Raw genomic sequence first — 56,030 nt, 5'->3', positions numbered from 1 at the left:
CTCCTTCGACGCGGACTACCGGAACGGGATGATCGCGTCGGGCGGCGAGCGCCTCGTCGTCGGCGGCGGGCGTCCGTCCGACCCCGAGGACGCCCCCTCCCGGACGTTCACCACGAGTGGCGCTCCCGGCCGCCCGGTCCCGCTGCCGCCCGAGGTGAGGGGCGTCCCCAACCCGGACCGGAGCGGCGAGTTCGCCGTCCTCGCGGAGAACCTGGAGAAGGCGCGACGGGCCGAGGTGACGCTGGTCGAGCTGCGTACCGGCGGCCTCTTCCGGACCAGGGTCCCCCTGCCGGGAGCGGCGAGTGCCACCGACCTGGAGCAGACTGTCGCCGTCGTCCCGGACGGGCGGGACGTCAGGGTGCTCCTCCCCGCCGGGGACACCCTGCTCACCGCCCGGGCCGCTCCGGTCGCGACGCTGCCGGGGCGCTCCGCGACGCCCGAACTCGTCAAGGGCGGCCCCTCTCCCGACGGCACCCTCCTGGCACGCTCGGGCGAAGGCTTCGTCGAGGTCGTCGACAGCGCGACGGGACGGGCGAGGCGGGCACCCGCGCAACCCGGCGTGGACGGCGTCCCGTTCTGGACGGCGGACTCCCGCTGGATCGTCCTGGGCTTCGCCGACGCCACGGTCTCGGCCTTCTCGGCCGCCGACCCCCGCAGAAGGGTCGCGTTCGACCTCGGCGCGTGGGGCACCCACGCGCGGGCCGTGGAGGCGATCGAGCCGATGGGCGGCAGCGAGGTCGCCGTCCTCACCGGCGACGGACGGCTGATGCTCTTCGACGCCGCCACGGGGCGCCGGATCGCCCCGGTCGTCAGGGCCGAGCAGAGGACGGAGGCCGATCAGTCCAACCGCCTCCTTCCGACCGGCCAGGTGCGTGCCCGCCCCGGCCGCCCCGACGAGGCCGCCGTCGTGGTGGGCACGGGTACGGAGGCCGGCCGGGTGGAGCTGTGGAACCTGCGCGGCGGTGACCGCCGGCGCACCCTCACCCTCGGGGCCCTCGGCTACGCGAGCGAGCTCGGCGGCCTGCCCCGCCTGCAGTTCAGTGCGGACGGCCGCACCCTCGCCGCCCTCCACGGCGACGGGTCCGTGCGCTTCTGGGACGTGGAGACCGGGCACCAGACCGGCCGTCCCCTCGCGACCGCCGACCGCTTCACCCGGCTCATCGGCTTCGGCCCCGACGGCATGTTCCTCACCACCGGCCCTGAGGGCGACCCCCGTCTCTGGGACCTGGGGACCGGCCTCCTCCTCACCGACCTCCCGCTGCCCGTGGGCCTCGGGATCTCCCTCCAGGGCACCCGTCTCCTCGCCGCCGGCGACGGCTGGTACCAGGCCGTCGACCTGCGCCCCGAGGAGATGGCGAAGGCCCTCTGCCGGAGCGGGCTCGACCGGGACTTCACCGAGGCCGAGCGTGCCCTGCTGCCCGAAGGTGCCACCCGCACGCCGCCCTGTCGTGCCGTGGGCGGGTGATCTCCGGTCGTCGCGGGCGGGGCCGGTTCAGGCGCCCGTGGTGTCCGGGGCGCGCTCCAGGCGGACCGCGCACACCTTGAACTCGGGCATCCGGGAGACCGGGTCGAGCGCCGGGTTGGTGAGGGTGTTGGCGCGGCCCTCGCCCGCCCAGTGGAAGGGCATGAAGACGGTGTCGGGGCGGATCGCGGTGGTGATCCGGGCGGGTGCCACGGCCTTCCCGCGCCGCGAGTGCACGGCGACCGGCTCGCCCTCGGCGACGCCGATCCGTTCGGCGAGCCGGGGGTGCAGCTCCACGAACGGCCCGGGCGCGGCGGCGTTCAGCTCGGGGACCCGCCGGGTCTGCGCGCCGGACTGGTAGTGGGAGACGACCCGGCCGGTGGTGAGGACCACGGGGTAGTCGGCGTCGGTCTCCTCGGCCGCCGGGCGGTGCACGACGGGGACGAAGCGGGCCCGCCCGTCGGCCGTCGCGAAGCGGTCGAGGAAGAGGCGGGGGGTGCCGGGGTGGGGCGGCTCCCCGGGGCCGCTCTCGGGGCAGGGCCAGAAGACGCCCCGCTCCTCCTCGATGCGGCGGTAGCCGATGCCCGCGTAGTCGGCGGGGCCGCCCGCCGAGGCGCGCCGCAGCTCGTCGAAGACCTCTTCCGGGTCGGTGGGGAAGCCCTTCTCCCAGCCGAGGAGCGCGGCGAGCCCGTGCAGCACCTCCAGGTCGCTGCGGACGCCGGGCGGCGGGGTGAGGGCCCGGCGGCGGAGCAGCACCCTGCCCTCCAGGCTGGTGGTGGTGCCGGTCTCCTCGGCCCACTGGGTCACCGGCAGGACGACGTCGGCGAGTGCGGCCGTCTCGGACAGGACGACGTCGGCGACGGCCAGGAAGTCGAGGGACCGTAGCCGTTCCTCGACGTGCGCGGCGCGGGGCGCGGAGACGACCGGGTTGGAGCCCATCAGGAGCAGCGCCTTCACGTCGCCGCCGAGGGCGTCGAGGAGTTCGTACGCGCTGCGCCCGGGCCCCGGCAGGGATTCGGGTGCGACGCCCCACACGCCGGCGACGTGCGCCCGCGCGGCCGGGTCGTCGAGTCTGCGGTAGCCGGGGAGCTGGTCGGCCTTCTGGCCGTGCTCGCGGCCGCCCTGCCCGTTGCCCTGGCCGGTGAGGCAGCCGTAGCCGCTGTGCGGCCGGCCGGCCTTGCCGGTGGCGAGGCACAGGTTGATCCAGGCGCCGACGGTGTCGGTGCCCTTGGACTGCTGCTCGGGGCCGCGGGCGGTGAGCACCATGCCGCTGTCGGCGTCGCAGAACATCCGTACCGCCTCGCGCAGCTGCGGTACGGGGATGCCGGTGAGGCGTTCCACGTGCTCGGGCCAGTGGGACATGGCCCCGGAGCGGGCGGCGGGCCAGCCGTCGGTGCGGGCGGCGACGAACTCCTCGTCGGTCCGGCCCTCGGCGACGACGAGGTGGAGCATGCCGAGGGCGAGCGCGAGGTCGGTGCCGGGTCGGGGCGCGAGGTGCAGGTCGGCCTGTTCGGCGGTGCGGGTGCGGCGCGGGTCGACGACGATCAGGGTGCCGCCGTTGGCCTTGAGTTCGGTGAGGTAGCGCAGCGCGGGCGGCATGGTCTCGGCGAGGTTGGAGCCGACGAGGATCACGCAGCCGGTCCTCGGGATGTCCTCCAGGGGGAAGGGCAGGCCCCGGTCGAGGCCGAAGGCCCGCTGGTGGGCGGCGGCTGCGGAGGACATGCAGAAGCGCCCGTTGTAGTCGATCTGGGAGGTGGCGAGGACGAGCCGGGCGAACTTCCCGAGCGCGTACGCCTTCTCGTTGGTGAGTCCGCCGCCGCCGAAGACGCCCACGGCGTCGGGGCCGTGCCCGGCGCGGGTGCGGCGCAGTCCGTCGGCGACGGCGGCGAGCGCCTGCTCCCAGGTGGCGGGCGCCAGCCGGCCCGTCCCGGGGTCGCGGACCAGCGGCTCGGTGAGCCGGACCCGGCTGGAGAGCACGGCGGGCGCGGTGCGGCCCTTGCCGCACAGGGCGCCCCGGTTGACGGGGAAGTCGGGGCGCTCGACCACTTCCACGGGGAGTTCCGCGCCGGGTGTGGGGCGCAGGTTCATGCCGCACTGGAGGGCGCAGTAGGGGCAGTGCGTGGGGACGGTGCTGACCTCGGACATGGTCCGAGGGTGCGGTCGCCGTGTTACGGAAGGCCGCCCGCCGTATTACGGGGAGGGTGCGGGTCCCTCAGGCCGGGGCGGGGTGCCGGGTGAGGCGGCCAGCGCCTTCGCGACGCCGTCCTCGCGGGAGCCGAGGAAGTGCGGGTCGGGGCGCAGGGCCGCGTCGAGGGCGGCCTTCCCGGCGGCGGCGAGCTCGCGGGTGGTGCCGTAGTACCAGGTGGCGTCGTGGGGTTCGGCGACGCCGACGCCGTACGAGGCGACGCCGGCCGCGTCGCAGAGGGCGACGGCCCGCTTGATGTGGAAGTCCTGGGTGACGAGGACGGCCCGGTCCACGCCGAAGATCTTCTTGGCGCGGACGCAGGAGTCCCAGGTGTCGAAGCCGGCGTAGTCGCTGACGACCTTGTCGTCGGGGACGCCACGGGCGGCCAGGTAGGTCCGCATGGCGCTCGGTTCGTCGTACTCGGTGCGGCTGTTGTCGCCGGTGACGAGCAGCACCCGGACCTTGCCGGTGCGGTAGAGCTCGGCGGCGGCGTCGAGGCGGTGCGCGAGATACGGGGTGGGGCGGCCTTTCCACAGTCCGGCGCCGAAGACGACGGCGACCTCCTGCGCGGGCACGTCGGCGGTGGTCCGCAGCCGGTCCCCGGCGGTGGTGTGCATCCAGGTGGCCGGGGCGAGGGCGAGGACGGCGCCGAGCACGACGGCCTGGACGGTGCGGCGGCGGGCCCAGGTGGTCCGGGGGAGCGGCAGGCGTACGCCGCGCATGGGGGTCCTCCGTGGGTGGTGCGGGGTCGGTCACCTGCTCCGACGCGTGGGAACGCCGTTCGGTTCACTCGTCGGGGCGGCGGGGTTGCCGTAGAGCGCGGCCGCGAGGCCCATGCCGAGCAGCATGCCGAGGAGCTGGGCGGCGGCGAAGGCGGGCACGGAGCCGGGGGCGATGCCGGTGAAGGAGTCGGAGAAGGCGCGGCCCACGGTGGCCGCCGGGTTGGCGAAGGAGCCGGAGGAGGTGAACCAGATCGCGGCCCCGATGTAGCCGGCGACGGCGACCGGGGCGAGGGAGGGGCGCCCGATGCGGCGCAGGCCCTGGACGACGAGGACGAGCCCGGCGGTGGCGACGGCCTCGCCGAGCAGGAGGTGGAGTTCGGCGCGCGGCTCGGTGGCGAGGGTGCCGGGGGACCGGCCGAACATGGCCTCGGCGAGGAGGGCGCCCGCGACGGCGCCGGTGAGCTGGGCGGCGATGTACCCGGCGGCCTCCGCGGCCCGGCTCTCGCGGCGGCGGGTCCACCACTCGGAGAGGGTGACGACGGGGTTGAAGTGGGCGCCGGAGAGCGGCCCGAGGAGGGCGATGAGCAGGCCGAGGCCGACGGCGGAGGCGAGGGCGTTGGCGAGCAGCCGGACGCCGACGTCCTGGCTGAGGGAGTCGGCGCGGATGCCGGAGCCGACGATGACGGCGACGAGGGCGGCGGTGCCGGTGAACTCGGCGGTGACGCGTCGGGGGAGGGACGCGGGGGACATTCTCATGGCGGAAAATATATTCCGCAGAGCGGAACTCGGAAAAGGGGTGGAAGGCGCCCCCTCCTCCCCCCTTACGATCCGCCCATGATCATCGATGCCGTGCTCGACGAAGCCGTCCGCAACAACGCGGCCTGGTGCGACACCATGTGCCGGGCCCACGGCCTCCCCGGCACCTTCGGCCCCCGCGCCTGGACCGCCCCGCGCCGCACCCCGCTCTACTACCCGGACGCCGTCACCCTGACCGAGGACGCCGACGCCTCCGACGTCCTCACCGGCATCGACCGGAGCGCCCCCGGCGCCTCCGTCAAGGACAGCCACGCCCGGCTCGACCTGGCCGCCGAAGGCTTCCGGCTGCTCTTCGAGGCCCAGTGGATCCACCGCCCCGCCGGCCTCCCGCGCCCCGCCGTCACCGCCGACTGGCGCCCCGTGGGCAGCCGCGCCGAACTCGCCGCCTGGGCCCTCGCCTGGAGCGACGGCGACGCGGACGAGGCGGCCCTCTTCCGCCCCGAACTCCTCGCCGACCCGGCCACCACGCTCATCGCGGGCCACGCGCCCGACGGGAGCGTCCTCGGCGGCGCCGTCCTCACCGACAGCGGCACCGTGACCGGCATCTCCAACCTCTTCACCACCCCCGGCACCGACCCCGCCGCCGCCTGGGCCGGCGCCCTGTCCCACCTCGCCCCCGACCGCGCCGCCGTCGGCTACGAATCCGGCGACGACCTGCCCCCGGCCCTGGCGGCGGGCTTCGCGACGATCGGACCGCTGAAGGTCTGGCTGGACGCGTAGGGCGCGGGGCGGCGGGATCTGGGCGGGCCCGGGGCGGCGGGGTCTGGGCGGGCCCGGGGCGGCGGGACTGGGCGGGCCCTGGGCGGCGTGGCCTGGGCGGCGGGGCCGGTCGGGCCGGGGTCGGGGGCCCCGGGCCTCCCGCCCCGCCGCGGGCACTCGTGACGTCCACGAAACGCCGGGGCAACCCGGCCCCGCCAGGATCGCCCCATGACGCCGCACGAGCCGCCCGGCCGCACCCCCACCCTGATCGCCGTGGGCCACGGCAGCCGTGACCCCCGCGCCGCCGCCACCCTCCGCCTCCTCGTCGACCGGGTCCGCGAACTGCGCCCGGGCCTCGACGTCCGCCTCGCCCACATCGAGCTGAACGCGCCCCCGCTCCCGGACGCGCTCGTGCCCGGCGCCGTGCTCGTGCCGCTGCTCCTCGCCCCCGGCCACCACGTCAAGCACGACCTGCCCGCCGCCGCCGCGCTCGCCCCCGGCGCCCGCGTCGCCGACCCGCTCGGCCCGCACCCGCTCCTCGTCGAGGCGCTCGCCGACCGGCTCGCCGAAGCCGGGTGGGCCGCCGCGGACGGGGCCTCCCGGGCCACCGGGGTGGTCCTGGCCGCCGCCGGCTCCCGCGACCCCGAGTCCGGCGCCACCGTCCGCACGATCGCCGGCCGGCTCTCCGAACGCCTCGGGGGAGTCCCCGTAATCCCCGCCTACGCCTCCGCCGCCGCCCCCACCGTCCCCGACGCGGTCCGCGCCCTCGCCGCCCGCGGCCGCCACCGCGTCGCCGTCGCCTCCTGCTTCACCGCCCCCGGCCTCTTCGCCGGCCGCGCCGCCGCCCACGCCCCCTGGATCGCCTCGGCCCCCCTGGGCGCCCACCCGGCGCTCGCCCGGCTGGTCCTGCACCGCTACGAGCGGGCCCTGTCCCGCACGCCCCGGCCGGAACTCGCCGCCGCCGCACGGTGATCCGGGCCACGCCCGGCCGAAACGCCACCCCGCCCGCGCGCCCCCTGGTTAGGGTCGGGGCAGTCGGGACAGGGGAGGTGGCCCGTGCGCGGTGCCGTCAAGGGCGCATCGCTCGCCGGGATCGCCGCGGCCGTCGCCGTACTGGCCTCGCTCGCGGCCAACGCGGCCACGTCGGAGGCCCGTTGGCCCGGCGCGCTCGACCGGATCCGGCAGCAGCCGTGGTGGTGGGTCGCCGGACTCGCGGCCGTCGGCGTGCTGACGGCCGTCGCCCTCGCCTGGCGTCAGGAACGAGGCCCCGGGGCGGCGGGCGACCCGCCCCCGCCGGCCGCGCCGAGCGTCCCGGACTGGGTCGTCGACCGCACCGAACGCGCCCGTACCGTCACCGCGGTCTGCCGCGGGCGCACGGTCGCCCTCACCACCTCGCTCGAAGGCGCCGGCGGCTTCGGAAAGACCGTCCTCGCCCGGGCGGTGGCCGCGAGCCCCCGCGTCCGGCGACGCTTCCGGGGCCGCGTCTACACCGTCACCATCGGCCGGGACGTCCGGGGCCGCGCCGCGATCGCCGCGAAGGTGGCCGAGGTGACGCGCTTCGTCACCGGCGACACCACCGCCTTCGACGACCCCGGCCTCGCCGGCGACCACCTCGGCCGGCTCCTCTCCCGACGGCCCCGCACCCTGCTCCTCATCGACGACGTCTGGGACGCCGAACAGCTCGACCCCTTCCTGCGCGGCGCCCCCCGCTGCGTCCGCCTCGTCACCACCCGCGTCCCCGGCGCCCTGCCGCGCGGCACGGAGCGGGTCCGGGTCGACCGGATGACGCCCGGCCAGGCCCGCGCCGTCCTCACCTGGGAACTGCCGCCGCTCCCCGAACCCCTCGTCCGCGACCTCCTGGAGGCCACCGGCCGCTGGGCCCTCCTGCTGCGCCTCACCAACCGCCTGATCGCCCGCCGGACGTCCACCGGCACCGATCCGGTCGCGGCGGCGACGGAAGCCCTCCACGACCTGGCCGCCCACGGCCCGGCCGCCGTGGACGGCGACACCGCCCCGCCCGACCTCGACGATCCGGCCCGCCGCGCCCACGCCGTACGGGCGACCGTCGAGGCCGCCAGGACCCTGCTGCCCCCGGGCGGCGCCCGACGCCTCGCGGAGCTCGCCGTCTTCGCGGAGGACGAGTCGATCCCCGTCCCGCTGGTCGCCCGCCTGTGGGCGGCCACCGGCGGCCTGACGGAGGCCGCGACCAGGTCGCTGTGCGCCGAGTTCGACCGCCTGTCCCTCGTCTCCCTCACCCCGGAGCACGGAGGCCGCCTCACCCTCCACGACGTGCTCCGCGACTATCTGCACCAGGAACTGGGCGAACCGGCGGCGACCGTCCTGCACGGCACCCTGGCCGACACCATGGGAAACACGCCCTGGAACCCCGGCGACGACGTCCGGGGCTACGTCCTCGACCACGCGATCGAGCACCTCCTCGCCGCCCGCCGGATCCAGGACGCGGAACGGCTCGCGAGCGACCTGCGCTGGATCGAGACCCGGCTCCACCAGCGCGGCCCCATGGCGGCCTGGGCCGACCTGTTCGACGTCCCCACCGACACGGCAGCGGCCATGGCGGACGACCTCACCCGCGCCGCCCACCTGCTGACCCCGACCGACCCGCCGGAGCTCCTGACCGACGTCCTGCACGCCCGCCTGGAGTGGCTGCCCCTCTGGAGCGGCCGGATCGCCACCCGCCGGCTCGACCCCGCGTTCGCGTCCCGACCCGTGCTCCTCCACCGCGGCACCCCACCGGACCTGCCCGAACCGGCCCTGCTCCGCACCTTCCTCGGCCACACCGGACCCGTGTGGTCCGTCGGGGTCACATCGGACGGCGCCTCCCTCGTCACCGTCGGATCCGACGGCATGGCCCGCGGACTCGACCCGGACAGCGGCGGCGAGTTCGCCCTCGACGTCCGGGGCAGCCGCTTCCGGGTCCTCGCGGTCGACCCGCACGACAACCGGCTCGTGACGGGCGGGCCCGGGCGTACCTTCCACGTCTGGAACCCGGACCGGGCCACCCCGCCGGTACGCGTCCTCGGGCCGGTCGGGGGCCGCGGGGCGTCCGTGCGCGCCCTGGCGATCTCCGGGGGCCGCGTCGCGAGCGTCGCCACCGACGGCACCCTGGAGATCTGGGACTCCTTTAGCGGGCGGCACCTCGGCCAGGTCGTCCCGGAGCGGGGCGACGCGTACACCTGCGTGGCCTTCGCCCCCGGCGGCGGATGGCTGGCCGTCGGTGGCCGCCGGCACGTCTGGCTGGTGTCCTCGGACCTCGCCCGCACGGAGCGCCGCGGCGCCACCGCCGGAGCGCCGGTCAATGCCATCGCCCTCGCTCCGGACGGCAGCTGGATGGTCACCGCCGAAGCGGACGGGGTGCTCGAGATCTGGAACGAGACGCCGCCCCGCAGCGCCCCCTCGCGGATCTCCGCGCACCAGGGCCCCGCCACCGCCGTGGCGGTCTCGCCCGACGGCACCTGGCTGGTCAGCGGTGGCGAGGACGGCTCCGTCGCGGTCTGGGACCGGTGGACGGGCGCCCGTCGCGCCCGCTACAGCGCCCACCGGGGCCCGGTCCACGCCGTCGCCGTCACCCCGTACGGCGGCCGGATCGTCAGCGCCGGGGAGGACGGCGCGGTACGGGTCTGGGACAGCCGGGAACTCGGACGGCCACGGTCCGGCGAGGCCGGCGGAATGCGGACGGTCACGGTCGCGGGCGACTCCGGACGGCTGGCCGTCGAGCACGCGGACGGCCGGACCCGGCTCCGCGACGCGGCGGGCGGAGGCTGGAGCGACCCCCTGTCCTCGCTCGACGGAGAAGCCGACGGGCCGGTCGCCTTCGCCCCCGACGGCAGCTGGTACGCGGCGATCGTCCGGGACGGGTACGGGGTCCGGTTCGGCCCCACCGTCAGGGAACCGGGGGCGCCGGTCACCGCTCTCGATCTCGGCGCCGGCACCTCGGCGCACGCCCTCGCCGTGGCACCCGACGGCACCTGGCTCGCGATCGCGGACTCCGAAGGCCGCCTCCAGCTGTGGGACCGCGCCCCGGAGCGCCGGACCGCCGCCCTTCCGGGCCCCGGGGCCGCCGCGGGGCGAGCGGAGGCGGTCGCCGTCGCACCCGACGGGTCCTGGGTCGCCGTGCTGCGCCACCGGCCGTCCCGCAGGGCGGCCGGTGGCGCCTCCCTGCTGCACGTCGTCCACCTCGCGGCGGACCGCACCGCCGCCACCCACCAGGTCGAGATCGGCCCCGGCGAGCGGTTCACCGCCCTCGCCCGCACCCCCGACGGCAGCCGCCTCCTCACCGCCTCCACCACCGGCACCGTCCGCCACTGGGACCCCCGCACCGGCGCCCTCCTCACCTCCTTCACCGACCCCGACGGCCCGGTCGACGGGCTCTCCGTCAGCCCCGACGGGAGGTGGACCGCCACCGCAGGCGCCCTGCTCCGGGTCCGGGACGCCACCTCCGGCCGCACCGTCGCAGGCGTCCGCGCCGAGACCCCGTTCACCTCCTGCGCCTGGCTCCCCGACGGCCGGGGACTCGTCGCCGTCGGCGAACGCGGCCTGTACGCCTACGAGTTCCGCGCCTGAGCGGCGCTCCGCGTCGCGCCATCGCCCCACTTGTCCGTCCCGCCCGTTACCGTCGACGCATGGAAGGCATCACGGAACCCACGGACCACGAGACCCTCGGCCACGACACTCCCGGCTACGACGACGCCGCCACCGAGCGCTGGGCCGCCGAGCCCGACAAACGCCCGGGGCGCACCGCCTTCCAGCGCGACCGGGCCCGGGTCCTGCACTCCGCCGCGCTGCGCAGGCTCGCCGGCAAGACCCAGGTCGTCACGCCCGGCACGCTCAGCCACGCCTGGGACGCCAGCCCCCGGACCCGGCTCACCCACTCCCTGGAGTGCGCCCAGGTGGGCCGCGAGCTCGGCGCCGCCCTCGGCTGCGACCCCGACCTCGTCGAGGCCGCCTGCCTCGCCCACGACATGGGCCACCCGCCGTTCGGGCACAACGGCGAGCAGGCCCTCAACGACGTCGCCAAGGACTGCGGTGGCTTCGAGGGCAACGCCCAGTCGCTGCGCCTGCTCACCCGGATCGAGCCGAAGCGGTTCATCGCCGACCCCGACACCGGCAAGCCCCTCAGCGTCGGCCTCAACCTCACCCGCGCCGCCCTCGACGCCGCCACCAAGTACCCCTGGGGGCGCGGCGGCCACCCCACCGACCCCGGCTCGCCGAAGTTCGGCGTGTACGAGGACGACCTGCCCGTCTTCGCGTGGATCCGGGCCGGCGCCCCCGCCCACCGCAAGTGCTTCGAGGCCCAGGTCATGGACTGGTCCGACGACGTGGCCTACTCGGTGCACGACATCGAGGACGGCCTGCACGCCGGGCACATCGACCCCAACATGCTCTTCGCCGAGCCCGAGCGCGCCGACATCTGGGCCGTCGCCCTCGGCCGGTACGTCCCGGAGGACACCGACCCGCAGGAGCTCGCCGACGCCCTCGACCGGCTCCTCGACCAGGAGTGGTGGCCGCACGGCTACGACGGCTCGGCCGTCGCCCAGGCCCGCCTCAAGGACGCCACCAGCCAGCTCATCGGACGCTTCTGCCTCGCGGCCGAAGGCGCCACCCGGCAGGCCTTCGGCTCCGGCCGCCTCACCCGCTACGACGCCGAACTCGTCGTCCCCCGCGAGACCCGCAACGAATGCGCCGTCCTCAAGGCCGTCGCCGACCGGTACGTGATGCAGCGCGCCGAACAGGAGGCGCTCCGCGCCGACCAAAGGATCGTCGTCGCCGAGCTCGCCGAGGCGCTCACCGCCCGCGCCCCCGAGGGGCTCGACCCCCAGTTCCGCGCCCTGTTCGCCGCCGCGCCCGACGACCGTTCCCGCAAGCGGGTGATCGTCGACCAGATCGCCTCCCTCACCGACGCCTCCGCCCGCAGCCTCCACGCCCGCTTCCGGACCCCCCGCGGCTGAGGGCCGTTCGCCCCCTTTCCCCCTCCCGCGCTCGTGCGGGACCCTCGCATCCACGCCCCGAGGCGGTACGGCCCGGGCCGGGCAGGGGGGCGTAGCGTAGTGAACCGGTCGCAACGAGGAGGAATGAACGTGGTCGACGCAGATCAGACCTTCGTCATCGTCGGCGGAGGACTCGCCGGAGCCAAGGCCGCGGAGACGCTCCGCGCCGAGGGGTTCACCGGCCGGGTGATCCTCATCGGCGACGAACGCGAGCACCCCTACGAGCGTCCACCACTCTCCAAGGGCTTCCTGCTCGGCAAGGAGGACCGCGACTCCGTCTTCGTCCACGAGCCCGCCTGGTACGCGCAGGCCGAGATCGAGCTCCACCTCGGCCAGACCGTCGTCGCCATCGACCGCGAGGCGCACACCGTCCGCCTCGGCGACGGCACCGTCATCCGCTACGACAAGCTGCTCCTCGCCACCGGCGCCGAGCCGCGCCGCCTCGACGTCCCCGGCACCGGGCTCGCCGGCGTCCACCACCTGCGCCGCCTCGCCCACGCCGACCGGCTGCGGAACGTCCTCGCCGCCCTCGGCCGCGACAACGGGCACCTGGTGATCGCCGGAGCCGGCTGGATCGGCCTGGAGGTCGCCGCCGCCGCCCGTACCTACGGCGCCGAGGTCACCGTCGTCGAGCCCGCGCCGACCCCGCTGCACCACGTCATCGGCCCCGAGCTCGGCCAGCTCTTCGCCGACCTGCACGCCGAGCACGGCGTCCGCTTCCACTTCGGCGCCAAGCTGACCGAGATCGTCGGCTCCGACGGCATGGTCCTCGCCGTCCGCACCGACGACGGCGAGGAGCACCCCGCCCACGACGTGCTCGCCGCCGTCGGCGCCGCCCCGCGGACCACCCTCGCCGAGAACGCCGGCCTCGCCCTCGTCGACCGCGCCGACGGCGGCGGCATCGCCGTCGACGAGTCGCTGCGCACCTCCGACCCCGACGTCTTCGCCGCCGGCGACGTCGCCGCCGCCCACCACCCCTCGCTGCACACCCGGCTGCGCGTCGAGCACTGGGCCAACGCCCTCAACGGCGGCCCGGCCGCCGCCCGCGCCATGCTCGGGCAGCACGTCTCGTACGACCGGGTCCCGTACTTCTTCTCCGACCAGTACGACCTCGGCCTGGAGTACTCGGGCTGGGCGCCGCCCGGCTCGTACGACCAGGTCGTGCTGCGCGGGGACGTCGGCAAGCGCGAGTTCATCGCCTTCTGGCTGAAGGACGGCAGGGTGCTCGCCGGCATGAACGTGAATGTGTGGGACGTCACAGATCAGATCCAGAGCCTCATCCGCTCCCGGGCCACCGTGGACACCGAGGCCCTCGCCGACCCCTCCGTCCCCCTGGAGCGTCTGAGTTCCTGACTCGTCCCCGTAGAATTCATGCGTGGCAGGCAGGATCAACGATGACGACGTGAAGGCGGTACGGGACGCGGTCCCGATCGACGCCGTCGTGTCCGAGTACCTCCAACTGCGCAACGCCGGCGGCGGGAACCTGAAGGGGCTCTGCCCCTTCCACGACGAGAAGTCGCCCTCCTTCCAGGTCAGCCCGAGCAAGGGACTCTTCCACTGCTTCGGCTGCCAGGAGGGCGGCGACACCATCGCCTTCGTGATGAAGATCGACCACCTCTCCTTCTCGGAGACGGTCGAGCGCCTCGCCGCGAAGGCGGGCATCACCCTGCGCTACGAAGAGGGCGGCTACAACCCCGGCCACCAGCGCGGCGAGCGCACCCGCCTGGTCGAGGCCCACCAGGCCGCCGCGCAGTACTACGCCGAACAACTCGGCTCCGCCGAGGCCGAGATCGGCCGCGCGTTCCTCGCCGAGCGCGGCTTCGACCAGGCCGCCGCCGCCCACTTCGGCGTCGGCTACTCCCCGGCCGGCTGGGACCACCTCACCCGCTTCCTGCGCGGCAAGGGCTTCTCCGACCGCGAGCTGATCCTCTCCGGCCTCTCCCAGGACGGCCGCCGCGGCCCCATCGACCGCTTCCGCGGCCGGCTCATGTGGCCGATCAAGGACGTCGGCGGCGACGTCGTCGGCTTCGGCGCCCGCAGGCTGCGCGAGGACGACAACGGGCCCAAGTACCTCAACACGCCCGAGACGCCGATCTACAAGAAGTCCCAGGTGCTCTACGGCATCGACCTCGCCAAGAAGGACATCGCCAAGGCCAGCCGCGCCGTCGTCGTCGAGGGCTACACCGACGTCATGGCCTGCCACCTGGCCGGCGTCACCACCGCCATCGCCACCTGCGGCACCGCCTTCGGCGGCGACCACATCAAGATCCTGCGCCGCCTCCTCATGGACAACGGCTCGGCCCGCGTCATCTTCACCTTCGACGGCGACGCCGCCGGCCAGAAGGCCGCCCTGCGCGCCTTCGAGGACGACCAGAAGTTCGCCGCCGAGACGTACATCGCCATCGCCCCCGACGGCATGGACCCCTGCGACCTGCGCCTCGCCAAGGGCGACGAGGCCGTCGTCGACCTGGCCGAGCCGCGCACCCCGCTCTTCGAGTTCGCGCTCCGCCAGATCGTGAACCGCTACGACCTGGAGAACCCGGCGGGCCAGGCCGCCGCCCTCGACGAGGCGGCCCCGATCGTCGCCAAGATCAAGAACATCGCGCTGCAGCACCGGGTCGCCGTCCAGCTCGCCGGCCTCGTCGGCATCCTCGACACCCAGTTCGTCGTCCACCGGATCGCCCAGGTCGCCCGCTGGCAGCGCGGCGGCGGCGGCAAGGGCCCCGCCCAGAGCTCCCGGCCCCAGCAGCGTTCGTACGGCGAGGTCCAGGCCCCCGTCGCCCCGGCCGGACCCGCGCTCAACCTGCGCAGCCCCGCCCACCGCACCGAGCGCGAGCTGCTCAAGCTGGCCCTCCAGCGCCCCGAGCTGGTCTCCCCGGCCTTCGACGCGTACGGCCTCGACGAGTTCACCGCCGCGCCCTACGCGGCCGTCCGCCAGTGCGTCCAGGACGCGGGCGGCGCCACCGACGCCCCCTCCGACTACCTCGACGCCGTCCGCGAGGCCGCGCCCGACGACACCGTCCGCGCCCTCGTCACCGAGCTCGCCGTCGAGACCATCTTCGCCAGGACCGTCGACGAGGCCTACGCCGGCGACCAGCTCGTCACCGTCCGGCTGCGCGCCGTCGACCGGCGCATCCGCGACGTGCAGGGCTCCCTGGCCCGCCTCGGCGCCCAGGGCGACCCCGGACAGCTGGCGGCCGTGCAGAACGAGCTGTGGGTGCTCACCCAGTACGGGCAGTCGCTCCGCAACAACGGCGCCACCGCCCTCTGACGGGCGCGGCCACACGTTCGGTCACGCACCGGACTCAAAAAGTCACCGCACGCCCCTCGTGGCGGCGATGTGTCGTACCCCACACTGGGTGACGGTGCAGTCCCGCTGCCGTCACTCCCCCGGACCGGCAGCGATCACCCACCCCGGAGGTCGCCCCCCGTGCAGACCCAGACCGTCACGTCCCAGGACCCCTCTCCGGCCGAACTCGGCGCCGCCGAACAGGAACCCGAGGTCCCGCCCCGCCGCCGCCGTGCCGACCCCGGCGGCAGCGGACCCTCCTCCGACCTCTTCCGGCAGTACCTGCGGGAGATAGGCCGCGTCCCGCTGCTCACCGCGGCCGAGGAGGTCGACCTCGCCCGCCGGGTCGAGGCCGGCCTGTTCGCCGAGGAGAAACTGGCCCGCACCCCCGCCCTGGACACCCGGCTGGCCCTGGACCTGGACCGGCTCGTGGTGCTCGGCCGGATCGCCAAGCGCCGGCTCATCGAAGCCAACCTGCGGCTCGTCGTCTCCGTCGCCAAGCGGTACGTGGGACGCGGCCTGACCATGCTCGACCTGGTCCAGGAGGGCAACCTCGGCCTGATCCGGGCCGTCGAGAAGTTCGACTACGCGCGCGGCTACAAGTTCTCCACGTACGCCACCTGGTGGATCCGCCAGGCGATGTCCCGGGCCCTCGCCGACCAGGCCCGGACCATCCGCGTCCCCGTGCACGTCGTCGAGCTCATCAACCGGGTCATCCGCGTCCAGCGCCGGATGCTCCAGGAACGCGGCTACGAGCCCACCGCCGAGGAGGTCGCCGCCCAGCTCGACCTCGCCCCCGAGCGGGTTGGCGAGGTGCTGCGGCTCGCCCAGGAGCCGGTCTCGCTGCACGCCCCCGTCGGCGAGGAGGACGACGTCGCCCTCGGCGACCTCATCGAGGACGGCGACGCCACGTCCCCCGTCGAGTCCGCCGCCTTCCTGCTGCTGCGCGAACACCTGGAGGCCGTCCTCTCCACCCTCGGCGAGCGCGAACGCAAGGTCGTCCAGCTCCGCTACGGCCTCGACGACGGCAGGCCCCGCACCCTGGAGGAGATCGGGCAGCTCTTCGGCGTGACCCGCGAACGCATCCGCCAGATCGAGTCCAAGACCCTCGGCAAACTCCGCGACCACGCCTACGCGGACCAGCTGCGCGGCTACCTCGACTAGCCGGCCCCCGGCCCGGGACGCACACGGCCCATGCCGCGCGTCACGCGGCATGGGCCATGGGGTGTGCTCGGCGAACGGGGCCGCCGGTCAGTCCACTTCGGCGACCGCCTGCGCGAACTGGGCCGCGTACAGCCGGGCGTAGGCACCGCCCGAGGACAACAGCTCCTCGTGCGTGCCCTGTTCCACGATCGAACCGTTCTCCATCACCAGGATCACGTCCGCGTCCCGGATGGTGGAGAGCCGGTGCGCGATCACGAACGAGGTCCGCCCGTGGGCGAGCCGGGCCATCGCCTTCTGGATCAGCACCTCGGTACGGGTGTCGACCGAGCTCGTCGCCTCGTCGAGGACCAGGATCACCGGGTCGGACAGGAACGCCCGCGCGATGGTGATCAGCTGCTTCTCGCCGGCGCTGACGCCCGCGCCGTCGTCGTCGATGACGGTGTCGTAGCCCTCGGGCAGGGTGCGGACGAAACGGTCGGCGTGCGCGGCCCGCGCCGCCTCCTCGATCTCCGCCCGGCTCACCTCGCGCGTCGTGCCGTACGCGATGTTCTCGGCGATGGTGCCGCCGAAGAGCCAGGTGTCCTGGAGGACCATGCCGATCCCGGCCCGCAGGTCCTCGCGGGCCATCTTCGCGATGTCGACGCCGTCGAGGGTGATCCGGCCGCCGGTCACCTCGTAGAACCGCATCAGCAGGTTCACCAGCGTCGTCTTGCCCGCACCGGTCGGACCGACGATCGCGACCGTCTGACCCGGCTCCACCACCAGCGACAGATCCTCGATGAGCGGCTTGTCCGCCTCGTACCGGAAGGACACGCCCTCCAGGGCGACCTTGCCCTTGAGGTCGGCCGGGTGCTCGCTGACCGGGCCGTCCGGCGCCTGCTCCTCCGCGTCGAGCAGCTCGAAGATCCGCTCGGCCGAGGCGACGCCCGACTGCACCAGGTTCGCCATCGAGGCGACCTGGGTCAGCGGCATCGAGAACTGCCGGGAGTACTGGATGAAGGCCTGCACGTCACCGATGGACAGGCTGCCGCTCGCCACCCGCAGACCGCCGACCACGGCCACCAGGACGTAGTTCAGGTTCGACACGAACATCATCACCGGCTGCATCACGCCGCTGTTGAACTGGGCCTTGAACCCGGCCTCGTACAGCGCCTCGTTCTGCTCGTGGAAGTCCTTCCCGGACTCCTCCTGCCGGCCGAAGACCTTCACCAGCGTGTGGCCGGAGTACATCTCCTCCACATGGGCGTTCAGCTTGCCCGTGGACTTCCACTGCTGCACGAAGTGCGGCTGCGAGCGCTTGCCGATCTTCGTGGCCACCACCACCGACAGCGGCACCGTCACCAGCGCCACCAGCGCCAGCAGCGGCGAGATCCAGAACATCATCACCAGCACGCCGACGATCGTGAGCAGCGAGTTGATCAGCTGGCCCATCGACTGCTGGAGGGTCTGCGAGATGTTGTCGATGTCGTTGGTCGCCCGGGACAGCACCTCGCCGCGCTTCGCCTTGTCGAAGTACGACAGCGGCAGCCGCGCCAGCTTCGTCTGGACGTCCTCGCGCATCCGGTACACGGTCCGGTTGATCACCTTGATCGACATACGGGTGGAGACCAGCATCAGCAGGCCCGCCAGCACGTACACGACGAGGACCAGGCCGAGGACCTCGCCGACCGCCGTGAAGTCGATGCCCTTGCCCGGGGTGAAGTCCACCCCGGACAGCATGTCCGCCATCCCGGAGTCGCCCTTGGCGCGCAGCCCCGCCAGCGCCTGCTCCTTCGTGGTGCCCTCGGGCATCTGCCGCCCGACCACGCCCGCGAAGATCAGGTCGGTCGCCCGGCCGAGGATCTTCGGCCCGACCACCGAGGCCGCCACCGACAGCACGCCGGCGAGGAGCATCACCCACAGCGAGCTCCGCTCCGGCGCCAGCTGCTTGAGCAGCCGCTTCCCGGAGCCCTTGAAGTCCATGGAGCGCTGGTCGGGGCCACCGCCGGCCATGGGCATACGTGGACCCGCCATCAGGCCGCCTCCGCCTCGGTCAGCTGGGAGAGCACGATCTCCCGGTACGTCTCGTTCTCCGCCATCAGCTCGTGGTGCCGTCCGGTGCCCACGACCCGGCCCTCGTCGAGGACCACGATCCGGTCGGCCTCCCGGATGGTCGACACGCGCTGCGCGACGATGACCACCGTCGCGTCGGAGGTCTCCGCCGAGAGCGCCGCCCGCAGCAGGGCGTCCGTCTCGTAGTCGAGCGCCGAGAACGAGTCGTCGAACAGGTAGATCTCGGGCCGCTGCACCAGCGTGCGCGCGATGGCGAGCCGCTGCCGCTGCCCGCCCGACACGTTCGTGCCGCCCTGCGCGATCGGCGCGTCGAGCCCGGCTTCCAGCTTCTTCACGAAGTCGGCGGCCTGGGCGACCTCCAGGGCGTGCCACAGCTCCTCGTCGGTGGCGTCCGGCTTCCCGTACCGCAGGTTGCTCGCGACCGTCCCGGAGAACAGGTACGGCTTCTGCGGGACCAGGCCCACCGTCCTCGCCATCAGCGTCGGGTCGAGCTCCCGCACGTCGACGCCGTCGACCAGGACCTCGCCGCCCGTCACGTCGAACAGCCGCGGCACCAGCCCCAGCAGGGTCGACTTGCCGCTGCCGGTCGAGCCGATGATCGCGGTCGTCTCGCCCGGCCGGGCGACCAGGCCGACGTCCTTGAGCACCGACTCCTCGGCGCCCGGGTACCGGAAGTCCGCGCCCTTGACCTCCAGGTGCCCGCGCTGCCCCAGCGTCGTCACCGGCGCGGCCGGCGGGACCACGCTGGACTCGGTCGCCAGGACCTCCTCGATGCGCTCGGCGCACACCTCGGCCCGCGGCACCATCATGAACATGAAGGTGGCCATCATGACGGCCATCACGATCTGCATCAGATAGGCGAGGAAGGCGGTCAGCGCGCCGATCTCCATCCCGCCGCTGTCGATGCGGTGCGCGCCGAACCAGACGACGGCGATCGACGACACGTTCACGACCGTCATCACGGTCGGGAACATGAGCGCCATGAGCCGCCCGGTGGACATCGACACCTCGGTCAGCTCGGCGTTCGAGCCCTTGAACCGCTCGCGCTCGTAGTCGTCCTTCACGAAGGCGCGGATGACCCGGTTGCCGGTGATCTGCTCGCGCAGCACCCGGTTCACCGTGTCGAGGCGGGTCTGCATGGTGCGGAACAGCGGGCGCATCTTCCGCACGATCAGCGAGACGGCGATGCCGAGCACCGGCACCACCGCGAGCAGCACCGCCGACAGCGGCACGTCCTGACCGAGCGCCATGACGATGCCGCCGACGCACATGATCGGCGCGGACACCATCAGGGTGAACGCCATCAGGACCAGCATCTGGACCTGCTGCACGTCGTTGGTGGTCCGGGTGATCAGCGACGGCGCGCCGAAGTGCCCGACCTCGCGGGACGAGAACGACTGCACCCGGTCGAAGACCGCGGCCCGCACGTCCCTGCCGACCGCGGAAGCGGTGCGCGCCCCGTAGTAGACGGCCCCGATGTTGCAGAAGACCTGGACCACGGACACGCCGATCATCAGCGCGCCGAACCGCAGGATGTAGCCGGTGTCCCCGTTGACGACACCGTTGTCGATGATGTCGGCGTTCAGGGTCGGCAGGTAGAGCGTGGCGCTGGTCTGGAGCAGCTGGAGCACCACGAGCAGGGCGATGGGTTTTCTGTACGGCTGTAGGTGGGTTCGGAGAAGTCTTATGAGCACGGGTTCTACTATCGCCCGCGCCCCCGCGGCGTTACGACTCGGTTTCGGGGCCGGAGAGCAGCCCTGGGAAAGTCTTTACGAAGCGAGGGCCCGAGGTCCCGGCACAGCGGGGGCCGGAGGTCCTGGCGGGCGGACCACGAAGGTCCGGGGGCGGCTTACGGGGCGGGCGCGCGGTGGGGGCGGCGGGGCGGACTTACTCGGTCGCCGGGTCCCGGTCACGGGATCCCCGTCACCCAGCCCCCCCCGTCACCCAGCCCCCCGTCACCCGGTCACCCGGCGAAGGCCCCCGGATGGATCTGCTCGCGGGTCGCCGCGTACTGCTGTCGCACGGCCTGGCCGACGGCCAGCTCCTCGCCGGGCTCGAAGACCTGGGCGGCGGCGCCCTGCCAGGCCGGGGGAGCGGAGGGGGTGAGGGTGCCCCGGGACACGCCGAGGGCCCAGGCGGCCTGCCGGGCCGCGCCGAGCGCCGCGTAGTCGGCCGGCTGGGGGACGACGACCTGCGCGCCGAACACCGCGGGCGCGATGGCCTGGACGGCGGGCAGCCCCGCGGCGGCGCCGAGCAGGAACACGCGGCGCACCTCGACGCCCCGGCCGCGGAGCACGTCCATGGCGTCGGCGAGGGAGCAGAGCATGCCCTCGAAGGAGGCGCGGGCCAGGTGCTCGGGCTTCATCGACTCGCGGCGCAGCCCGGAGAGGGTGCCGGCGGTGTGCGGCAGGCTCGGGGTGCGCTCGCCCTCCAGGTAGGGCAGCAGGACGAGGCCGGAGGACCCCGGGGTCGAGGTGAGCGCGAGCGCGGACAGCTCGTCCAGGGACTCGACGCCGAGCATCTCGGCGGTGCCGCGCAGCGCCCGTACCGCGTTCGAGGTGTGCACGACGGGCAGGTGCATGCCGGTGGCGTCGGCGTACGAGGTGATCGCGCCGGCCGGGTCGGTGAGGGCCTCGTGATGGACGGCCATGACGGAACCGGAGGCGCCGAGGGAGACGACGGCGTCGCCGGTGCCGAGGCCGAGGCCGAGGGCGGCGGCCATGGTCTCCCCGGTACCGGCGGAGATGAGCAGCCCCTCGGGCGTCGTGCCGGCGGCCTCGGCCGGGCCGAGCACCTCCGGGAGCACGGCCTGGTGCCCGAGCGCGAGGTCGACCAGGTCGGGGCGGTAGCTGTTGCCGCGGGCGGACCAGTAGCCGGTGGTGGAGGCGGCGCCGCGGTCGGTGGTGCGGCGGGCGGGGCGGCCCAGCAGCTGCCAGACCAGCCAGTCGTGCGGCTGGAGGAGCATGGCGACCCGCTGGGCGTGCTCGGGCTCGTTGCGGGCGAGCCAGCGCAGCTTGGCGAGCGGCAGCCCCGAGTGCGGGACGACCCCGACGGCCTCGGCCCAGGCGGACCGGCCGCCCAGCCCCTCCACGAGGTCGGCGGCGGCGACCTGGGCCCGCTTGTCGTTGCCGACCAGCGCGGGCCGCACGAGGGCGCCCTGCGGGTCGAGCGGGACGAGGCCGTGCTGCTGCGCGGCGACCCCGATGGCCTCGACGCCTTCGAGCAGGCCGCCGGTCGCGGCCTCACCGAGGGAGAGCAGCCAGGCCTGCGGATCGACGTCGGCGGCCTTGGGTTCGAGAGGGTGCGCGGCATGGCCCTGCCGCAGCACGGCGCCCGTGTCCGCGTCGCACACGACGATGCGCGTGGAGTCCGAAGAGCTGTCGAGTCCCGCGACTATCCCCATGGCACATGATTCTGCCGTACGCGGGGCCGTGCCGGGTTCAGGTGTTGCTCGTCCCCCAGTCGTCCTCCTCGTACACGGAGAACTGACCGTCGTGGTCGCGCCGCGACCGGATCTTCTGCGCCTGGTCGCCGACGGCGTGCAGCGCCTTCCCGGCCACCTGGCGCCCGGTCTGGGCGGCGGACTCGGCGGCGTTGCGCACGGCCGGGTTCTGCGCGACGGCCTGCGCGGACTTCTTCATCCGCTCGTACTGCTCGCGCCCGGCGCGGGTCCCGATCACGAACCCGACGGCCAGTCCCACGACGAAGATCAGCTTGTACCGCACGGCTGTGACCCTTCCCTGGAGCGCCCTGGGGATACCGATTGGCGGAGCACCCCCCTGCTTGCGCTAATCTATGTCTCGCAGCGAGCGACCGCCCCCCGGCTAGGCCGGAGGTGGGTCTGTTCGTCGCAACGCAGCAATCCCCTGTAGCTCAATTGGCAGAGCAGCCGGCTGTTAACCGGCAGGTTACTGGTTCGAGTCCAGTCGGGGGAGCGCAGTCCCCTGTAGCTCAATTGGCAGAGCATTCGGCTGTTAACCGGAGGGTTACTGGTTCGAGTCCAGTCGGGGGAGCAGAGCGGAAGAGGACCCTTCGGGGTCCTTTTTCGTTTCCCCGGGAACCGCCGAACCGCCCCCGGAGTCCTCTAGATCGAGCATGGCCGATCATCCGGAGCAGGAGATCGTATGAGCGGCTATGCTGCGGCAGACGGCGCGCACACTTGTACGCGCCGTGGTGTTCGGGGCGGTAGCTCAGCCGGTTAGAGCAGCGGACTCATAATCCGTCGGCCGTGGGTTCGAGTCCCACCCGCCCCACAAGGAAAAATCGTTCTGACCAGGCACTTCACCGGTCAGACGTGAGCACGAAGGGTCTTGGCGGCCCGTCCTAGGCAGGAAATCACACCTGACTGGACAGAGATTGGACGCGGGTCACGCGACGCGCTCGAATCCCTCGTTCGGCGCATCGGTGACCCCGTCCAGCGTCACCTGCGGCCCCTTGGCAGGGTCCAGAGGCGCGTGATCGGCGGCACACTTCCCCGGATCGCGTGAGCTGCCGTTCGCGGAGGCCGGCGGCGAGCCGGGCTGCGGCCGGGGGACGACTGAGCTGGTGGTCTCGGCCTCGTTGTCCAGGAGCTGCGGCAGGACCGCTGTGTAGGTGTCGGACGTGATCTGGAACGACTTGTGGCCCAGTCGTGCCTGGACGACCTTCATCTTTGCCCCGCCGAGCAGGGCCAGTGCCGCCGACAGGTGCCGGGTGTCGTGCAGTCTGATCGGGGGCAGCCCGGACAGCTCGACGAGTCGGTTGAACCTCCTGCTCATCCAGTCCGGGTGGAGGGGCTTGCCGTCCTCGTGCACCCAGAAGCGGTCGCTCTCGACGTAGGCGTGGGCCTCACTCCAAGCCTCGCGCTCCTTGGTGCGCGTCGCTTCGAAGTCCACCCAGAGCTCGGCGGTGCCGGTGTCGAGGGTGACGGTGCGGACGCTGTCCTGCTTCGGCGCTTCGTCGTACACCCGGTAGGCGACCTCGACGACCTGTGCCGAGATCCGGAAGTACTGCACCGGCGAGTACAGGCTGACCTCCGACGGGGGCAGCGCGCACATCTCCCCGCGGCGCGGCCCCCTGAAGATGAGCCCGTTCCACAGCCCAACGAACCGGTCGGACGCGATGAAGGCGAGGAAGTCGGCCGTCTGCTCTGGAGTCCACACCATCACCGGGGACGGCTTCTGGCCCGTCCGCTTCCACTCCTCGACCCGTTCCGGCGTCCAGACCAGCGCCGTGGGCTTCTTCACCGGCGGAAGCTCGACCATCTTGGCCCAGTTGGTGGTGTAGTCGCCGCGCTTGATGACGTCCGACATGAAGGACTTCAGGGTCGCGAGGATGCGGTGCATGGTGTTGACCGAGGTGATCTTCCGCCGCCCCTTGCTGCCCTCGCGGAGTGCCGCGTTCGCATCCAGATAGGCGCGGCGCCTGACGCGACGCTCCTCTGTCTTCCCGGAGGCTCGGACCCACGCCGTGTGTGCCGCGTCGCGCGCCTCCGTCAGCTCGACTATGCGCGCGTGGTGCAGAAGCCTCTCGGCGTTCTCCCGCTCGATCGCCGTGAACATCGCCTCGATGTGTCGGAGCTTGAGGTCGCGCCGCTTGATGTGCCCGAGGTGAGGCCTGAGGTACAGCCGGATGTGATCCTCGTACCCGTGAGTCGTCGTGCGGGCGAGGCGCTTCTTGCGAGCGATCCACGCGTCCAGGTCCTCGGCCACGGTGGCGTCGCTCAAGATGTCGGTGCCCTTGACGGCCTCCCGGTAGAGCTCGGCCGCCTTCTTCATCGCAGCGTCCTTGGTGGCGAACCCGAATCTGCGGACACGGCGCCGGTCACCGTTCTCGCCGGCCTCCAGTTCGAAGTAGAGGCTCCACTTTCCGTGCTTCTTCTCCTTGAGCTTGGGGCAGCCGGCGCCGATGTTGCGCTGCTTCGGCTTCCCAGTGTTGTCCAGGACCGGGGCGCCGTCCTTGCCGATCACCGGTTCCTGGCAGACGCAGTAGCGCGTGTAGGAGGGGTTGAACTTCTCCATTGCTCTGGGGTCCTCGCTCCTTGTCCCTCTGTGACGGTTCTCGTTGAACCGCTTACACATCTTGCCCCAACACTCCAGTGTTGGCGTATTCTTAAGTCACGTTGGCGTGGGGGAGATCGCGACAACGGGATGACAACGGAAAACGCTGTAGTTGCAGGTGCCAGGGCGAGCCAGATGACCCTGGAGGAACTGCTCGCGCTGCCGCCCACGGTGAACGTCACCACGGCCGCACGGGCGCTCGGGATCGGAGTCCACAAGGCTTATGACCTGATCCGGGAGGGGACCTTCCCTGTTCGAACGCTCTCTCTGGGGAGCACGGTGAGGGTCCCGACAGCTGCCCTGTGGAGCGTGTTGGAGGTGACGCCGCCTACGCGCTGATGATCGCGCGCTGTCCGAAGTGAGTCTCCTAGGCCACAGCCTCAGTGCAGGGCTGTGGCCTAGGATCGGGCGGCTACACGCGTACGAGAAGAACGGACGACCATCGAATGCCTCGGCTCTACGGTTTTGACGACCAGTCGCGTCGTCGGCTTCGCGACGACGAGGTGGAACCGACTCGCCAGATGGTCAGCCGGGCTCTAGCCGGCGCCTCGAACGCGGACATCGCCGCCTGGGCCAACCAGGAGGGCCACCGGGGGACGCTCGGAGGGGAGTGGAAGGACGCCTCGATCGGTCGCCTCCTCCGCAATCCGGCCATCGCTGGCCTGCGCCGCGAGAAGGACGGCAGCCTGGTAGACGCGGGCCACCCAGGGGCGATCACTGCCTCCGAGTTCCACGCCTTGGAGGAGCGCGAGAAGGCCCGCAAGACGGCCACGCCGGACGACGCGCACGACTACCTCCTCAACGACGAGGCGAGCACCTGCGGCAAGTGCACCCAGGCCCTCCAGGGAGCCCGAACGAACGCGGGCACCCCGGGGTACCGCTGCCGTCCCAAGGATAAGAACGGGCGCGGCGGATGCGGTGAGGTACGGATCGATGCCGAACTACTGGACACCCACGTTGGGGAGTACGTAGTTGCCGAGCTGCTCAAGCCAGGCATCTACGAGCAGATTCTTCGCGCGCAGGAGTTGGTCAAGGAACAGGTCGAGAAGTTCAAGGCTGACCTCGTCGACCTTGAGGGGCGGCGGAAGGAAGCCGCGATGCTCTACGGGCAGCGGCAGATCAGCAGCGAGGCCTTCGTCATCGCCGACGGCGAGCTCACGAAGAATCTCAAGGAGACGCGGAAGCGCCTGCGATACGCGGAGCAGATGGCGAACTTCAAGCTGGGTGGCGTGACCGATCTGGTGCGCTGGTGGAACACCGCGCCGACGGCCTCCAGGAGAGCGATCGTGCTGCTGTTCCTGGAGGCCATTGTCGTGTATCCGGCACGAGCGCGGGGCGTCCGGACGATCGAGCCCGGCCGTGTCGTCTTGCGCTGGCGCAAGATGGGCAGCGCCTCAGGCAGCTGAGGCGGTCACCTTCCGGGCGGCGATCCGCCGCCCGACCATCGACATCGTCAGGCCGGTGATCAGGGCGACGACGGCCAGGCCGGCCAGGGCCGGGGAGACGATCTCCTCCGTCTCCAGGGACCACGGGTGACCGAGGTAGTGCGTGACCAGGTAGGAGCCCTTGCTCAGTGCGTACGCCACTCCCAGCATTGCGGCGACTGCCGACATAGTGAGCCCGCGCGCGGTCCACAGGTGGCCGCCTCGACGCATGGACAGTGCCATCCCGGAGCACAGGAAGACGATCTCTCCGCAGGTCACTGCCACGTAGGCCAGGTAGACCATGAGGTAGCACGTGACGCCTGGCGCGGCGGCGTGCGCGGTGGTGAACTCGATGGTCTCGTCCGTGGTGGCGACGAACAGCGGGAGCATGGCGGCGAGGACGACGATTGCGAAGGCGATCCGCGCGTAGAGGCTGGCCTTGAGGACTTCCCGGTTGTACGACCAGTCCACCAGCATGAGCTGGAGGCTGCCGCACCACAGGATGGCGCAGATGTGGGCGCCGATCTTGGCCGAGTTGTTCATGCCAGTCACAGACTCGACTGCGGACTCGACCGCCGGAACGGCGAGGAGGACTCCTAGGGTGCACACACCGAACGCCGCGGTTCGTGCGGCCCTGGCGATCCGGTAGTCGGCTCGGTCCCGCTGGCGCCAGGCTTCACGGGCGGAGAGCACGGTGCCCGTCAAGCCGAAGAGGGTGCACAGGCCGAAGACTATGCCGTCCATCGTTCTAGGGTCCTTCCAGGTCGGAGGCGGCCCGTTGGGCTGCTTCGTCAAAACTGAGCCGGCGCCGCCTACCAGGCCGTGGGGCCTCGGGGACGGAGGGCAGGGGTTCGGGGATCTCGGGGACGGTAAGGCTGCTGCATCCATGCCGTGAGCGGATCTCACGGGCGGCCTCCAGCAGTTCGCCGGCCCCTTCTGGCCCGAGGTCGTGAACCAGGCGTAGAGCTTCACGAACCTCCGGGTATTGCTCGTAGACCGTCAAGGAGGTCAAACCGTTGTATCCGGGGAGGAGGAAACTTACCGGAGTCTCGAAAGCGCGTGCGAGTCCGAGGAGCTGAGACAGCTTCGGGTCCGTCTTCTCTCCGGTCAGCAGTTCGTTGACCACCTGGTGCGTCATGGCAGGTTTCCCGCCTGCTTCCTGGGCGGTCGCTGCGGCGATGGCGCGCGTGCTCGGCGTCTTCCCGGCCTTGTCGCGCTTCCTGCCGAGCAGCAGAGCCAGCTTGCTGGCGAGAGGTACCTGCGGGCCGAGCGGCGACATCTGGTCGTAACTCCTCATACTGTGTCAACTCCGGCCCGCGTGGCGGCTGGAGCCGTTCAATGTCTTTGTTTGTTGACAATACCGGGCGGCCCGAAGCAAGATCTATAACGGGTGAGAATCGAACGCTTACCTAGCGTGCGGGCGCCACTCCCTGGCCTCTGGGGAAACGGGTCGGGGTGGCGCCTTCCTTCGGGCCTGAGGTGTGCCGAAGTCTCTGTTGTGTGGGGATCTAAGGATGGGCGCGCCCGGGCGGTACGGCGTCATGACGCGAAGAGGTACGGGTGGGGATCGAAGTGGGGCGAGTGCTGGCTCGGCTGGCGGAGTCCGGGGGTAGGGGGAACGTCGCCCTTGATGACGGGCTGGCGCGCGAGGTGCTGGGGGCGCTGGCGATCGTGGACATCGAGGAGATTGGTCGGCCGGCGAGTTCGGGCGAGGTGGATGGCTGCGGGAAGTGAGGCGTGGGGCGCGAACCCTGTGGGTTCGCGCCCCACGCCTCTGACCTGGGAAAACTTCAGAAAATTGTGGACTCGCACCCGCAATGCATATAGAATAAAAGCATGAAGGGGGGAGGGGAAAGCCCCCACCCGCCGACCTCTTGGGAGACGACATGCCGCACAAGTACCAGACCCTGAAGATGCGCCAGATCCGCCGCAACGAGTCCCAGCCCCGCGAGTCCTTCAACGAAGAGGCCTTGAACGAGCTTGCCGACTCGATCAAGCAGCACGGCCTGCTCCAGCCGGTCGTCGTGCGCACGCTGGCCGCCGCGGGCGCGCGGCGCAAGGGTGAGCCGATCATGTACGAGCTCGTCGCCGGCGAGCGGCGCTTCCGCGCCAACGGACTCGCGGGCAACCTCACGATCGAGGCCAAGATCCTCCTCGCCGACGGCGAGGAGGAGATCACCGACCTCGACTCCTTCAAGAAGGCCATGGCGGAGAACCTGAACCGCGAGGACATGCTCCCCATGGAGGAGGCCCGCGGCTTCAAGCGGGTACTGGAGGACGAGCACGACGGCGACCCCGAGAAGGTGCCCGCGGTCGCCGAGACCTTCTCCAAGTCGGTCCCGTTCGTCAACCAGCGGCTGACCCTCCTCAACCTGCGCCCCGAGATCCAGGCCGCCGTGGACGCGAAGCACATCGGCACCCAGGCCGCTGTCCAGATCGCCGCGCTGACGCCCGCCAACCAGAAGGCGGTCTTCGACGACTGGAAGAAGGGCGACAAGAGCGACAACCAGCTCGTCCACATCGCCTACGCCATGCGCAAGCAGGAGAAGGCGGCCAAGCAGGAGTCCATGGTCGACGTCGAAGAGCTGACCCCGGAGAAGAAGGCCGAGATCACCCGCGCCCAGGCCAAGACCAAGAACGACCTCGACGACGTCGAGCGCATGTGCGAACTGCTGGACGGCATCGCGAAGATCGACCCGATGGAGCTGGCCCGCATGCTGGACGGGCAGGTCGGCAAGCGACTGGAGCAGATCGACCGGGTCGCCGCCTCCGTCCAGAAGGCCCGCTGGCAGCTCAAGCAGGCCAAGGCCCACGCCGACGCCAGCGAGCTGATGGTCAGCCCCGACGCCGCCGCCCCCGACCTCGCCGGCGACGCGGCCGCCGCACTCGCCCTGCTGGAGTCCACGGACGTCGAGGACGCCGAACCCGTCTCGTCGGACGAGAGCCAGGGCGAGGTCTCCACCGAGACGGATGCCGACGCGAAGACCGACGACGCCCCGGAGGCCTCGCCTGCCGTCGGCCCCGCCATCGAGCCGGAGCACGGCAACGCCGACATGTCCACCGAGACCGAGCCGGTCGAGCTCGCTGCCTGACCCTCCCCGCCATCCAGAGGGCAGCCCGCCTGCGGGCTGCCCTCTCCCTCTGTCTGGAGAGACAACGTGACCAACCCCTACCAGGTCATGCGCAACATCTACGAGAACCTGTTCGAGGGCGAGGAGGAGGAGTCGGCTGACGCCCTCGCGGAGTACGACCCCGAGGCGGCCGAACTCGTGCGAGAGGCCGCCCGGAGTCTGTACGCGGCCCGTAGCACCGGCAACGCCGCTGACTTCGCGCAGGCGGACACGCTGACCCATGAGGCTGCCGCCCTCCTGCTTCTTGGGGGAGGCAGCTCCGTCTATGTCCGGTTCCCCGTCATGGTGACCGCGCGCCTGGTCGAGCTCGAAGCATCCCTACTCGCCGCCCGAGGGCAGAGCGCCGCGCCGAAGGAGAGCGGAGCATGAAGCGCCCCCGGCTGATCGACGGCCTCAGGACCTGGCCCGATGACGGCACTTTGCCGCCGCGCATCTGCCGCCTGTGTGACACCGACCTCGACAACGACGACGAGCAGCGCGCCACGGCCATCTGCGTGGTCTGCGGTTACTGGGTCTGCGAAGCGTGTGACGGCGGGACGGATCCCGCCACGGGTGACGCCGTCTGCGACGACCACAAGGACCATCCGCTCGCCGTCAACTGCACCGAATACGCCTAGGAGGGAAACCCATGCAGATAGATCCCGACGTTCTCGATGTCATCAGATCGGCGACGGCCAGAGGTCCCGCCCTCTACCTGCCGGGCCAGCTGACCCCCAAGCTCTACCAGCGCGTGAACCTCGCTCTCGACGCGGTGGGCGGCAAGTGGAGCCGCAGCAAGCAGGCCCACCTCTTCCCCGTCGACGCGGCCGACGCCATCGCCGGACTCCTGAGCACCGGCGAGGTGACCACCGACTCTGAGCGAGGCTGGTACCCCACCCCGCAACCCCTCGTCGACCGCCTCGTGGATCTGGCCACCCTCGCCCCCGGGGTCGAGGTCCTGGAACCCTCGGCCGGACGCGGAGCGATCGCCGGCGCCGTCGCCGCCCGCGGGGCCGTCGTCGACTGCATCGAGCTCGACCCTAGGCGCGCCGACCACATCCGTGCCGGCGGCTACGCCCGCAACGTCATCACGGCCGACTTCATGACGGTCCCTGTCCATCGCCGGTACCGGCGCGTCATCATGAACCCGCCCTTCGCCGACCGGCAGGACATCCGCCACGTGGAACGGGCGCTGCGCTTCCTTCGGCCGGGCGGCCTGCTCGTCGCCGTCATGTTCGGCAGCCTGACCTTCCGCCAGGACCGAATCACCCGCGACTTCCTCAACCGCGTCCGAGAGGCGCGCGGAACGATCACCGAGCTGCCGGACGACGCATTCCCCGCCCTTCGGATCCGCACCGTGGTGGCCGTCATCCCGGTCCGTGAAGTACCGGCCCCACCCTCCTTCAACCGCAACGCCCCGCGGGTCGAAGACTTCATCGCGCGCCCCCGAGTCGCCCAGCAGGCCATGTTCTTCACGGACGGTCCGACCCAGCACGGCACGGCTCCCCTGGACGGATACGGAGGCGGCGAATCGCCCCACGGGCACCGAGATTGAACTCCGAATAGATCCCAACACTCAAGAGTGCTACGGTCTATCTCGTTGGAGGGAACGGCCACAGCCGAGGAACCGGCCCTCCGACTGCCGTGACATGCGGCATCCCCTCGGTGCCTGACGGGTGGCCAATCCCCCGCGCCCTACCCGTCAGGCACCGGCTCCGCACCGAAGCGAAGCCACCTGCCGCACCACACGCATCACGCGAGCGGACCCGCCCCGGCCCCGGCCGACGGCGGGTCCACGTGTACCCGGGAGCGCCATGACCTCGCAGGACTTCCACGGCCACGCCGACGACTACAACCTGTACCGCCGCCTCGTCGCCGAACGGGACCGCGCGCCGGCCACCCCCGCCGACCGCGGCCCCCACCCCTGCCGGAGCCGCGAACCGGACCCGGACGCCGCACGACATCGAGCCGAACTCGAAGCAGCCATCCACACGCGCATAGGAAGCAGAGCAGCATGAACGAGCAGCAGACGCCCAAGAAGAACGAGCCCACCCCGCCCGTGCCGGGCGCCGTGTGGTGCAAGGCGTGCGACTCCTGGTGCCTGCCGTCTGGCATCTGCCGCTGCAACAACCGATAGTCGATGAAGGCAGGTACCCGAGTGGGTACCTGCCTTCATCGTGCCCTCGTTCAGCTGGCAAGCTCCACAGTCGCTGAGTCGACCCAGCGTGCGAACGCGCTGAAGGACGCGAGGTATTCGAGAGCTTGCTGCTCGGTCCAGCTCGTGTCCTCAAGGTGTGCAGCGAGGTTGCGGATCGCGCGGAAGCAACCGACGCCGAAGAACTTCGCGCCCTCCTGGGCGGACACCCATGAGGGCTGCGTCCTGTCATCCCCCGGCACGCGCAGTCGAGGCTTCCCGGACTGCGGGTCCTTCAAGTCGAAGCACTGCATGACGAGATCGGCCTCGCTGACATCGTGCCGACCCACCTTCTGCTGGAGCCGCGCGTTGACCGTGCGGGCCGCCGACAGGACCGCCTCCTGGCGGGCGCCGGCCACCCAGAGTGGGCGTGCTGACTCCCATACCCAGGGATGCAGGTACTCCGAGCCCAGCACCGGAGCAGACGGACGCAGGAAGGCATCCAACTCCTCCGCTGACTCGGCCAACGCCAGGGCGCGAAGGGCGCTTTCCTTCGCAGGCTCCCATCGGCCCCTGATGGAGTCGATCCGGTAGGAAGTCGGCCACAGCCCCTCCTGGTACGCCTCCGCGATCCGCTTCGCCACAACCTCAGCACGTACGAGAGCGTCCTCGTCCGGGGCCTCGCCCGTCAGGTGCTCGATACGGCGTCTTTCCCCCCACGGGTCCATCAGTTGATGCGTGTCGTCCCACGCGAAGAGCGAGTTGATGTCGGACACGAACTGACGAAGCCGCCCGATGGCCCAGTCATGCTGCATGCGAGCAGAGTACGAGGCGCCCGGTATGAGTGGCATCCGGATTGCAATCGGCACGTTGGCGATCGAGTCATCTACCCTGAGACCTGTAGGGCGCGGGGAACGGCCTACCAAGGGACGCCTCGTGACCGCGCTCGCCAACATCCCCGTTCAGCTCCTCCCGCTCGCCGTTCCCATCTCCGAGCTGACCCCCTACTACCGCAACCCGCGCTCCGGCGACCTTCCGGCCATCGCCGATTCCCTGACCGTGAACGGCCAGTACCGCGCCGTCGTCGTCAACAAGGGCACGCACACCGGTCGCCGCAACGAGATCCTGGCGGGCAACCACACCGTCGCCGCCGCGCAGCAGCTCGGCTGGGAGCAGATCGCCGCCACCTGGGTCGACGTCGACGACGAGGCCGCCGCGCGCATCGTCGTGGTCGACAACCGGACCAACGACCTCGCCGGCTACGACACGGCCCTGCTCGCCGAAGTCCTCTCCGAGATCCCCGACCTCGGCGGCACCGGCTACGACCGCGAGAGCGTCGACCGTCTCCTCGACGACACCTCCCTGCCGGAGACCCTGGAGCTCACCTCCGACGGGGCGGGCACCGGCGCGGCCGCCACCGTCGACTACCTCCAGTGGGGTTACCTCCAGTGGGAGTCCAAGCGTGTCCGGATCACCTCCGAAGAGGTCGAAGCCCTGAACGCCATCTACACGAGGTTCGTGGACGACACCAACAGCGACATGGGCTTCGGGTGGCACGTCCTCCAGCACGCCCACCAGGAGGACGAGACCGCATGAGCAAGGCGCCCACCACCACGTTCCACGAGGCGTACCCGCTCGACGAGCTCCGCCCCGCCGACTACAACCCCCGCCGCCTCAGCGCGACCGCATTCACGAGACTCCAGGCATCCCTGCGCCGGCACGGCGTCGTCAAGCCCGTCATCCTCAACGCCGACGGCACCCTGGTCGCCGGTCACCAGAGAACCAAGGGACTCAAGGCGATCGGTCTGACCCACACGCCCGCGGTCATGCTCGGCACCAAGGTCCGGCTCCAGGACGAGATCCAGTTCAACTTGCTCCACAACCGAGTCGAGACGGAAGCCAGCGTCGTCTACGCCGACCCCGGCGAGCTCGGCACCTGGTCCTGGATCCCGTGGCAGTCCATCCGCGTTGCCGAACGCAAGAACCTCTCCTTCGTCAACGCCATCGGCCACATGACGGCGGGTCACGGCCCCTGGGGCAGCGTCGTCATCGACGACCAGGGCCGCATCGTCCTCAACGCCGAGTACGCCGTCGTCGCTGCCATCAACCGCTTCGACCTCCTGGCCTGGACCGTCCCCTCGTCCGAGGCCGCGCAGCTCCACGCCGACCTCACCGGCGAGTACGGCGTCTACGACTGGACAGCCATCGAGGGCAAGGCCCCTGTCTGGAACCAGCACATCGTCCAGCCCAAGCGGCTCCGGCAGTTCTCCTCCAAGGCCAAGGCAGGCAAGTTGGCCTACGGCTCAGAAACCTGGGACCAGCTCGTCACCCCTTGGCTCAAGCCCAGCCACCGCGTGGTCGACTTCGGCGCCGGGTATGGCGACTACGCCAAGCACCTGCGGGCCAAGGGCTTCAACATCCACGACTACGAGCCCTACCGCTGCAAGGACGGCTCGTACGCCGTCGACATCCGGGCCGTCGTCGGCATGCTCCGCGACATCGACAAGGACATCCAGGCCAACGGCCTGTACGACGTCGTCGTCCTCGACTCCGTCATCAACGCGACCACCAGCCTCGACTACCAGCACTGGGTGCTGACCACCGTCAACGCCTTGTGCGCGGCCGACGGCGTCGTGTGCCTCGGTACCCGCAGCCTCGGCCGGGAACTCCGCGACGAGCAGGCCAAGCGCGTCACCTCGCAGACGGCCACCACGAAGATGAGCTTCCTCGACGAGAACAACGTCGAGATGAACTTCGTCAAGGGGAAGTGGCAGAAGCTCCGCTTCCACACCCCCGAAACCCTCGAACCCCTCCTCCGGCGCTACTTCGAGGACGTGAAGGTCACCGACCTCAGCGGTTCCAACATCAAGGCCACGTGCCGACGCCCCATCCCCCTCCCGAAGGAGGAATATGAAAGAGCCTTCGAGGAGGAATTCAACATGCCGTACCCGAATGGGTTCCGGCATGGCAGGCACCTGGAATTGGTCGGGAATTTGATAAAATTGGTTATAGAGAGAAATGATTCTCTCGGGAATTGAGAAACCGGTGGGGAATTCATGTCGAAACAAATACGGGTGGGGATCGAGTCGCGTTCTCGATACCACATCATGTGGCTCGCGGGGGTGCGCCACGTGGCTCTCGACCAGCACTGCCTGCGCGCCTTCGGTCAACCGGACCGCCCGCGGGTCGACCCGAAGCGCCGACATCAGCTCGTCGAACTGCCGGCGCTCAACCAGCCACTCGCCTGGTACCTGTGCGCGCTGCCCAATCCCTGGAGGTGGAGCGACAACGCCCACCTCGCCTTCGAGGCCGCGCCGGGGCAGGACTGGGAAGGGCCCGCCCTTGTGCCCGGTCTACAGGTCCGGCTGGAGAACGCTCGCCCCATCACCGGATGGGGCGAGCGCGACATCCCCGCCACAGAACCCCGGCGTGGCTCCATCCGATTCCGGACCTGCCGCAACTACCAGTTCGCGTGGTGGCTGCGCACCCACCGGAACGCCCCGGATGCGCCCACTGAGTTCGTGCCGCCGAGGAAGCCGGGTGAAGGTGAGCAGATGTCACTGATGTGACGTCTGCGCTGGTGCGGGGGATTCATCGTCGCACTGCTCCCTGTCGGCCGCCGACCCATCAGCTCCGGGCTGCACTGAGTCGGGGGCCGACGCTGCTGTCCGCTCCTGGGTGGATTCTGACTCGCTGTCGAGCGGAGTCTCCTGCGCGCTATCGTCCCGAAAGGCGTCGAGCAGCCTGCGCCACGCCTCGATCAAGGAAAGCAGCTGGCCCAGGATTCCGGTTGCTACGAAGATCGCGATCGAGATCACGCCCGACCATGCAAGAATCCAGAGAACCGCAGAGGAGTCCACCGTTCGGTCCCTTCTCAGTCAGGGCCGAACTGAATGCGGGCAGGCGTACTCAGCTCGGCCACAACTTGTGGCTGAACTGAGTTCCGTGCCAGCGATAGAACTCAGAACTACGTCTCTAACTAACATGGATCAACTAAGAGGCTTGTAACGGCACCCTGGCGGGCCGAAGCGGGTCGCTGGATCCGCTCCGTCTTTTTGGTACCCGGGTTCACGAATCCCCGTTTGCGGCAGGTAATTCACGCACCCCACTCTTGCCCGCGACCATACCGGACGTCTGTCGGTGCTGTCTGGCGAATCAGTGAAGATCGAGAACGCGGCACTCCAACGAGTGATGCGATCATGAAGACGGGCGCGGGGGCGCACCCGAGCCGTGAAGGACCCCGACGTGGGACGCCCCGACAAGGCCGCGCGTGCGGCCATCGCGCGCCGCCGCTCGGACGCCATCGACCTCCGCCTCGCCGGCGTGGACTGGCTGACGATCGCCCGCAAGCTCGCCGCCGACCCCGCCGTCAACAGCGACGGCATCGCCTACCCGCAGGGGTACGGCATCGACCGGTATCGGAAGAAGCATGACCCGCCGAGCGACGAGGCCCTGATCCACGCCGCCTGCCGCGATGTGCGCCAGGCTCTTGCCGACCGGCGCGCCGAGCTCGCCGACGACGTCGACGAGCTTCGGGCCCTGGAAGCCGACCGGCTCGACCGGCTGTTCTTCGTCGCCTATAAGAAGGCCGTCCGCGACCAGGACCTCGCGGCCGTCGACCGCACCCTGCGGATCATGGAGCGCCGTGCCCGGCTCCTGGGCCTCGACATGCCCGTCCGCACCGAGCTGTCCGGCCCGGACGGCGGACCGGTTCAGGTCGAGAGCACAACCGTGGACGAGCTGGAGAAGCTCATCGCGCTTACCGACCCGGACACCGAGTGAGAGCCCGGGACACCGCGAGCGTCGTCGCCCGCTACAAGACGCTGCCGCCGGCGCACCGCCGCTCCATAGCCCGATCCGCCTCCCCGGAGCTCCGGGCCGAACTCGTTCGTGCCGAACGGCAGCTCGCGATGGACCGCTCGCCGGGGGCGCTCGCCGCCGTGCTCACCGGCGGCCGCGAGATGCAGGCCCCTCATCTCGACCTGATCGACCAGGCGTTCATCGACATGGCCGAGGGCCGGTGCGACCGCGTCATGCTCACCATGCCCCCGCGGCACGGCAAGAGCCGACGCGCGTCGCGCTGGGCCCCGCTGTGGTACCTGCGGCGCAACCCCGGCCACCGCATGATGATCGCCAGCTACTCTGCCGACCTCGCCGACGACCACGGCCGGTGGATTCGAGATGCCATCCTCACCTGGGGAGACGACCTCGGCCTCCAGCTCAAGCCCGGCAGCCAGGCCGCCAACCGCTTCGACATCGTCGGCGGCGAAGGCGGACTCCTCGCAGCCGGCCTCGTCGGCGGCCTGACCGGACGCGGCGCACACATCGCCATCGTCGACGACCCGGTCAAGGACATGGCGGACGCCGACTCCCCGACCATGAGAAGGCGCGCCTGGGACTGGTGGACCTCCGTCATCCAGACCCGACTCGAACCCACCGGTGCCATCTGCCTGATCCAGACCCGCTGGCACGAAGACGACCTCGCGGGACGGATCCTCGCCACCGAGCGAGACGCCTGGCGCGTCATCGACCTCCCCGCCCTCGCGGACAGCCCGGACGACCCCCTCGGCCGCGCGCCCGGGGAGGCCCTGTGGCCCGACCGCTTCGACGCCGCCCACCACGCCAAGACCCGCAAACGCGTCGGCGAACGAGTTTGGGGCGCCCTGTACATGCAGAAGCCCCGCCCGCCCGAGGGCGGTGTCTGGCAGCGCGAGTGGATCGACAACGCCCGCATCAACGCAGTCCAGTTCTCCGGCCTCGACATGGCCCGCATCATCGTCGCCGTCGACCCCGCCGGCGGCGAGAGCACCGTCGGAGACGAGACCGGCATCGTCGGCATCGCCCGCGACTTCGACCGGCACCTCTACGTTCTTGCCGACCGGTCCGGCTCGATGGGCGCCAACGACTGGGGCCTGGCCGCCTGCCGCCTAGCCCTGGAGCTCAAGGCCGACGCCATCGTGGTGGAGAAGAACTACGGCGGCGACATGGCACGCCAGGTGGTAGTCCAGGCGTGGGAGCAGCTGCGCAGGGACGGCGTTACCAAGGGCCTGCTCATGCCGATGATTCTGGAGGTCACCGCGAAGGTCGGCAAACGACTCCGTGCGGCGCCGGTGGCCCAGCTGTACGAGCAGCAGCTCGTCCATCATGTCGGCGAGTACACCGAGCTGGAGGATCAGATGGTCACCTGGGTCGAGGGCATGGACAGCCCCGACCGCATGGACGCCGCAGTGCACGGGCTCACCGAACTAGCCGATCCTGACCAGCTCGACACCCTCCCGCCCGGATCAGATGACGACCGCTTCGACGGACGACGGTGATGCCCCCGGAGGGAGCCGCTACTCCGGGGGGATCCGCCGTGTCAGGTCTGCGACGAGCTGGGCGGCCGCACGGCCGCGACTGGAGCGGCCCTCGCTGCGGTCTGCGGACCGGGGCCCAGGGAGAGGCGTGCGGTCGTTGACGCCGGGTGCGGCTAAGAGTAGACAGCTACATTCTCCGCCTGGGGACCCTTGGTGCCTTGGGTCAGTTCGTACTCGACCCGCTGGTTCTCCTCCAGGCTGCCGCTTCCTCCTGGGAGGGCCGATGCCGGGAGGAACACGTCCGGTCCTCCGTTGTCATCAGAGATGAAGCCATAGCCCTTCTCTGCGTTGAACCACTTCACGGTCCCTTGAGGCATTCCTGAAACCTTCCGTAAGCCCGAGGCGGTCACCCCGGCGCGGATTGGATCATCTCCGCGCTCACGACGCCCATGCGTAGACGAGGGCCCGAAACCACCCGTTCGGGTGACGCGGGGACGAGTACGTTCCGGCCGGACTGTTGGCAGGCGGCACCACGAAGATCCGACCGTGTAGCTCGATCGCGGGCCGATGGGTCGGATTCGATATCTCGGGCCGCCGAGCGCCGCCCCCCCCGTGTCGCACCCGGGCCCTACCCTCCCCCCATGACAGACATAGATCGGCGCCGCCAGCGCCGCCGCCTGCTGCTCGTCCTGGCGCTCCTCGCCACGGTAAGCGGCCTCGTGGTGCTCATTGCCCAGAACCAGCTTGGGGCCGACCGTGCCAGCGCCATCGCGGCGTTGCTCAGCGTCGCGGCCGCCGCTGCCTCGTGGGAGGCGACCGGGCGCGCGAGCGACACGGCCGAGGAAGCCAGACGTACGGCCGAGATTGTGGCCCGGATCGAGCGCGACCGCTGGCTCGCCGAGCTCACCCCGCAGTTCAAGTTCACCCTCACCAAGGAGGGCGACCGCGCAGCCAAGCTCCTCGTGCACCTCGCCGGCCCGGACGCCCTCGGTCACCTGGACTCCGTGACCGTGCGGATCGGGGACGACGACTACGACCACATCCCCACCCAACAGCGGCTTGGGTACACCAACCCGAGCGGGCCCACCCCAGAGCAGATCGCCGCCCACGTCTGGGGACCGTTCCGCCTCCGGCCCCGGATCAGCGAGGCCGACGAGCACGGTCGCGAGCTGACCTTCACCGAACTCCGCGTAGGCCGCAGCCGACCGCTCGCGCTGGACCGGACGATGCCGGGCACGTGGATGGAGGGCACGACCTACGACTCCTGGCAGCAGCAGTACGAGGGGCACCCGCTGCGGCTCCTCTTCACGTGCCGCCGGGGCGAGGAGACGTGGAAGATCGCCCGAGCCGTCGACAACCCGGACTGGCGCCCGGCAGAACTCTCTTCCAGCTAGCAGGCGGCCGTGCCCAGATCCTCAGGCACCCCAATACGGCCCCAAGAGGAAACGGACCGTCCGCTGGACGAGGGCCTTGGTAGCCTCGCGATCATGAGACCTCGGGGGTACTGGTCTGTCACCGCGTGCGGTGTCCTGCTGATTGCTGTCTGCCTCGCCGGTTGCGGGATGGGAGACAGCACACCGACCGCCGACCAACAGCGGGACGCACATCTCGACCGTGTCCGGGACGCTTACCTACTTGGGCGCAGCACCGGACTGGAGCTGCAAGAGCAGAAGATCGCTGACGGCACGCCACCCGCCAGCTCCAGCCCGAGCGAAGAGGAGTGCGCGGCACGGTGGACCCAGCTCGGCGAACGCGAGCAGACCCCGGGCGACAGAGCAGGATTCCTTGCCGCCTGCTCCTCCTTTCCACAGCCGGGGCTCCCTGGGTACGAGGAGGCCGTGGCCGAAGCACGCGGTACCGGGGCGACGCCGTAACCTGATCATCGGCGCGGGGCCGACTGCCTGGAGGGGCACTGTGGGCCTGCGCGAGCTGATCACCGACGCCTGGAGTTGGCTGGACTACAAGCCGGCCATGGCCGACCCGCGCCGTCCGGGGCGGAACGCCTGGGCGGACCTGACGTCGTCGTGGATTCCCGACGAGGACCTGCGCCGCCTGGCTGCGTACCGGCTCCTGGCCGCGTACGACTCCAACCAGGCCGGGCAGCTCGCCGAACTGAGCGGAGACGACGACCGCGGGGGAGAGCGGCGGGAGCTGGGCGACGCCTCGAAGATCGTCGACACCGCCCTCGGCTACCTCCTGGGCTCCGAGCAGACCATCAGCGTCGCCGGCGCCGAGCACGCCGGCGACGAGCCGACCCTGGAAGCCGCCGGAGCCCGCGCCGTTCAGGAGCAGCTGCGGGCGTGGGCCGAGAAGGAGCTGCTGCCGCTCAGAGTCCAGCAGGCCGAACGGAACGCCATCCTGCTCGGCGACGGCGTCTACACACTCGCGTGGGATCCGGGGAAGGGACGCGTCCTGCTGCGCACCTGGGACCCGGGCCTGTACTTCCCGGAGTGGCCGGAGGACGGCGAGGACGGCGCCGACTTCCCGATGCGTGTCCACCTGGCCTGGGAGCTGCCCGAGGACAAGCGGCGCGGCCTGAAAACCAGGGTGCGGCGGATCACCTACGAGCTCGCCCCCATCGGTCCGGCCAGCCGCAGGGGCACGACCAAGGGCGGAGGCGTGGTCCGCGAGTTCCTGTACGACGGGGACGGGGCGCCGGTCCTCGTCGGCGGCGACCGGCTCGACCCGGGCAGCAGCACCATCACCCGCACCTACCCATGGGCACCGGACCGGCCCAGCCCGTGGACCTGCTACCTCACGGATGCCGAATGGGACCTGGACGACCTCACGCACGCTGACCTGCTGTACGACCTCCCGCTGCACAAGGCGACGCACCGCGTCCGCTCCGATGGCGAAGTCCTCGACCGGCTCGACCTGCGATGCGACTTCATCCCGCTGGTCCACATCACCAACTCCATCCCCAACAGCGGCGAGCACTGGGGCAAGCCGACCATCGCCACCGTCCTCCAGGGCCTCGACGAGCTGTCCGCCACCGACACCGACAGCTCCGGCGCCTCCGCGACCACCGGCTCCCCGATCATCGGCCTGTCCGGCGCCCGCCTGCCCATCGACCGTGCCACCGGGCAGCCACTGCCCGTGAAGGTCCGGGCCGGAACCGTATGGCAGCTCAACGAGGGCGGCCGCATGGACGTCCTCGACACCTCCGCCCAGCTCGCCGAACTCCGAGCCCGAGTTGACCACCTCATCGACCGCGTCGCCGCGAACTCCCGCCTCACGGCCGCTGGCCTCGGCACTCTCGACCCCACCGCCCTTCCCTCCGGCTACGCCCTCCAACTCGCCTTGGGCCCACTGGACTCGTTGGTCGCGGCCATGCGCCTGGCTCGCACCCACAAGTACGCGGTCTTGCTGCGGATGGTGCAGAGGCTCCACCAGGCTGGTCAGGCGGAGGGCTGGCCCGCGGGGGAGTCGCTGCCCGCCCGCCTCATGTGGGGTCCGCACACCCCCACAGACCGCGCCGCCGTCCTAGACGAGGTCGTCAAGGGAGTCAGCGCCGGCGTCCTGTCCGTGGAGACGGGTGTGAAGATGCTCATCGACGCCGGATACCCGATCGACAACCCACAGACCGAGATCGAGCGCATCCAGGCCAGGGCGTTCGAAGCAGCAGCTCGGCTAGCTGACGCCACTGGAGACAACGCTGCCGTGCGTCAGTACCTTGGCCTTCCGGAGCAGGGAGACGAGATTCCCTCCGTCTCTCTCCTGCCGAACGGCCTCCGTTCCGATGATCCTTCATAGGATGACGTCGGATTTGACCAGGAGTACGGGGGGGCGGCCGTCATGAGTGCGCAGCGAACAAAGCAGGTGGAGCGAGCGGGCGTGTCATGGATCGAGCACTTGGTTGCGGCCGAACTGGGGTGGTTCTTCCGGCCGCAGGATGTCGCTGATTTCGGGATTGATGCCCACCTGGAGATTGTGGACGCGGATAGCGGCAAACCTACTGGACGCCTTCTCGGTGTTCAGATCAAGTCGGGTTCGAGTTATTTCGAAAAGGCCACCGAGAATGGCTGGTGGTTCCCTTGCAGCTCTGAACATGTCGCATACTGGCTTGGGCATTCACTTCCGGTTGTCGTAATGCTTTACGAGCCGACCGCGAAGCGTGTGTACTGGCAGCACGTCAGTGATCAGACCGTGGTCTCCACGGGCAAGGGTTCGAAGATCCATGTCCCGCGAAGGAACGAGCTGTCAGGAGGGTCTGTCCTCGCGCTCAGTCCGCTCGCTCGGTCGAAGAACGATGTCCCAGCACTTGGCGGGTGGCTCGTTGATGATTTCGGCGGACCGCGCCGGAGGGAGTTCTATCAACTCCTGCTCTCTGCTCGCTTGCAAGCCATGTTCCCTGAGTGTGGTATTTCGCGCAGGGAGGTGGATTACGACGCCTCCGGTCTGACGATTCATTTCTTGGCCTACAAGGGAATGGATCACGTAATGATCGATGTTGAGGTCGTGACCTCGGTATTCGATTTGGCTCATCGTGTCTCTAGTCTTGGTTCGGGGCGCAGATACATCCCGGTGGTGATCGTGCTTGTGGGTCAGGGCCCTGGGTCCATGCCCCCCAAGCCGGTCTTGCCCCCCGTGTTCGTCACGCATTGGAATACAGATGGGAGGTACGACGACTCCCTGCGTAGGACGCTAGACAGCGTGCTCACGTGGATCGCGGGATCGGTGCGGGGTGCTGGATCTGACGCAGATGGCCCCTCCTGACCCTTCGATAGACTGATCATCGGCGTGGGGGCGCTGGAGACCTGTGGATGGTTCACGCATGACGCGCCCTTCGCTCCCCAACCCGCTTGCCCCGGTCGGGTACCGCCGTGACGGGCGGCCCATCTACCCGATCCTGGGTGCCTCGCCCGAGCACGACCCGAACAAGCCCAACGACGACCCCGCAGCTGGCGGCGTCACGCAGGACGACCTGTCCCGGCTGCTCGCCAGAGAGAAGACTCAGGGTGGCCGCGCCGCCGTGAAGAAGCTCCTGGACGGCCTCGGGTTCGCCGACACCGAGAAGCTGACCAAGTTCATCACCGCGACGCGCGACGCCGAACGGGCCGCGCTCTCCGAGGTCGAACGCCGCGAGCAGGCGGCCGAGGACAAGCTGCACGCGGCCGAAGCCCGCGAGGCCCAGGCCGTCGCCCGGGAGCGCACCGCCATCCGCCGTGCCGCCCTCGCCGGTCTCGGAGCCGCGGGGGAAGATCTGGACGATGCCGTCCTGCTCATCGACCGCGCTCTGGACGGCGAGGATGACGCCGACGAGGAGACGGTCGCCGCGGCGGCCGAGCAGCTGGCGGAGCGGCGGCCAGAGCTCTTCGGCAACGGGCGGGTGACCGCTCCGCCCGCGCCGGGTGGCTCGCCCGCCGGAGGCCCGCCTCCGCGCGGCGCGACCCCGCCGAAGCCCGGGGCGGCCGGGCTCGACATGGCTCGCCGGCGCGGCTACATCAGCTGATCGGCCCCTCTCCCACCGGCGGGACAAGGCCGGACCAGGGGACCACGCCCCTCCCGCTTCGTGGACGGCGCCACCAGGAGGTGAGCGCGCGGACTCCCGCCATTGCGTCCCTGGGAGGGGCACCTTCATGCTTCAGCCGATCACGACGCAGCGCAGCGTCACGGCGAACACCGAGTGGCTCGGCGGCCGACACGGCACCGATGACACCGACACGATCACCCTCGACATCACCCGCTTCACGTCCGGTACGCACTACGTGCCGTCGACCGACACCAGCCAGCCGTACAGCCTGTTCAAGTCCGGCGTGCCGGTCGGCAAGATCACCGCCTCCGGCCTCTACGGCCCCTTCGACAAGGCCGCCGCCGACGGCCGGCAGATCCTCGCCGGGTTCGTGCTCGCCGAGACCCTGTTCGCGCCCACCGCCATCAAGGTGCCCGCGGCGCTGCTCTGGCACGGCACCGTGCGCGCCGCGAAGGTCCCCGGCGGCTTCACCCCCGCCGACGTCACCTCGACCAACGCCCTGATCCGGTACGTGTAAGGAGCCGCTGAACCATGACCCTCCAGGACCTGATCAAGGACGTCACCACCCGCGACCTGACCGTGTTCGCCCGAGCCGTGCCGACGCCGGACGAGTGGACGCTCACCACGGGCGACAGCCCCGTCTTCCCCGCCCTCAAGCTCCAGAGCACCATGTGGGAGATCAAGGACTCCGGCCGCTACGTGAACGCGGCCAAGTTCCGGGCGTACGACGCCAGCGCGCCGCTCGCGACCCGCGAGGCGTGGGAGACCACCCGCAAGGGCGGCCTGCCGGTCATCTCGCAGAAGCTCACCGTCAGCGAGCAGGAGATCATCCTCGACGAGATGCAGCGCGGGGCGGACGCCGAGCGGCTGGTGAGTAACCTCTACTCGGACACCGAGCGGCACGCCGAGGCGACCAAGGGACGTATCGAGCTGGCGGCCGCCGACGTCCTCCTCGACGGCAAGCTGACGGTCAACGAGAACAACTACATCACCGAAGTCGACTTCGGCGTCCCGGCCGAGAACACGCCCACCGCGCCGAAGGTGTGGTCGGACCCGACCTCGGACCCCATCCGGGACGAGCTGGCCTGGCTCCAGTACCTCGAGGACATCGGCTCGCCGGAGCCCGAGTTCGCTCTCACCTCGCGCCGGGTGATCAACACCTGGGCGAGCAACGCGGCGTACCGTGCCGCGTACTACAACTCGGTCAACCCCTCGAACACGCCGACCAGCTCGCTGACCCCGAGCCAGGTCAACAGCGTGCGGGTCGAGTACGGCCTGCCGCCCGTCCGCATCTACAAGGGCCAGGTCCGCGTCGACGGCTCCTGGATCAAGCCGATCCCCGACGACCGGTACATCTACGTGCCGCCCCAGCGGCAGAAGTGGGCCAACGTGCAGTGGGGCCTCAACGCCGACAGCATCGTCCTGTCGTCTGGAAAGAACCCGGAGATCGAGAAGGAGGAGGCCCCGGGCATCGTCATCACCCGGGACGTGGACTCGGACCCGATCCGTATCTGGACCAAGGTCAACGCGTCCGCGATGCCCGTCATGCATGACCCGCGGGCCCACCTCGTGGCGAAGGTGCTGTGATGGGGCGCCGCCTGCATGCCGCCGTGCACCTGACGCACCCGGAGACCCACGAACCGGTGGTTCTCCTGCCGGGCGACGAGCCCGAGGAAGCGGTCGCCGCGCTGATCACCCACCCCGACGCCTGGGAGGACGGCCCCGAGCCGGACGCCGAGGAGGCGCCCCCCGAGCTGGAGGACCCGGACGCTCCGGCGAGCGGGGACCCTACGCCGGAGCCGGAGCCGGAGCCGGAGCCGGAGCCGGAGCCGGAGCCGGAGCCGGAGCCGGAGCCGGAGCCCAAGCGCCCGGCGCCGACCCGCCGGCGGAAGCCCACCGAGCCCGGCGCCTAAGTGCCTTCAGCGCCCTTTTCCCACCGTCCGCCCGCGCCGCAGCCGAGCGCGGGCGGATACCCGTACCCAGGGGAGTGCCCATGGACCCGATCCTCCTGGCCTGGCTGCGCGCGCAGCTCGGCACCACCACCGACGAACAGGACCTCGCCGCACGGTACACGCGCCTCGGCCGCGCCCGTGTCGTCGCCGCCGAAGTCCTCGCCGAACGCCGCGCCGCGCTGCTGGCCGAGCCGCTGCGCATGACTGTGGACGGCGTGGTCACTATCGACCAGAGCAACAACCTCGCGGGCCTCGAACGGCAGCTCGCCGGCCTCGCCGAGCTCATCGCCCCGGACGATCCGGCCGCGGGGGAGTCGAGCGTCGACCTCGTCACCGCACCGCTGGTCCCCCACAACCGGGGACGGTAGGGCGGTGCCGTACGAGTGGCCGCCGCTGACGCCAGGCGACCCGGACGAGATCGCGCGGCGGGTCGCCGCCGTGCTGGACGATGCCTGGCAGCGACTCGCCGACAAGCAGCGCGCCGTCCTCACCCAGCTCGCCGACAACCCGCGCGCCGGCCGCAGCGCGGCCATCTTGGAGGAGTTCAAGAAGGCGATCGTGGACTTCCGGCGCCGTGTGGACGAGGAGGCCCGGCAGTTCGTCCAGCGACAGCTCCCGCACCTCTATGAAGAAGGCGCGCGGGCCGCAGCCAAGGCCCTGGGTGCCGCCTTCACCTGGACCCTCTTTCACCGCGACGCCCTCCAGGCGCTCGCCTCCGACTCCTATGCCGACTTCCTGCGCCGCTCCCAGGAGGCCGATCGGATGGCCGTCCAGTTCTACAGGGCGGTGCGGGAGGCCGCCCGCCGGGAGGTACCGCTGCTGGCGGCGGGGAACGTGACGGCGAAGCAGGCCGCGTACAACCTCGCCCGGCGCCTCGCCGCCGAGCACAAGCTCACCCACGTCGTCTACCGCAACGGCGCCCGGGTGCCGGTACGGGCCTGGGCGGAGGCCGCCACCCTCACGAAGTCCGCCGTCGCCTACAACGCCGGCACCCTCAACCGGTCCCGCGAGGCCGGCGTCACCATGGTCGAGGTCTTCGACGGCCTGGACTGCGGATGGACCTCACACCAAGACCCGGACAAGGCCGCGAGGACACTGCGCACCGTGGAGGAGGCGGCGGAGTGGCCGATCAGCCACCCGCGCTGTCGTCGGGGCTTCGGCCCGAGGCCGGATGCTGAGGTCCCGTAGAAGTCCGGCTTTCACCGGAGCACGATCAGGCGCGGTCGGCCTGCCACTCGCGCTCCAGAATGGCGTGGACGACGGAGTCGCGCCATTGGCCACCCTTGTTGATGTGCTCGCGGATCGTTCCCTCTTCCACCATCCCGGCCGCGGCCATAGTGCGTGCGGAGGCGGTGTTGCCCGGCGCCCTGGCACCCCAGACGCGGTGCAGGTCCAGCTCTTCGAAGGCCAGACCCAGGAGAAGACGGACGGTTTCGAGGCCGTATCCGCGTCCCCAGACATCCGGGCGAAGGGCGAACCCCATGGTGGCCGCGCGGGGCTGGTGGGGGTCGTGAGCCAGTCGGCCGAAGCCGATCAGATCGTGCTCCGGGCCGATGACGGCCAAGGCGTACTCGCTTCGGGGGGTCTCCCGGGCGGAGTCGACGGAGCGTTGCACGATGCCGCGCACCTGGTCCTCGGTGCGCGGCTCGAACGAAAGGTGCTCCGTCGCTTCGGCGCTCCCGTAGATCGCGAGGACACCGTCCGCATCGTCGTGCTGGAGTTCACGGAGGCGAAGACGAGGTCCACTGCGCGATACGGGAGTCACCGGGGCACCTTATCGGGTTAGCTGGACCGGCCGGGGAGGAGGGCGGGCCGCTGCGGCGGGAAGGCGGCGATCTCCTCCTGCAGACTGCGCGCGGCGACGGACGTACGGGCGGGGCTGTACAGCAGGGCGTCTCGGACTCGCAGTGTGGAGACGACGATGCCGTTGTTGCGGAAGGGGGTGGACAGGTCGAGTACGGGGCGGATGGCCTCCGCCGCGCCCTCCACGTCACCGTTGTGGAGGCGCACCAGGGAGAGGTTGCAGCGGGCGCCGGCGAGGTCACCAAAGGCCCAGTCCGGGGCTTCCTCGTCGCTGAACTTGTGCACCGCCTCCTCCGCCTGCCGGGTCAGGACTTCGTTGCCGTGGCCGAGCAGTGCCTCCGCCTCCACGGTGTAGTAGAGCTGCTTGGCGAGGGAGTAGGTCAGCAGTCCGCCGAGCTCGTCAAGGTCGTCCGGGACGACGTGCTCACGCAGCTCGACGGCCTGCGCGATCGCCTGGAGCGCGTTCTCCTCGTCGCCCATGCGGGCGGCGGCACGGGCCTGGAGCCCCAGGAGCCAGGGCGTGACGGTTCCGCGCAGGCTGGCGGCGCTGTCCGCCCCCTTCCTGGCGTAGAAGAAGGCGTCGGTGGGCCGGTCGGCCCAGTACTCGATGAGGGACTGGAGGCCGTTGACCATGGCGATGAGGCCGGGGTGCTCGGCGTCCTTGGCGAAGGCAGCCGCCACGAGGCTCATCGTGCGCGCCTGATCGCGGTCTTCGAGGTCGTTGAACGCCTTGGCGACGAGGAAGCTCAGGACCGCGGCCATGACGTTGGTGTCCCGGAGCTGGGACGGTGTGAACCGCCTGGTGTCGATCAGGTGAAGCACTTCGTCGTGGGCGTTGAGGAGGTCTTCCCAGATCTCGCCAAGGGAGCGTCGGGGGTAGTCGCGGACCAGCCGCGCGACCTCGTCCTGAAGCAGCGGCAGGGAGGCGTCTCCCACTCGCAACTGGTCGTTGTCCAACAGGTACTTCCGTGCACGTCGGACTGCCATAGCGCCCGTCCTCCTCATGTCGCTCGGGGTCATGCCGGGGTTGGCATGGCCGAATACCGGTGACGTACCGGAGGCCGCGAGCGTGTGGAGGGGGTCTCCCTCCGGCACCTGCTGCCACAGCTCTTCGAAGGGTCTCTCCAGCATCGCCGCGATTACCGGGCGGAAGGCGTGCTGAGGACGTCGGTCCTGGTAGAGCCAGCCTTCGACTGTCTTGTCCGCCGGGGTGTCGTAGGGCCCGCCGCCGAGACCTGCCGCAGTACTCCGGTACCACTGCAGGAACGTCGTTGCGTTCCCAATACCCCGAGTCTCCAGCAGCTTTCGGAAGTACGTCGTCATCGTGCCTCCTCGGCGCGAGAGCCCAGTGCGTCACCAACGCCGACGGTAGAGCGAGCGATCTCTAACGGCATTGCAAAACAGAGTAGTTGGGCGAGTCCGAGGAATTCAGAGGGCGTTCCGAGGAATCTCCTCATCCGTTTGAGGCAGATCCGAGGGTGATCTTGGGGTAGATCCGGGCGGCCCAGCTCGCGAAGCTCTTACTCACAGCTCAGCCCCGGTCGCCTGCTGCAACGGGAGGTGCAACCGGGTGATCGATGCCATCCTCCGCCCGACCCGGCGATGACATGACGAGGCACAACACCCCCGTGTCAGCCGCTGGTCGAGTGGGTTCCCCCCTCGCACCGAGGAAGCCGAGGCCAGCGAAGTGATGCGCCAAAGCACCATCCCACGTTCGAGTCCGCCGAATCAGCAGGACGAGTCCACCGGACTTCACAGCTCGGAGATAGTCCCGATGGAGACCTCCGCTCTCGAGGTCGTGTTCCTTCCGGCGCCGAAACGCGTAGCAGACATGCGTCGGGCGACGGTGGCCTTCCTGCTGGCGGTGAACGCTCCGGAGCAGACGTCCGACAACGTGGTCCTGGTCGTGTCGGAACTGGTCACCAACGCGATCCGTCACGCCTGCGGGAAAGTTTCGCTTCGACTCTCGGCGGGGGGCGACTACGTGAAGGTGGTCGTGCTCGCCGAGAGCCGGGACCGAGCGGTGGTGACGGACGCCGGCCCGGACGACGAGGCCGGGCGCGGGATGCTCCTCGTAGATGCGGTCACGGACTCCTGGGGTTGCAGCACCGGGGAGACCTGGTGCCTCTTCCGGTACGGGGCGGGGCCAGCCGGGGCGGTGGCTGCATGAGTACCGCTTCCACCCGTATCCGCCTTTCGCCGGCTGAGTTCGCGGCGAGAGCGCGGCGTGCCATCGATGTGCTGGACACCCGCTTCTTGTGCGACGAGGACTTGGCGGACGACCTGGACGCGGTTCTCGGCGAGCCGACCGGGCCGGTGGGTCTCATCGGGCCGTGGTTGCGTCAGTGGAGGCCCAGGCTCTTACGGCGTGGTCCGTTCAAGCCGAGCGAGGCCATGGTGGCCGAGGTGGGCCGGGCCCTCACCCGTCTGGACCGAATGCTGGACCGGCTCGTCGTCATCGCGAAGAAGCGTGAGTGGGTGCCCCCGTATCCGAACTTGGCAGCGGTCATCGCCCGCGCCGTGGCCGTACGCGCTCAGCAGCCGCGCCCCGTAGGCGACTTTGCCCGCGACCGCGCGCACCTTCGGCGCCTGGCGATGTCGGCCGCCGACCTGCTCGGTCTCCTCACCGAGAATGGCGAGGAGGCTGTCCGGTGAAGCCGTCGCGTACCTACTGGTGCCACGTCGACGTGAGCACCGGCTTCCTCCCGCTGCCGGGCGGCCGGACGACGGTCAGTCCCCGGACCGCCGTCGAGTGGGTGCGTGAGGCCGCACGTGCGATCGGGCCGGAGCTCGACCGCGAGTCTTTTCACCGCGTGTGGGCGTGGCTGGGCGATCACCCCGCCGCGAGGGACGCTGTGGCCGCGCTGCACCGCGGCGAACCCTTCCACTTCTCGGTGACCGCCTCCAGCTGTCGCTGGATGTGGAGCGCCCACCCTGTCATCGAGCTTCCTCTTGCCGACCCTCGCGGATGTTTGCCGCTCGACCCGTCCCGAGTCTTACCGGTGACGCCAGTTCGGGAGCGGCGATCCGCAGGAGCTCTCTTCCTCCACGTCCCTGTCCCCGGAGCATTCGCATGACCACTACCCTCGCCGTTCACGGCGTGCAGCAGGACGAGTCGGTGAACCGTCGTCTTCGTGCGGCGCTCCGCGAGCTGCAGAAGACGGCCACCCGGTTCAGCGCCGGCCCCAGCACGCGGAGCGCGGAGTACCGCGCGGCGGTCTGGGCGCTGACGGAGCCGTGGCTGCCCCTGGCCGAGACGAAGCATCGGCTAGCCGCCGGGTCGCCGTCGGACCAGCACCGCTGGCAGCAGCTCATCACCGACGCGCGGCGCCTCGGGACGCAGGAGCCCGTCTCGACCTCGGCGGAGCCGCCCACCATCACCCGCGCCCTGGTGCGCGCACTGCTGGAGGCCGAACGCCCCGGTCCGAGCGTCGAGGAGATCGCGGATCGCCTGCGGAATCTGATCGCCGACGGGACCTATCCGCCCGGCACGTCGCTCTCGGCACTCCACCTGGCCGACGAGGCGGAGGCAGCGGGCACGCCGGCGCCGGTCGAACGTGTGCGGCTCGCTCTGCGCGACCTGACTGCCGAGGGCTCAACGGTTACCAACGGCGCCCGGCGCACTTGGGTCGCTGGCGGGGCCGCGCCCGTCGAACGCCCCGCACAGATAGCCGCCTGGATGCGCACCCTGATCCAGGCCCGCGTTTACCAGCCGCAGTGCCCCCTGCCCGCCCGCCTACTGCTGGCCCGCGACCTCCTCGCGACCACACGGGATACCAGCGCCGCCGTGCGCATCTTGGGCGAGGAGAAGGTCCTCAAGCGTTCCACGGCTTACCGTCCGGTCGTACGAGCCGACCTTCCCTTCCCCCTGGACCCAGGGCCTTTCGACCTCGGTGCCCGCGTGGAGCAGCTACGCGGCAAGGCGATCACCGGCATCACCTTCTCCTTCTCCGAAGTGCGGGCGACGTGCCAGCAGGTTCAGGTCTGGTGGCGGGCCCGGCACACCCCGCGCCCGGACGTCCTGGAGCGGATCTTCCGCACGCTGATCACGGCGGCTGCCTGCGCCATCCCCCGCGTGGTCGAGCTGTACCCGAACTCCCCGGACGCCGACGGGCGCACCGTCCTGCGCCGCACGGCGATCACGGCGTTGGCGGATCTCCCCGCAGACCCGCTGGAGCGCCTGTGGCGCACGGCCTGTCTGGCGACAGCGGTCCTCCAGGTCCTAGTCCTGGTCGAGACCGCATTACGCCACTTCGCCCCGCGCTCCCGCACACCGCTCAGCCTCACCCTCGGAGCATCATGACCACCGCGACCACCGCCCTCGCCGCCGAGGACGACTCCCTTGCCCCGCCGACGATCTTGCGACTGCGCTCCGCGCTGCTCCGTGTCCGTCACGTGGCGAAAGACCTCCCCTACCGCTCGACCTCGCAGATCGAGCAGGACCGCGAGAAGGTCTGGGCCCTGGTGGAGCCCTGGGTCCCGCTGGCCGAGACCCGCCTCCAGCAGGCCGCCGATTCGCCGTCGGATCGTACGCGCTGGCAGGAGTGCATCGCCGGCGTGCAGCGCCCGGGCGCCGAGGGCGTCCCCGTCCCACGGCTGGTGAACCTTGGCAACGCCGCGATCTGTCTGCTGCACGCCTTGATCGAGGCGGAGGCGGCGGGGCCGGGCGTCAAGGTGATCACCGACTACGTCCGGACGGCGATCACCACCGGTAGGTACCTGCCCGGCACACGGTTGGGACCGGGACGGGTCGCCGACGAGCTCGCCCTCGGCCGCTCCAGCCTCATCCGTGTCGAACTGGCATTCCAGGACCTGTGCGGCGAGGGGCTGGTCACCTTCTCCTCGCCCGGGAAGTGGTGGGTCACCGTACACGACCGGCCCGTCCAGATCGCCGCCCTCCTGCGCACCCTGATTCGGGCTGGCGTCTACCCGCCGGAGACGCACCTGCCCTCGCTCGTTCCCCTGGCGCGCGCCCTGGTCTCCTCCGCGCCCGACGTTTCGGCGGCGCTGCGCACCTTGCAGGAGGAAGGGGCGGTGATCCGGGGGTCCTGGGTCCGTCCGACCGTGCATCCCGCACCGCCCTTCCGCGTGCAGCCTCCGTGCGACCCCGACGTACTGGTCGACCGGCTGCGTGATGTCGTGGCGCCCGATGCCGACCTCAGCCCCTTCGGCATCCGGATGGCGTGCAAGCAGGCCCAGGGCTGGTGGAGGGCACGCATCTCTCCCGAGCCCACGGTCCTGGAGCACACCCGCCGCTGTCTGACCGCCGCCACCGTGCACCTGATCGAACAGGGACCGGATGACCGTGAGGCGCACACCCGGCTTCGCCGCGCCGCCACCCTCGTGCTCGCCGGCACCTCTTCGGACTACCTGTGGCGAACCGCCTGCCTGGCCGTCGTCGTCCTCGAAATCCTTGACTCCACGGGCGGCGGCGCATGACCACCACGTCCTTGTCTCACTCCCGGACCATCCTGATCACGCACGATGCGCGCCGTCCGGACATCGCCGAGGAACTGATCGTCCGCGCCGCGAGGGCCGATGAGCACTGGTCCCGCCTGGTGCGCGGGCGGCTCTCCGACGCAGAGATCGGAAGGGGCCGCCAGGCCGACTTCGCGAACGCCGAGGTCCTGCGGCAGATCACCGACGCCCACGGCTGGCCGGGGTGGGCGTTCGTCGGCGAGGCGGGAGCGCGCGCCGCGTGGCGGATCGCGCTCCGGGCGGACAACCAGCCCCCGTACCAGCGGCACGCCGAGCGACTGATGTACCGGGCCGTCCGGCTGAGCGAAGCATCGGTCCGGCAGTGGGCCCACCTTCACGATCGCTGCGACCTCCAGCGCGGCGCCGCCCAGGTCTACGGCACCCAGTACCGCAACGGACCCGCCGGTCCGGAGCGGGAACCCGTGTGCGACCCGAACGCTCTTGATGCCCGCCGCGCCGAGGTCGGCCTGCCGCCGGCCGATAGCGCGTTGGAAGACCTGAGGCGCCGCCTTGCGACCGGGCTCCAAGCCGACGAGGCGACCGTCGAGCTCATGAGTGTGGGGTGACCAGTGGCCATGACCAAGATGACTGACACGCACCGCCGAGATGACCGCGACCACCTGACCCGGTGCTGCCACACCGCGCCCCGACCGGCGCGGTCCCAGTGACTGGGGCCTCTCTCCCGGGCGAGAGGGAGGCGGCGCGCTTGGGCGCGCCCCGGCCGCAACTTCGTGGGGGAGGACGCGGTCGGCCCGCTTAAACCCGCTGCCGGACCTGGACTAAGGCTCGGCAACGGAAGGCCGTGTGCGAGGGGCCTGAGCCGCCCCCCGCGCACGGCACCACCAGTACGGGAGGGGAGGGAAGCGGGTGAGTGCGGCACACGAGGCCAAGCGGCTTCGTCAGGAACGAGGAGGACGTCCGTCCTGGAGGTACAAGGCGCTGCCGGTGATCAGAGCCTCGCGTACGAGCCGGAGGCGAGCGGCCTGGGCCGCACCGAGCAGCGGCTCCCACTCCTCCACGCTGCGCAACTCCCACGCGTCGTGTTCGTCGGACAGCGTGACCGAGAAGCCCCTGCGGTCGACGCATGGTCCCCGGAACAGGAATTGGGCGTACGGATCGAGTCCTTCCGGCCGGTACCAGTCCACCCCGAGTAGTCCCGGAGGGCCGTTGAGCTGGTGTCCGGTTTCCTCGACCACTTCACGAACTGCGGCTTGCCACGGGTCCTGACCGTGCTCGACGGTCCCGCCGGGGAGTTGCCACGAGTCCTCGTAAGTGGCGTGAAGCAGCAGCAACCGGAACTCGGCGTCGTAGAAGACGACTCCCGCGGCTGACGTACTGCGCGCCATCGAACCCAACCACTCCTCATAGGTCGGCTGTTGTGCCGTCATGTCGCTCCACTCTCCCGCCTGATCCGACACCTGTCGTTCCGAGCCTGCCACGGCCGACGCCGAAATCACCGGCGGGCCGTCTCTGAGTTGAAGGAGTTCATCGTGGAATCCCAGTACGACGTCGTGATAGCCGGCGCCGGGCCCGCGGGCTTAGCCTGCGCGCAGACGCTCCAGGAGCGTGCGCCCCACCTGCGCGTGCTCCTCCTGGAAGCGGGACGAGCCTTCCGCCGGCGGCCCTGCCCGGTCGACCGCGGACTGCGGTGCACGGGGTGCGGCGGAGTGTGCAACGTGATCTCCGGCTTCGGCGGGAGCATGCACTACGGTGACGGCGCGAAGCTCAGTCTCCTGCCCTCAGGACGCAGGCTGATCACTCACTTCGGAGAGCAGACCGCGCAGAGCCTGTGCGCGGAGGCGTACGCCTGGCTCACCTCCGGTCTCTCGCAGCCGCCGGCCCTGGCCGGACAGGGCCTGTCCGAGCGGGCCGTGTCCTCGTTCAACGACTTCGGCCTCTCCATCCGCCAGTACCCGGTCGCCGTCGTCGGCGAGCGCGACCTCGAACGGATCATCGAGACCTGCCACGACGGACTGCGCGCCGAGTGCCAGCACATGAGTGAGCTCACGGACGCCCAGCCACACCGCGACGGCGGGATGACGGTCACGGTGAGAACGCATCACGGCGTTGAGCAGGTGCACGCCGGCCACGTCGTGCTCGCCACCGGGCGCCGGGGGGTGACGGCCACCTCGGCGCTGCTGCGGCGGCTCGGTGTGCCGATGACACCGCCGGACCTGTCCGTGGGGGTCCGGTTCGAGATGGACGCGCGTCTGCTCGCCGAGATCGGTGCCGAGCACCCCGACTTGAAGATCAGCCAGCGGGACACGGCCGTCACCAACAAGGTGAAGACCTTCTGCTTCTGCGGCGGACCCAACGGTGGCAGGCTCAAGTTCACGCACTACCACTCCGCCTTCGGCCCCGCGGTGATCACGCTGGACGGACACGAGACGACTGATCGCCTCGCCTCGGACCGGCCGCTCGCGGCGAACTTCGGCCTCTTGTGCCAGGTCCAGGGACGGGGCAACGCCGCGCAGGCCCAGGAGTCGTTCCTCGACACCTACCGCAAGCTCTCGGACGGCCGTCCGTTCACCCAGACCCTGGGCAGCTTCCTGAACCGGTCCCCGGAGGCGACGCCCTGGTCCGAGCTGGAAGGGAGCCTCCCCTACCAGCCGTCCGTCCTCGACCTGACCACTGGCCCCGTCCACGAGCTGTTCACCCCGCAAGAGCACGCGAGCCTGACCGCGGGGCTCGACCGCGTCCTGGGATCGATCCTCAAGCACGCAGGCCACGAGGCCTCCCTCCACGACCTGGCCGACCAGGTCCTCGTCGTCGCCCCGGAACTGGAGTTCGTCTGGGAACAGCCCGCGCTCGACGCCGGCTGCCAGGTGCCGGGCCTTCCGGTGTACGTCGTCGGGGACTCGGCGGGAATCGCCCAGGGCATCGTCCAGGGGGCGATGATGGGTATGGCGGCCGCCCGAACGATCGCCGCCGGACAGCCGGCCATCTCCGTCGGAGCGGACCGGTGAAGCGCGCGGCCGGGACCCCGGACAGCCTGTACCCGCCGGGCGCACTCGCCCTGCCGGTGAACCCCGCCCTTCCGGCGCCGCGTCTGGCGGCGGCACCCGCCGAGCGGACCAACGAGGGGCACTACCGGGACTACTACGGCTCCAACGTCCGGGCGGAATACACCGTGGACGGCTGTGCCGATCGGGTCGCCGTCATCGACAAGGCATGGCCTCACACCCTGCCCGACATCATGCTCCTGGTCGCCAGCGACCGGGGCCGGCGGACCAGCGTGGGGGACACCCCCGACGCGGTGCTGGCCGCTCTGCTCACGGGCGCCGTGACGTACATCAACCACGTCTCCGACCCTGAGACGGCGCGGGCCTTCGGTCTCGACGGCGGACAGCTCACCATCGGCTGGAACCATGACCGGACGCTCGACCGGGACAACGGCCAGTGGTGGGACAAGGCGATGCACTGGCACCTCAACCTGTACTCCAGGCAGGTCCGTACGACAGTGCGGCCGGTTCCACTGGGGGAGATCACGGACGTGGAGCTCCGGCGGTCGCTGGTCGACCCCGTCGCCTACCTCTCGCAGCACGTCGTACGCGACGCCCTCAGGAGCTTCGCGCTGCCCACAGGGTGCAGACTCCTTCCGATCAGCTCGCACCGTGACGCCGTTCGGCGGCTTCCGGTCGGCTTCAAACTGCAACTGCCCGGGTGGCCCTTCCTCTCCACTTCGGAGTGCCGACACCTCCTGCGTGCCCTTCACCAGGCGACCGAGCACGCTTACCGGCAGGTGCGGCACGCGTTCACCGGTACTTCGGACCCCGCGCCCCCGTGGACCCGGCCGACGCTCCTCGCGCCCGATCAAGTCGGCGAACAGCTGAAGCGCCTGACATGGCTCTCGCCGGTCTCCCGCAACGCGCTGATGCGGTTGAGAGGTGTGCTGCGCGACGTCACCAACCGGGAACTGCACCTGCTG

At 70.9% G+C, this 56,030-nt stretch carries 53 protein-coding genes and 3 tRNA genes (2 of these 56 only partly in view); 41 read left to right on the top strand and 15 right to left on the bottom strand.

The window, feature by feature from the left end; translation table 11 throughout:
* A protein-coding gene (locus AB0Q96_RS22865; protein ID WP_365328228.1) for a trypsin-like peptidase domain-containing protein crosses the window boundary here: on the top strand, positions 1 to 1,465 show its final stretch. 2,843 nt of this gene lie to the left of the window's left edge; the window shows 1,465 of its 4,308 coding nt (coding positions 2,844-4,308); its start codon lies beyond the left edge, outside the window; its stop codon occupies positions 1,463 to 1,465.
* A 27-nt stretch (positions 1,466 to 1,492) separates the two neighbouring features.
* Here the strand turns inward: AB0Q96_RS22865 and AB0Q96_RS22860 are convergent, their stop codons facing one another.
* Genes AB0Q96_RS22860 through AB0Q96_RS22850 form a run of 3 tightly spaced genes read right to left on the bottom strand, consistent with a single transcriptional unit; the run spans position 1,493 to position 5,125 of the window.
* Positions 1,493 to 3,607: a molybdopterin oxidoreductase family protein gene (locus AB0Q96_RS22860; protein WP_365328226.1), complete on the bottom strand. Its 2,115-nt coding sequence runs from the start codon at positions 3,605 to 3,607 to the stop codon at positions 1,493 to 1,495.
* A 45-nt stretch (positions 3,608 to 3,652) separates the two neighbouring features.
* Positions 3,653 to 4,369 (bottom strand): ElyC/SanA/YdcF family protein, encoded by a 717-nt coding sequence (locus tag AB0Q96_RS22855; protein WP_365328224.1) that lies wholly within the window; start codon positions 4,367 to 4,369, stop codon positions 3,653 to 3,655.
* A 30-nt stretch (positions 4,370 to 4,399) separates the two neighbouring features.
* A complete protein-coding gene (locus AB0Q96_RS22850) occupies positions 4,400 to 5,125 on the bottom strand; it encodes an aquaporin (RefSeq protein WP_365328222.1) in 726 nt (241 codons plus the stop codon).
* 78 nt (positions 5,126 to 5,203) lie between these two features.
* On the opposite strand from AB0Q96_RS22850, the gene AB0Q96_RS22845 reads away from it, so the two are divergent.
* The 7 genes from AB0Q96_RS22845 (at position 5,204) to AB0Q96_RS22815 (ending at position 16,342) form a co-directional block, all read left to right on the top strand.
* Positions 5,204 to 5,905: a hypothetical protein gene (locus AB0Q96_RS22845; RefSeq protein ID WP_365328219.1), complete on the top strand. Its 702-nt coding sequence runs from the start codon at positions 5,204 to 5,206 to the stop codon at positions 5,903 to 5,905.
* A gap of 207 nt (positions 5,906 to 6,112) precedes the next feature.
* Entirely contained in the window at positions 6,113 to 6,856 is a 744-nt protein-coding gene (locus AB0Q96_RS22840) for a sirohydrochlorin chelatase (protein ID WP_365328217.1), read from the top strand.
* 84 nt (positions 6,857 to 6,940) lie between these two features.
* Positions 6,941 to 10,465 (top strand): NB-ARC domain-containing protein, encoded by a 3,525-nt coding sequence (locus tag AB0Q96_RS22835; RefSeq protein ID WP_365328215.1) that lies wholly within the window; start codon positions 6,941 to 6,943, stop codon positions 10,463 to 10,465.
* Positions 10,466 to 10,524: 59 nt separating this feature from the next.
* Positions 10,525 to 11,850, top strand: coding sequence for a deoxyguanosinetriphosphate triphosphohydrolase (locus AB0Q96_RS22830; RefSeq protein ID WP_365328213.1), 1,326 nt, complete (start codon positions 10,525 to 10,527; stop codon positions 11,848 to 11,850).
* Positions 11,851 to 11,979: 129 nt separating this feature from the next.
* On the top strand, positions 11,980 to 13,242 hold the full coding sequence (locus AB0Q96_RS22825) for an FAD-dependent oxidoreductase (RefSeq protein WP_365328211.1): 1,263 nt from the start codon (positions 11,980 to 11,982) through the stop codon (positions 13,240 to 13,242).
* 22 nt (positions 13,243 to 13,264) lie between these two features.
* Complete coding sequence (gene dnaG, locus AB0Q96_RS22820; protein ID WP_365328209.1) at positions 13,265 to 15,160, top strand: DNA primase; 1,896 nt, start codon at positions 13,265 to 13,267, stop codon at positions 15,158 to 15,160.
* A gap of 69 nt (positions 15,161 to 15,229) precedes the next feature.
* Entirely contained in the window at positions 15,230 to 16,342 is a 1,113-nt protein-coding gene (locus AB0Q96_RS22815; RefSeq protein WP_365328207.1) for an RNA polymerase sigma factor, read from the top strand.
* An 87-nt stretch (positions 16,343 to 16,429) separates the two neighbouring features.
* Here AB0Q96_RS22815 and AB0Q96_RS22810 read toward each other — a convergent pair whose 3' ends face one another.
* From AB0Q96_RS22810 to AB0Q96_RS22795, 4 genes are all read right to left on the bottom strand, one after another.
* Positions 16,430 to 18,355, bottom strand: a complete 1,926-nt coding sequence (locus tag AB0Q96_RS22810) for an ABC transporter ATP-binding protein (protein ID WP_365328205.1) — start codon at positions 18,353 to 18,355, stop codon at positions 16,430 to 16,432.
* Positions 18,355 to 20,088 carry an ABC transporter ATP-binding protein gene (locus tag AB0Q96_RS22805; RefSeq protein ID WP_365328203.1) on the bottom strand — a complete coding sequence of 578 codons (1,734 nt, stop codon included), beginning with the start codon at positions 20,086 to 20,088 and terminating at the stop codon, positions 18,355 to 18,357. Before AB0Q96_RS22805 ends, AB0Q96_RS22810 begins: the two co-directional genes overlap by 1 nt.
* Before the next feature lie 269 nt (positions 20,089 to 20,357).
* Positions 20,358 to 21,797 (bottom strand): FGGY family carbohydrate kinase, encoded by a 1,440-nt coding sequence (locus tag AB0Q96_RS22800; RefSeq protein ID WP_365328201.1) that lies wholly within the window; start codon positions 21,795 to 21,797, stop codon positions 20,358 to 20,360.
* A 37-nt stretch (positions 21,798 to 21,834) separates the two neighbouring features.
* The gene (locus AB0Q96_RS22795) at positions 21,835 to 22,119 is read right to left on the bottom strand and encodes a YtxH domain-containing protein (RefSeq protein WP_365328199.1); all 285 of its coding nucleotides are present in this window, start codon (positions 22,117 to 22,119) and stop codon (positions 21,835 to 21,837) included.
* Between the two features lie 137 nt (positions 22,120 to 22,256).
* Between AB0Q96_RS22795 and AB0Q96_RS22790 the strand changes: the two genes are divergently transcribed.
* From AB0Q96_RS22790 to AB0Q96_RS22780, 3 genes are all read left to right on the top strand, one after another.
* Positions 22,257 to 22,329, top strand: a tRNA-Asn gene (locus AB0Q96_RS22790).
* A 5-nt stretch (positions 22,330 to 22,334) separates the two neighbouring features.
* Positions 22,335 to 22,407 (top strand) — tRNA-Asn (locus AB0Q96_RS22785).
* A gap of 166 nt (positions 22,408 to 22,573) precedes the next feature.
* Positions 22,574 to 22,647, top strand: a tRNA-Ile gene (locus AB0Q96_RS22780).
* A gap of 114 nt (positions 22,648 to 22,761) precedes the next feature.
* Here AB0Q96_RS22780 and AB0Q96_RS22775 read toward each other — a convergent pair.
* Complete coding sequence (locus AB0Q96_RS22775; RefSeq protein ID WP_365328197.1) at positions 22,762 to 24,393, bottom strand: tyrosine-type recombinase/integrase; 1,632 nt, start codon at positions 24,391 to 24,393, stop codon at positions 22,762 to 22,764.
* Positions 24,394 to 24,567: 174 nt separating this feature from the next.
* Here AB0Q96_RS22775 and AB0Q96_RS22770 point away from each other — a divergent pair, with 174 nt between their 5' ends.
* Both AB0Q96_RS22770 and AB0Q96_RS22765 read left to right on the top strand, forming a co-directional pair.
* Complete coding sequence (locus AB0Q96_RS22770; RefSeq protein ID WP_365328194.1) at positions 24,568 to 24,771, top strand: DNA-binding protein; 204 nt, start codon at positions 24,568 to 24,570, stop codon at positions 24,769 to 24,771.
* A gap of 107 nt (positions 24,772 to 24,878) precedes the next feature.
* Positions 24,879 to 25,838, top strand: a complete 960-nt coding sequence (locus AB0Q96_RS22765) for a recombinase family protein (RefSeq protein WP_365328192.1) — start codon at positions 24,879 to 24,881, stop codon at positions 25,836 to 25,838.
* On the opposite strand, the gene AB0Q96_RS22760 is transcribed toward AB0Q96_RS22765, so the two are convergent.
* Together AB0Q96_RS22760 and AB0Q96_RS22755 are read right to left on the bottom strand one after the other, a co-directional pair.
* Positions 25,827 to 26,600: a hypothetical protein gene (locus tag AB0Q96_RS22760; RefSeq protein WP_365328190.1), complete on the bottom strand. Its 774-nt coding sequence runs from the start codon at positions 26,598 to 26,600 to the stop codon at positions 25,827 to 25,829. The two genes, AB0Q96_RS22765 and AB0Q96_RS22760, sit on opposite strands and share 12 nt — an antisense overlap.
* 4 nt (positions 26,601 to 26,604) lie before the next feature.
* Entirely contained in the window at positions 26,605 to 27,135 is a 531-nt protein-coding gene (locus tag AB0Q96_RS22755) for a hypothetical protein (RefSeq protein ID WP_365328188.1), read from the bottom strand.
* A 281-nt stretch (positions 27,136 to 27,416) separates the two neighbouring features.
* Here AB0Q96_RS22755 and AB0Q96_RS22750 point away from each other — a divergent pair, with 281 nt between their 5' ends.
* From AB0Q96_RS22750 to AB0Q96_RS22720, 7 genes are all read left to right on the top strand, one after another.
* Positions 27,417 to 27,590, top strand: coding sequence for a hypothetical protein (locus tag AB0Q96_RS22750; RefSeq protein WP_365328186.1), 174 nt, complete (start codon positions 27,417 to 27,419; stop codon positions 27,588 to 27,590).
* Between the two features lie 152 nt (positions 27,591 to 27,742).
* Positions 27,743 to 28,948, top strand: a complete 1,206-nt coding sequence (locus AB0Q96_RS22745; RefSeq protein WP_365328184.1) for a ParB/RepB/Spo0J family partition protein — start codon at positions 27,743 to 27,745, stop codon at positions 28,946 to 28,948.
* Between the two features lie 66 nt (positions 28,949 to 29,014).
* On the top strand, positions 29,015 to 29,356 hold the full coding sequence (locus AB0Q96_RS22740) for a hypothetical protein (RefSeq protein WP_365328182.1): 342 nt from the start codon (positions 29,015 to 29,017) through the stop codon (positions 29,354 to 29,356).
* The gene (locus AB0Q96_RS22735) at positions 29,353 to 29,604 is read left to right on the top strand and encodes a hypothetical protein (protein WP_365328180.1); all 252 of its coding nucleotides are present in this window, start codon (positions 29,353 to 29,355) and stop codon (positions 29,602 to 29,604) included. The genes AB0Q96_RS22740 and AB0Q96_RS22735 overlap by 4 nt, the downstream gene beginning before the upstream one ends.
* Before the next feature lie 11 nt (positions 29,605 to 29,615).
* A complete protein-coding gene (locus tag AB0Q96_RS22730; protein ID WP_365328178.1) occupies positions 29,616 to 30,521 on the top strand; it encodes a hypothetical protein in 906 nt (301 codons plus the stop codon).
* A gap of 259 nt (positions 30,522 to 30,780) precedes the next feature.
* A complete protein-coding gene (locus AB0Q96_RS22725) occupies positions 30,781 to 30,984 on the top strand; it encodes a hypothetical protein (protein WP_365328176.1) in 204 nt (67 codons plus the stop codon).
* A complete protein-coding gene (locus AB0Q96_RS22720; RefSeq protein ID WP_365328173.1) occupies positions 30,981 to 31,103 on the top strand; it encodes a hypothetical protein in 123 nt (40 codons plus the stop codon). Before AB0Q96_RS22725 ends, AB0Q96_RS22720 begins: the two co-directional genes overlap by 4 nt.
* Before the next feature lie 50 nt (positions 31,104 to 31,153).
* Here AB0Q96_RS22720 and AB0Q96_RS22715 read toward each other — a convergent pair whose 3' ends face one another.
* Complete coding sequence (locus AB0Q96_RS22715) at positions 31,154 to 31,915, bottom strand: TIGR02391 family protein (protein ID WP_365328170.1); 762 nt, start codon at positions 31,913 to 31,915, stop codon at positions 31,154 to 31,156.
* Between the two features lie 121 nt (positions 31,916 to 32,036).
* On the opposite strand from AB0Q96_RS22715, the gene AB0Q96_RS22710 reads away from it, so the two are divergent.
* The 5 genes from AB0Q96_RS22710 to AB0Q96_RS22690 all read left to right on the top strand — a co-directional run bounded on the left by AB0Q96_RS22710 (position 32,037) and on the right by AB0Q96_RS22690 (position 37,417).
* Complete coding sequence (locus tag AB0Q96_RS22710; RefSeq protein ID WP_365328168.1) at positions 32,037 to 32,696, top strand: ParB/RepB/Spo0J family partition protein; 660 nt, start codon at positions 32,037 to 32,039, stop codon at positions 32,694 to 32,696.
* Positions 32,693 to 34,138 (top strand): methyltransferase domain-containing protein, encoded by a 1,446-nt coding sequence (locus tag AB0Q96_RS22705; protein ID WP_365328165.1) that lies wholly within the window; start codon positions 32,693 to 32,695, stop codon positions 34,136 to 34,138. The genes AB0Q96_RS22710 and AB0Q96_RS22705 overlap by 4 nt, the downstream gene beginning before the upstream one ends.
* Positions 34,139 to 34,231: 93 nt before the next feature.
* Complete coding sequence (locus tag AB0Q96_RS22700; RefSeq protein WP_365328162.1) at positions 34,232 to 34,669, top strand: hypothetical protein; 438 nt, start codon at positions 34,232 to 34,234, stop codon at positions 34,667 to 34,669.
* 676 nt (positions 34,670 to 35,345) lie between these two features.
* Positions 35,346 to 35,882 (top strand): hypothetical protein, encoded by a 537-nt coding sequence (locus tag AB0Q96_RS22695; RefSeq protein WP_365328159.1) that lies wholly within the window; start codon positions 35,346 to 35,348, stop codon positions 35,880 to 35,882.
* Positions 35,879 to 37,417, top strand: coding sequence for a terminase family protein (locus AB0Q96_RS22690; RefSeq protein ID WP_365328157.1), 1,539 nt, complete (start codon positions 35,879 to 35,881; stop codon positions 37,415 to 37,417). The genes AB0Q96_RS22695 and AB0Q96_RS22690 overlap by 4 nt, the downstream gene beginning before the upstream one ends.
* A 152-nt stretch (positions 37,418 to 37,569) precedes the next feature.
* On the opposite strand, the gene AB0Q96_RS22685 is transcribed toward AB0Q96_RS22690, so the two are convergent.
* Positions 37,570 to 37,773: a cold shock domain-containing protein gene (locus tag AB0Q96_RS22685; RefSeq protein WP_365328155.1), complete on the bottom strand. Its 204-nt coding sequence runs from the start codon at positions 37,771 to 37,773 to the stop codon at positions 37,570 to 37,572.
* Between the two features lie 264 nt (positions 37,774 to 38,037).
* Between AB0Q96_RS22685 and AB0Q96_RS22680 the strand changes: the two genes are divergently transcribed.
* From AB0Q96_RS22680 to AB0Q96_RS22640, 9 genes are all read left to right on the top strand, one after another.
* The gene (locus AB0Q96_RS22680; protein WP_365328153.1) at positions 38,038 to 38,790 is read left to right on the top strand and encodes a hypothetical protein; all 753 of its coding nucleotides are present in this window, start codon (positions 38,038 to 38,040) and stop codon (positions 38,788 to 38,790) included.
* 520 nt (positions 38,791 to 39,310) lie between these two features.
* Entirely contained in the window at positions 39,311 to 41,149 is a 1,839-nt protein-coding gene (locus tag AB0Q96_RS22675; protein ID WP_365328151.1) for a hypothetical protein, read from the top strand.
* A gap of 81 nt (positions 41,150 to 41,230) precedes the next feature.
* Positions 41,231 to 42,112, top strand: coding sequence for a DUF4365 domain-containing protein (locus tag AB0Q96_RS22670; RefSeq protein WP_365328149.1), 882 nt, complete (start codon positions 41,231 to 41,233; stop codon positions 42,110 to 42,112).
* A gap of 58 nt (positions 42,113 to 42,170) precedes the next feature.
* Positions 42,171 to 42,848 (top strand): hypothetical protein, encoded by a 678-nt coding sequence (locus tag AB0Q96_RS22665; RefSeq protein WP_365328146.1) that lies wholly within the window; start codon positions 42,171 to 42,173, stop codon positions 42,846 to 42,848.
* 127 nt (positions 42,849 to 42,975) lie between these two features.
* The gene (locus AB0Q96_RS22660) at positions 42,976 to 43,386 is read left to right on the top strand and encodes a head decoration protein (protein ID WP_365328144.1); all 411 of its coding nucleotides are present in this window, start codon (positions 42,976 to 42,978) and stop codon (positions 43,384 to 43,386) included.
* Between the two features lie 14 nt (positions 43,387 to 43,400).
* A complete protein-coding gene (locus AB0Q96_RS22655; RefSeq protein ID WP_365328142.1) occupies positions 43,401 to 44,456 on the top strand; it encodes a major capsid protein in 1,056 nt (351 codons plus the stop codon).
* Positions 44,456 to 44,782, top strand: a complete 327-nt coding sequence (locus AB0Q96_RS22650) for a hypothetical protein (RefSeq protein WP_365328140.1) — start codon at positions 44,456 to 44,458, stop codon at positions 44,780 to 44,782. The genes AB0Q96_RS22655 and AB0Q96_RS22650 overlap by 1 nt, the downstream gene beginning before the upstream one ends.
* A gap of 80 nt (positions 44,783 to 44,862) precedes the next feature.
* Complete coding sequence (locus AB0Q96_RS22645; RefSeq protein WP_365328138.1) at positions 44,863 to 45,189, top strand: hypothetical protein; 327 nt, start codon at positions 44,863 to 44,865, stop codon at positions 45,187 to 45,189.
* 4 nt (positions 45,190 to 45,193) lie between these two features.
* Positions 45,194 to 46,009 (top strand): hypothetical protein, encoded by an 816-nt coding sequence (locus AB0Q96_RS22640; protein ID WP_365328136.1) that lies wholly within the window; start codon positions 45,194 to 45,196, stop codon positions 46,007 to 46,009.
* 25 nt (positions 46,010 to 46,034) lie between these two features.
* Here the strand turns inward: AB0Q96_RS22640 and AB0Q96_RS22635 are convergent, their stop codons facing one another.
* Positions 46,035 to 46,586, bottom strand: a complete 552-nt coding sequence (locus tag AB0Q96_RS22635; RefSeq protein ID WP_365328134.1) for a GNAT family N-acetyltransferase — start codon at positions 46,584 to 46,586, stop codon at positions 46,035 to 46,037.
* A gap of 17 nt (positions 46,587 to 46,603) precedes the next feature.
* On the bottom strand, positions 46,604 to 47,611 hold the full coding sequence (locus AB0Q96_RS22630; RefSeq protein ID WP_365328132.1) for a hypothetical protein: 1,008 nt from the start codon (positions 47,609 to 47,611) through the stop codon (positions 46,604 to 46,606).
* Between the two features lie 787 nt (positions 47,612 to 48,398).
* On the opposite strand from AB0Q96_RS22630, the gene AB0Q96_RS22625 reads away from it, so the two are divergent.
* The 5 genes from AB0Q96_RS22625 to AB0Q96_RS22605 all read left to right on the top strand — a co-directional run bounded on the left by AB0Q96_RS22625 (position 48,399) and on the right by AB0Q96_RS22605 (position 52,668).
* Positions 48,399 to 48,794: an ATP-binding protein gene (locus tag AB0Q96_RS22625; RefSeq protein WP_365328130.1), complete on the top strand. Its 396-nt coding sequence runs from the start codon at positions 48,399 to 48,401 to the stop codon at positions 48,792 to 48,794.
* Positions 48,791 to 49,279 carry a hypothetical protein gene (locus AB0Q96_RS22620; protein WP_365328128.1) on the top strand — a complete coding sequence of 163 codons (489 nt, stop codon included), beginning with the start codon at positions 48,791 to 48,793 and terminating at the stop codon, positions 49,277 to 49,279. Before AB0Q96_RS22625 ends, AB0Q96_RS22620 begins: the two co-directional genes overlap by 4 nt.
* Before the next feature lie 418 nt (positions 49,280 to 49,697).
* Positions 49,698 to 50,927 (top strand): hypothetical protein, encoded by a 1,230-nt coding sequence (locus AB0Q96_RS22615; RefSeq protein WP_365328126.1) that lies wholly within the window; start codon positions 49,698 to 49,700, stop codon positions 50,925 to 50,927.
* The gene (locus AB0Q96_RS22610; protein ID WP_365328124.1) at positions 50,924 to 52,063 is read left to right on the top strand and encodes a GntR family transcriptional regulator; all 1,140 of its coding nucleotides are present in this window, start codon (positions 50,924 to 50,926) and stop codon (positions 52,061 to 52,063) included. The genes AB0Q96_RS22615 and AB0Q96_RS22610 overlap by 4 nt, the downstream gene beginning before the upstream one ends.
* Complete coding sequence (locus AB0Q96_RS22605) at positions 52,060 to 52,668, top strand: DUF6624 domain-containing protein (protein WP_365328122.1); 609 nt, start codon at positions 52,060 to 52,062, stop codon at positions 52,666 to 52,668. Before AB0Q96_RS22610 ends, AB0Q96_RS22605 begins: the two co-directional genes overlap by 4 nt.
* Before the next feature lie 333 nt (positions 52,669 to 53,001).
* Here AB0Q96_RS22605 and AB0Q96_RS22600 read toward each other — a convergent pair whose 3' ends face one another.
* The gene (locus AB0Q96_RS22600) at positions 53,002 to 53,490 is read right to left on the bottom strand and encodes an NUDIX hydrolase (RefSeq protein WP_365328119.1); all 489 of its coding nucleotides are present in this window, start codon (positions 53,488 to 53,490) and stop codon (positions 53,002 to 53,004) included.
* On the opposite strand from AB0Q96_RS22600, the gene AB0Q96_RS22595 reads away from it, so the two are divergent.
* Both AB0Q96_RS22595 and AB0Q96_RS22590 read left to right on the top strand, forming a co-directional pair.
* Complete coding sequence (locus tag AB0Q96_RS22595; protein WP_365328117.1) at positions 53,479 to 55,068, top strand: DNA polymerase subunit beta; 1,590 nt, start codon at positions 53,479 to 53,481, stop codon at positions 55,066 to 55,068. The two genes, AB0Q96_RS22600 and AB0Q96_RS22595, sit on opposite strands and share 12 nt — an antisense overlap.
* A protein-coding gene (locus AB0Q96_RS22590) for a hypothetical protein (protein ID WP_365328114.1) crosses the window boundary here: on the top strand, positions 55,065 to 56,030 show its 5' portion. Its footprint extends 321 nt past the window's final position; only the first 966 of its 1,287 coding nucleotides appear in the window; it begins with the start codon at positions 55,065 to 55,067; the stop codon falls past the right edge of the window. The genes AB0Q96_RS22595 and AB0Q96_RS22590 overlap by 4 nt, the downstream gene beginning before the upstream one ends.

Source organism: Streptomyces sp. NPDC093111 (genome assembly GCF_040683955.1).
Lineage (GTDB): Bacteria > Actinomycetota > Actinomycetes > Streptomycetales > Streptomycetaceae > Streptomyces.
Note: the sequence above shows the minus strand (reverse complement) of the source record. Positions and strands in the feature narration are given on the sequence as shown.

What these genes read in the sequence shown, in the direction of transcription:
- AB0Q96_RS22860 (WP_365328226.1), bottom strand. Translation starts at nt 3,607, where the DNA reads ATGTCCGAGGTCAGCACCGTCCCCACGCACTGCCCCTACTGCGCCCTC.
- AB0Q96_RS22855 (WP_365328224.1), bottom strand. Translation starts at nt 4,369, where the DNA reads ATGCGCGGCGTACGCCTGCCGCTCCCCCGGACCACCTGGGCCCGCCGC.
- AB0Q96_RS22850 (WP_365328222.1), bottom strand. Translation starts at nt 5,125, where the DNA reads ATGAGAATGTCCCCCGCGTCCCTCCCCCGACGCGTCACCGCCGAGTTC.
- AB0Q96_RS22845 (WP_365328219.1), top strand. Translation starts at nt 5,204, where the DNA reads ATGATCATCGATGCCGTGCTCGACGAAGCCGTCCGCAACAACGCGGCC.
- AB0Q96_RS22840 (WP_365328217.1), top strand. Translation starts at nt 6,113, where the DNA reads ATGACGCCGCACGAGCCGCCCGGCCGCACCCCCACCCTGATCGCCGTG.
- AB0Q96_RS22830 (WP_365328213.1), top strand. Translation starts at nt 10,525, where the DNA reads ATGGAAGGCATCACGGAACCCACGGACCACGAGACCCTCGGCCACGAC.
- AB0Q96_RS22810 (WP_365328205.1), bottom strand. Translation starts at nt 18,355, where the DNA reads ATGGCGGGTCCACGTATGCCCATGGCCGGCGGTGGCCCCGACCAGCGC.
- AB0Q96_RS22800 (WP_365328201.1), bottom strand. Translation starts at nt 21,797, where the DNA reads ATGGGGATAGTCGCGGGACTCGACAGCTCTTCGGACTCCACGCGCATC.
- AB0Q96_RS22775 (WP_365328197.1), bottom strand. Translation starts at nt 24,393, where the DNA reads ATGGAGAAGTTCAACCCCTCCTACACGCGCTACTGCGTCTGCCAGGAA.
- AB0Q96_RS22770 (WP_365328194.1), top strand. Translation starts at nt 24,568, where the DNA reads ATGACCCTGGAGGAACTGCTCGCGCTGCCGCCCACGGTGAACGTCACC.
- AB0Q96_RS22765 (WP_365328192.1), top strand. Translation starts at nt 24,879, where the DNA reads ATGCCTCGGCTCTACGGTTTTGACGACCAGTCGCGTCGTCGGCTTCGC.
- AB0Q96_RS22760 (WP_365328190.1), bottom strand. Translation starts at nt 26,600, where the DNA reads ATGGACGGCATAGTCTTCGGCCTGTGCACCCTCTTCGGCTTGACGGGC.
- AB0Q96_RS22755 (WP_365328188.1), bottom strand. Translation starts at nt 27,135, where the DNA reads ATGTCGCCGCTCGGCCCGCAGGTACCTCTCGCCAGCAAGCTGGCTCTG.
- AB0Q96_RS22745 (WP_365328184.1), top strand. Translation starts at nt 27,743, where the DNA reads ATGCCGCACAAGTACCAGACCCTGAAGATGCGCCAGATCCGCCGCAAC.
- AB0Q96_RS22735 (WP_365328180.1), top strand. Translation starts at nt 29,353, where the DNA reads ATGAAGCGCCCCCGGCTGATCGACGGCCTCAGGACCTGGCCCGATGAC.
- AB0Q96_RS22730 (WP_365328178.1), top strand. Translation starts at nt 29,616, where the DNA reads ATGCAGATAGATCCCGACGTTCTCGATGTCATCAGATCGGCGACGGCC.
- AB0Q96_RS22725 (WP_365328176.1), top strand. Translation starts at nt 30,781, where the DNA reads ATGACCTCGCAGGACTTCCACGGCCACGCCGACGACTACAACCTGTAC.
- AB0Q96_RS22720 (WP_365328173.1), top strand. Translation starts at nt 30,981, where the DNA reads ATGAACGAGCAGCAGACGCCCAAGAAGAACGAGCCCACCCCGCCCGTG.
- AB0Q96_RS22715 (WP_365328170.1), bottom strand. Translation starts at nt 31,915, where the DNA reads ATGCAGCATGACTGGGCCATCGGGCGGCTTCGTCAGTTCGTGTCCGAC.
- AB0Q96_RS22705 (WP_365328165.1), top strand. Translation starts at nt 32,693, where the DNA reads ATGAGCAAGGCGCCCACCACCACGTTCCACGAGGCGTACCCGCTCGAC.
- AB0Q96_RS22685 (WP_365328155.1), bottom strand. Translation starts at nt 37,773, where the DNA reads ATGCCTCAAGGGACCGTGAAGTGGTTCAACGCAGAGAAGGGCTATGGC.
- AB0Q96_RS22680 (WP_365328153.1), top strand. Translation starts at nt 38,038, where the DNA reads ATGACAGACATAGATCGGCGCCGCCAGCGCCGCCGCCTGCTGCTCGTC.
- AB0Q96_RS22665 (WP_365328146.1), top strand. Translation starts at nt 42,171, where the DNA reads ATGACGCGCCCTTCGCTCCCCAACCCGCTTGCCCCGGTCGGGTACCGC.
- AB0Q96_RS22660 (WP_365328144.1), top strand. Translation starts at nt 42,976, where the DNA reads ATGCTTCAGCCGATCACGACGCAGCGCAGCGTCACGGCGAACACCGAG.
- AB0Q96_RS22655 (WP_365328142.1), top strand. Translation starts at nt 43,401, where the DNA reads ATGACCCTCCAGGACCTGATCAAGGACGTCACCACCCGCGACCTGACC.
- AB0Q96_RS22650 (WP_365328140.1), top strand. Translation starts at nt 44,456, where the DNA reads ATGGGGCGCCGCCTGCATGCCGCCGTGCACCTGACGCACCCGGAGACC.
- AB0Q96_RS22645 (WP_365328138.1), top strand. Translation starts at nt 44,863, where the DNA reads ATGGACCCGATCCTCCTGGCCTGGCTGCGCGCGCAGCTCGGCACCACC.
- AB0Q96_RS22630 (WP_365328132.1), bottom strand. Translation starts at nt 47,611, where the DNA reads ATGGCAGTCCGACGTGCACGGAAGTACCTGTTGGACAACGACCAGTTG.
- AB0Q96_RS22625 (WP_365328130.1), top strand. Translation starts at nt 48,399, where the DNA reads ATGGAGACCTCCGCTCTCGAGGTCGTGTTCCTTCCGGCGCCGAAACGC.
- AB0Q96_RS22620 (WP_365328128.1), top strand. Translation starts at nt 48,791, where the DNA reads ATGAGTACCGCTTCCACCCGTATCCGCCTTTCGCCGGCTGAGTTCGCG.
- AB0Q96_RS22615 (WP_365328126.1), top strand. Translation starts at nt 49,698, where the DNA reads ATGACCACTACCCTCGCCGTTCACGGCGTGCAGCAGGACGAGTCGGTG.
- AB0Q96_RS22610 (WP_365328124.1), top strand. Translation starts at nt 50,924, where the DNA reads ATGACCACCGCGACCACCGCCCTCGCCGCCGAGGACGACTCCCTTGCC.
- AB0Q96_RS22605 (WP_365328122.1), top strand. Translation starts at nt 52,060, where the DNA reads ATGACCACCACGTCCTTGTCTCACTCCCGGACCATCCTGATCACGCAC.
- AB0Q96_RS22600 (WP_365328119.1), bottom strand. Translation starts at nt 53,490, where the DNA reads ATGACGGCACAACAGCCGACCTATGAGGAGTGGTTGGGTTCGATGGCG.